Annotated in this window: 48 protein-coding genes (2 of these 48 cut by a window edge); 36 read left to right on the top strand and 12 right to left on the bottom strand. The window is 64.1% G+C overall.

The window, feature by feature from the left end; translation table 11 throughout:
- The 12 genes from trmD to coaBC all read left to right on the top strand — a co-directional run.
- Window positions 1-95: the end of a tRNA (guanosine(37)-N1)-methyltransferase TrmD gene (trmD, locus tag DMP07_RS02095; RefSeq protein WP_123197483.1), read on the top strand. It extends 637 nt beyond the left edge of the window; only the last 95 of its 732 coding nucleotides appear in the window; its start codon lies beyond the left edge, outside the window; the stop codon is at window positions 93-95.
- Window positions 96-137: 42 nt separating this feature from the next.
- Window positions 138-707 carry a signal peptidase I gene (lepB, locus tag DMP07_RS02090; RefSeq protein WP_123197482.1) on the top strand — a complete coding sequence of 190 codons (570 nt, stop codon included), beginning with the start codon at window positions 138-140 and terminating at the stop codon, window positions 705-707.
- Between the two features lie 2 nt (window positions 708-709).
- Window positions 710-1,627 (top strand): glycine--tRNA ligase subunit alpha, encoded by a 918-nt coding sequence (locus DMP07_RS02085; protein WP_123197481.1) that lies wholly within the window; start codon window positions 710-712, stop codon window positions 1,625-1,627.
- 1 nt (window position 1,628) lies between these two features.
- Window positions 1,629-3,713: a glycine--tRNA ligase subunit beta gene (glyS, locus tag DMP07_RS02080; RefSeq protein WP_123197480.1), complete on the top strand. Its 2,085-nt coding sequence runs from the start codon at window positions 1,629-1,631 to the stop codon at window positions 3,711-3,713.
- 182 nt (window positions 3,714-3,895) lie between these two features.
- A complete protein-coding gene (locus DMP07_RS02075) occupies window positions 3,896-4,801 on the top strand; it encodes a pyruvate, water dikinase regulatory protein (protein WP_123197479.1) in 906 nt (301 codons plus the stop codon).
- Window positions 4,802-4,846: 45 nt separating this feature from the next.
- Window positions 4,847-7,564, top strand: a complete 2,718-nt coding sequence (gene ppdK / locus DMP07_RS02070; RefSeq protein WP_123197478.1) for a pyruvate, phosphate dikinase — start codon at window positions 4,847-4,849, stop codon at window positions 7,562-7,564.
- A gap of 221 nt (window positions 7,565-7,785) precedes the next feature.
- Entirely contained in the window at window positions 7,786-8,826 is a 1,041-nt protein-coding gene (locus tag DMP07_RS02065) for a deoxyguanosinetriphosphate triphosphohydrolase (protein WP_123197477.1), read from the top strand.
- A gap of 441 nt (window positions 8,827-9,267) precedes the next feature.
- Window positions 9,268-10,701 (top strand): Na+/H+ antiporter NhaC family protein, encoded by a 1,434-nt coding sequence (locus DMP07_RS02060; RefSeq protein ID WP_123197476.1) that lies wholly within the window; start codon window positions 9,268-9,270, stop codon window positions 10,699-10,701.
- Between the two features lie 324 nt (window positions 10,702-11,025).
- A complete protein-coding gene (locus DMP07_RS02055; RefSeq protein ID WP_123197610.1) occupies window positions 11,026-11,736 on the top strand; it encodes an AzlC family ABC transporter permease in 711 nt (236 codons plus the stop codon).
- 1 nt (window position 11,737) lies between these two features.
- Entirely contained in the window at window positions 11,738-12,079 is a 342-nt protein-coding gene (locus DMP07_RS02050) for an AzlD domain-containing protein (protein ID WP_123197475.1), read from the top strand.
- Window positions 12,080-12,236: 157 nt separating this feature from the next.
- Entirely contained in the window at window positions 12,237-13,559 is a 1,323-nt protein-coding gene (locus tag DMP07_RS02045; RefSeq protein WP_244594813.1) for a purine-cytosine permease family protein, read from the top strand.
- A 186-nt stretch (window positions 13,560-13,745) separates the two neighbouring features.
- Window positions 13,746-14,291: a bifunctional phosphopantothenoylcysteine decarboxylase/phosphopantothenate--cysteine ligase CoaBC gene (gene coaBC, locus DMP07_RS02040; RefSeq protein ID WP_123197474.1), complete on the top strand. Its 546-nt coding sequence runs from the start codon at window positions 13,746-13,748 to the stop codon at window positions 14,289-14,291.
- Between the two features lie 58 nt (window positions 14,292-14,349).
- Here the strand turns inward: coaBC and nth are convergent, their stop codons facing one another.
- On the bottom strand, window positions 14,350-15,012 hold the full coding sequence (gene nth / locus DMP07_RS02035; protein WP_123197473.1) for an endonuclease III: 663 nt from the start codon (window positions 15,010-15,012) through the stop codon (window positions 14,350-14,352).
- 139 nt (window positions 15,013-15,151) lie between these two features.
- On the opposite strand from nth, the gene DMP07_RS02030 reads away from it, so the two are divergent.
- The 4 genes from DMP07_RS02030 (at window position 15,152) to DMP07_RS08680 (ending at window position 21,426) form a co-directional block, all read left to right on the top strand.
- Complete coding sequence (locus DMP07_RS02030; protein ID WP_123197472.1) at window positions 15,152-16,453, top strand: serpin family protein; 1,302 nt, start codon at window positions 15,152-15,154, stop codon at window positions 16,451-16,453.
- Between the two features lie 264 nt (window positions 16,454-16,717).
- Window positions 16,718-20,299, top strand: coding sequence for a transcription-repair coupling factor (gene mfd, locus DMP07_RS02025; RefSeq protein ID WP_123197471.1), 3,582 nt, complete (start codon window positions 16,718-16,720; stop codon window positions 20,297-20,299).
- The gene (locus DMP07_RS08685; RefSeq protein WP_148039625.1) at window positions 20,280-20,765 is read left to right on the top strand and encodes a hypothetical protein; all 486 of its coding nucleotides are present in this window, start codon (window positions 20,280-20,282) and stop codon (window positions 20,763-20,765) included. Before mfd ends, DMP07_RS08685 begins: the two co-directional genes overlap by 20 nt.
- A gap of 37 nt (window positions 20,766-20,802) precedes the next feature.
- Window positions 20,803-21,426, top strand: coding sequence for a glucosaminidase domain-containing protein (locus DMP07_RS08680; RefSeq protein WP_148039624.1), 624 nt, complete (start codon window positions 20,803-20,805; stop codon window positions 21,424-21,426).
- A 200-nt stretch (window positions 21,427-21,626) separates the two neighbouring features.
- Here the strand turns inward: DMP07_RS08680 and DMP07_RS02015 are convergent, their stop codons facing one another.
- The gene (locus DMP07_RS02015) at window positions 21,627-23,267 is read right to left on the bottom strand and encodes a hypothetical protein (protein WP_123197469.1); all 1,641 of its coding nucleotides are present in this window, start codon (window positions 23,265-23,267) and stop codon (window positions 21,627-21,629) included.
- 155 nt (window positions 23,268-23,422) lie between these two features.
- On the opposite strand from DMP07_RS02015, the gene DMP07_RS02010 reads away from it, so the two are divergent.
- From DMP07_RS02010 to DMP07_RS01995, 4 genes are all read left to right on the top strand, one after another.
- Entirely contained in the window at window positions 23,423-25,126 is a 1,704-nt protein-coding gene (locus DMP07_RS02010) for a vWA domain-containing protein (protein WP_123197468.1), read from the top strand.
- Entirely contained in the window at window positions 25,123-26,628 is a 1,506-nt protein-coding gene (locus DMP07_RS02005) for an ATP-binding protein (protein ID WP_123197467.1), read from the top strand. Before DMP07_RS02010 ends, DMP07_RS02005 begins: the two co-directional genes overlap by 4 nt.
- Window positions 26,629-27,020: 392 nt before the next feature.
- Window positions 27,021-27,824 carry a plasmid pRiA4b ORF-3 family protein gene (locus DMP07_RS02000; RefSeq protein WP_161957002.1) on the top strand — a complete coding sequence of 268 codons (804 nt, stop codon included), beginning with the start codon at window positions 27,021-27,023 and terminating at the stop codon, window positions 27,822-27,824.
- 324 nt (window positions 27,825-28,148) lie between these two features.
- Window positions 28,149-28,511 carry a NifB/NifX family molybdenum-iron cluster-binding protein gene (locus DMP07_RS01995; protein ID WP_244594812.1) on the top strand — a complete coding sequence of 121 codons (363 nt, stop codon included), beginning with the start codon at window positions 28,149-28,151 and terminating at the stop codon, window positions 28,509-28,511.
- A gap of 128 nt (window positions 28,512-28,639) precedes the next feature.
- Here DMP07_RS01995 and DMP07_RS08790 read toward each other — a convergent pair whose 3' ends face one another.
- The 4 genes from DMP07_RS08790 to DMP07_RS01980 all read right to left on the bottom strand — a co-directional run bounded on the left by DMP07_RS08790 (window position 28,640) and on the right by DMP07_RS01980 (window position 31,526).
- Entirely contained in the window at window positions 28,640-28,807 is a 168-nt protein-coding gene (locus tag DMP07_RS08790; protein WP_162843065.1) for a hypothetical protein, read from the bottom strand.
- The gene (locus tag DMP07_RS01990) at window positions 28,804-29,343 is read right to left on the bottom strand and encodes an LOG family protein (protein WP_161957001.1); all 540 of its coding nucleotides are present in this window, start codon (window positions 29,341-29,343) and stop codon (window positions 28,804-28,806) included. The genes DMP07_RS08790 and DMP07_RS01990 overlap by 4 nt, the downstream gene beginning before the upstream one ends.
- Window positions 29,344-29,461: 118 nt before the next feature.
- Window positions 29,462-29,641, bottom strand: coding sequence for a hypothetical protein (locus DMP07_RS01985; protein WP_244594811.1), 180 nt, complete (start codon window positions 29,639-29,641; stop codon window positions 29,462-29,464).
- Between the two features lie 43 nt (window positions 29,642-29,684).
- The gene (locus tag DMP07_RS01980; protein ID WP_123197463.1) at window positions 29,685-31,526 is read right to left on the bottom strand and encodes an elongator complex protein 3; all 1,842 of its coding nucleotides are present in this window, start codon (window positions 31,524-31,526) and stop codon (window positions 29,685-29,687) included.
- Between the two features lie 438 nt (window positions 31,527-31,964).
- Between DMP07_RS01980 and DMP07_RS01975 the strand changes: the two genes are divergently transcribed.
- The 7 genes from DMP07_RS01975 to DMP07_RS01945 all read left to right on the top strand — a co-directional run bounded on the left by DMP07_RS01975 (window position 31,965) and on the right by DMP07_RS01945 (window position 38,619).
- On the top strand, window positions 31,965-32,579 hold the full coding sequence (locus tag DMP07_RS01975; protein ID WP_123197462.1) for a class I SAM-dependent methyltransferase: 615 nt from the start codon (window positions 31,965-31,967) through the stop codon (window positions 32,577-32,579).
- 600 nt (window positions 32,580-33,179) lie between these two features.
- Entirely contained in the window at window positions 33,180-33,476 is a 297-nt protein-coding gene (locus DMP07_RS01970; protein WP_123197461.1) for a helix-turn-helix domain-containing protein, read from the top strand.
- Window positions 33,477-34,610 (top strand): type II toxin-antitoxin system HipA family toxin, encoded by a 1,134-nt coding sequence (locus DMP07_RS01965; protein ID WP_123197460.1) that lies wholly within the window; start codon window positions 33,477-33,479, stop codon window positions 34,608-34,610.
- 65 nt (window positions 34,611-34,675) lie between these two features.
- Window positions 34,676-37,078 carry a hypothetical protein gene (locus DMP07_RS01960; protein ID WP_123197459.1) on the top strand — a complete coding sequence of 801 codons (2,403 nt, stop codon included), beginning with the start codon at window positions 34,676-34,678 and terminating at the stop codon, window positions 37,076-37,078.
- Window positions 37,079-37,293: 215 nt separating this feature from the next.
- Window positions 37,294-37,659, top strand: coding sequence for a hypothetical protein (locus DMP07_RS01955; protein ID WP_148039623.1), 366 nt, complete (start codon window positions 37,294-37,296; stop codon window positions 37,657-37,659).
- 129 nt (window positions 37,660-37,788) lie between these two features.
- The gene (locus DMP07_RS01950; RefSeq protein WP_123197457.1) at window positions 37,789-38,124 is read left to right on the top strand and encodes a Sec23/Sec24 zinc finger-containing protein; all 336 of its coding nucleotides are present in this window, start codon (window positions 37,789-37,791) and stop codon (window positions 38,122-38,124) included.
- Window positions 38,125-38,313: 189 nt separating this feature from the next.
- Entirely contained in the window at window positions 38,314-38,619 is a 306-nt protein-coding gene (locus DMP07_RS01945) for a hypothetical protein (protein WP_211324481.1), read from the top strand.
- A 110-nt stretch (window positions 38,620-38,729) separates the two neighbouring features.
- Here DMP07_RS01945 and DMP07_RS01940 read toward each other — a convergent pair whose 3' ends face one another.
- The 4 genes from DMP07_RS01940 to DMP07_RS01925 all read right to left on the bottom strand — a co-directional run bounded on the left by DMP07_RS01940 (window position 38,730) and on the right by DMP07_RS01925 (window position 43,818).
- Complete coding sequence (locus DMP07_RS01940; protein ID WP_123197456.1) at window positions 38,730-40,115, bottom strand: ATP-grasp domain-containing protein; 1,386 nt, start codon at window positions 40,113-40,115, stop codon at window positions 38,730-38,732.
- Window positions 40,116-40,306: 191 nt separating this feature from the next.
- The gene (locus DMP07_RS09035) at window positions 40,307-41,371 is read right to left on the bottom strand and encodes a 4Fe-4S dicluster domain-containing protein (RefSeq protein ID WP_123197455.1); all 1,065 of its coding nucleotides are present in this window, start codon (window positions 41,369-41,371) and stop codon (window positions 40,307-40,309) included.
- 123 nt (window positions 41,372-41,494) lie between these two features.
- Entirely contained in the window at window positions 41,495-42,979 is a 1,485-nt protein-coding gene (gene gltX / locus DMP07_RS01930) for a glutamate--tRNA ligase (RefSeq protein ID WP_123197454.1), read from the bottom strand.
- Window positions 42,980-43,086: 107 nt separating this feature from the next.
- A complete protein-coding gene (locus DMP07_RS01925; RefSeq protein ID WP_123197453.1) occupies window positions 43,087-43,818 on the bottom strand; it encodes a lipoprotein intramolecular transacylase Lit in 732 nt (243 codons plus the stop codon).
- 284 nt (window positions 43,819-44,102) lie between these two features.
- Here DMP07_RS01925 and metK point away from each other — a divergent pair, with 284 nt between their 5' ends.
- The 5 genes from metK (at window position 44,103) to DMP07_RS01900 (ending at window position 51,970) form a co-directional block, all read left to right on the top strand.
- Window positions 44,103-45,368 (top strand): methionine adenosyltransferase, encoded by a 1,266-nt coding sequence (metK, locus tag DMP07_RS01920; protein ID WP_123197452.1) that lies wholly within the window; start codon window positions 44,103-44,105, stop codon window positions 45,366-45,368.
- 314 nt (window positions 45,369-45,682) lie between these two features.
- Window positions 45,683-47,911, top strand: coding sequence for a replication restart helicase PriA (gene priA / locus DMP07_RS01915; RefSeq protein WP_123197451.1), 2,229 nt, complete (start codon window positions 45,683-45,685; stop codon window positions 47,909-47,911).
- Between the two features lie 393 nt (window positions 47,912-48,304).
- Complete coding sequence (gene def, locus DMP07_RS01910) at window positions 48,305-48,844, top strand: peptide deformylase (protein ID WP_123197450.1); 540 nt, start codon at window positions 48,305-48,307, stop codon at window positions 48,842-48,844.
- A 47-nt stretch (window positions 48,845-48,891) separates the two neighbouring features.
- On the top strand, window positions 48,892-49,833 hold the full coding sequence (gene fmt, locus DMP07_RS01905; protein ID WP_123197449.1) for a methionyl-tRNA formyltransferase: 942 nt from the start codon (window positions 48,892-48,894) through the stop codon (window positions 49,831-49,833).
- A 1-nt stretch (window position 49,834) separates the two neighbouring features.
- A complete protein-coding gene (locus DMP07_RS01900) occupies window positions 49,835-51,970 on the top strand; it encodes an RsmB/NOP family class I SAM-dependent RNA methyltransferase (protein WP_123197448.1) in 2,136 nt (711 codons plus the stop codon).
- 100 nt (window positions 51,971-52,070) lie between these two features.
- On the opposite strand, the gene DMP07_RS01895 is transcribed toward DMP07_RS01900, so the two are convergent.
- Together DMP07_RS01895 and DMP07_RS01890 are read right to left on the bottom strand one after the other, a co-directional pair.
- The gene (locus tag DMP07_RS01895) at window positions 52,071-53,432 is read right to left on the bottom strand and encodes an ISL3 family transposase (protein ID WP_123197447.1); all 1,362 of its coding nucleotides are present in this window, start codon (window positions 53,430-53,432) and stop codon (window positions 52,071-52,073) included.
- Between the two features lie 190 nt (window positions 53,433-53,622).
- On the bottom strand, window positions 53,623-54,093 hold the full coding sequence (locus DMP07_RS01890) for a methylated-DNA--[protein]-cysteine S-methyltransferase (protein WP_123197446.1): 471 nt from the start codon (window positions 54,091-54,093) through the stop codon (window positions 53,623-53,625).
- A 231-nt stretch (window positions 54,094-54,324) separates the two neighbouring features.
- Between DMP07_RS01890 and rpe the strand changes: the two genes are divergently transcribed.
- The 4 genes in view from rpe to DMP07_RS01870 are tightly spaced (at most 57 nt apart) and all read left to right on the top strand, a layout consistent with a single transcriptional unit that may run on beyond the window.
- On the top strand, window positions 54,325-55,026 hold the full coding sequence (gene rpe, locus DMP07_RS01885; protein WP_123197445.1) for a ribulose-phosphate 3-epimerase: 702 nt from the start codon (window positions 54,325-54,327) through the stop codon (window positions 55,024-55,026).
- 4 nt (window positions 55,027-55,030) lie between these two features.
- Window positions 55,031-56,203 (top strand): cysteine desulfurase family protein, encoded by a 1,173-nt coding sequence (locus DMP07_RS01880; protein ID WP_123197444.1) that lies wholly within the window; start codon window positions 55,031-55,033, stop codon window positions 56,201-56,203.
- Window positions 56,200-57,009, top strand: a complete 810-nt coding sequence (locus DMP07_RS01875) for a histidinol-phosphatase (protein WP_123197443.1) — start codon at window positions 56,200-56,202, stop codon at window positions 57,007-57,009. The genes DMP07_RS01880 and DMP07_RS01875 overlap by 4 nt, the downstream gene beginning before the upstream one ends.
- 57 nt (window positions 57,010-57,066) lie before the next feature.
- On the top strand, window positions 57,067-57,671 hold the 5' portion of the coding sequence (locus tag DMP07_RS01870; protein WP_123197442.1) for a Nif3-like dinuclear metal center hexameric protein. The gene runs 307 nt beyond the window's last position; the window shows 605 of its 912 coding nt (coding positions 1-605); the start codon lies at window positions 57,067-57,069; its stop codon lies beyond the right edge, outside the window.

Here is a 57,671-nt window from a genome sequence, read left to right as displayed (position 1 = left end):
GCACGGCGCGCCTGCGTCCCGATTTGCTGGAGACGGCGAATATAACCGAGGATGAACGGGCTTTTTTGCTATCATTGCACGGCGAGGCATTCTAAGGCGTCTGTAGGGCGCCTTTTCATTTCATAGGAGGACTTTCCGTGAGCTATGGCCAGCATGCGACGCCGCGTTCGCGCGGTATGCTGAGAACCGTTCTGTCATGGGCAGGCTATGCCGTGCTCGTCGTCGTTTTGGTGTTGGGTATGCAGAAGTTCATCATCTGCCCGTACACCATTCCTTCCGGGTCGATGGAAGACACGATCGAAATCGGCGACAACGTCTGGTCCGAGAAGATTACCTACTATTTCCGCGACGTCGAACCGGGCGACATCATCACGTTCGACGACCCCGAAATTCCCGGGCGCACGCTGATCAAGCGCGCCATCGCCGTGGGCGGCCAGACGGTCGACCTCATCGAAGGCGTCGTCTATGTCGACGGCGTCGCGCTCGACGAGCCCTACACGCAGGGCGAGCCCACCGCGCCGCTCAAGACGGCCTCGGGCGTCGATATCCTCTACCCGTACACGGTTCCCGAAGGCGAGATTTGGGTCATGGGCGACAACCGCATGAATTCCGCCGACTCGCGCTACTTCGGTTCCATCGACGAGGCGTCCGTGAGCGGGCGCGCCGTCGCGATCTATTGGCCCCTCGATCATATAGGAGTGCTTTAATCATGAGTCATGCCGCTAAGCCCGACGCGCTCAGCTTCCAGGACATCATCCTGACGCTGCAGCGTTACTGGGCCGATCTGGGCTGCGTGGTGCTGCAGCCCTACGATAACGAAGTCGGCGCGGGCACCAATGCGCCTGCGACCACGCTTCGCTCGCTGGGCCCCGACACCTGGCGCACCTGCTACGTGCAGGGCTGCCGCCGTCCTACCGACGGCCGCTACGGCGAAAACCCCAACCGCACGCAGTTCTATTACCAGTTCCAGGTTCTCATGAAGCCCTCCCCGGACGATATCCAGGAGCTCTACCTGGGCAGCCTGCGCGCCATCGGCATCGACACCGATAAGCACGACGTGCGCTTCGTCGAAGACGACTGGGAAAGCCCGACGCTGGGCGCCTGGGGCCTCGGCTGGGAAGTCTGGATCGACGGCATGGAAGTGACCCAGTTCACCTACTTCCAGCAGGTCGGCGGCTTCGAGTGCAGCCCCGTTCCCGTTGAAATCGCCTACGGCCTGGAGCGTCTGACCATGTACATCCAGGGCGTCGACAGCATGTTCGACATCGTGTGGAGCCGCGGCAAGGACGGCCTGGTCTTCACCTACGGCGACGTCTATCTTGAAAACGAGCGCCAGTATTCCCGCTACAACTTCGAGGTGGCCGATACCGACTTCCTGTTCCAGGAATTCAACGACCGCGAGGCCGAGTGCCTGCGCACCCTCGAGGCGGGCCTGCCGCTTCCGGCGTACGACAGCGTTTTGAAATGCTGCCACGCCTTCAACCTGCTCGACGCGCGCGGCGTCATTTCCGCCACCGAGCGTATGGGCTACATCCTTCGCGTCCGCACGATCGCCAAGGCGTGCTGCGCGTCGTATATGGAACATGTCGTGGGCGTCAAGCCCGAAGCCGATTCGAAGGAGGCATAGGATGGAAAAGACCACGCTCGCATTCGAAATCGGCACCGAAGAGCTTCCCGCATTCGACCTGCACGCCGCCACCGAGCAGCTGCCGCGCCTGGTTTCCGAGGCCCTGGCATCCGCCCGCGTTCCTTTCGACGAGGTCAAGGCGTACTCCACGCCCCGTCGTCTGATCGCGATCGTCGAGGGCGTGCCTGAGCGCACCGAGGCCACCGTCGAGCAGTTCCGCGGCCCGGCCGCCAAGATCGCGTTCGACGCCGAGGGCAATCCCACCAAGGCCGCTGCCGGCTTCGCGCGCGGCAAGGGCGTCGACGTGTCCGCGCTCGAGCGCCGCGACGAGGGCGGCGTCGAATACGTCTACGCGGTAAAAGAGACTCCCGCCGCCGACGTGGCCGCGCTGCTGCCCGAGGTTCTCGAGGGCGTCATCGCATCCATCTCCTGGCCCAAGTCGTGCCGTTGGGGCACCACGAGCCAGTACTTCTCGCGCCCGGTGCGCTGGATCGTGGCCATGCTGGGCGAAGTGGTCGTCCCGGTTCGCTTCGCGGGCCTTGAGGCCGGCAACGAGACGCGCGGCCATCGCTTCCTGGCTCCCGGCCCGCACGCCGTGGCCCACGCCGACCAGCTGATCGACACGCTGCGCAACGCCTATGTCGTCGTGACCGAGCAGGAGCGCGAAGAGTCCATCCGCGCCCAGGTAGCCGAAGCCGAGAAGGCATGCGGCCTGGTGGCCGAGCTGCCCGCGAAGACCCTCGCCGAGGTCGTGAACCTCTCCGAGTATCCCACGGTCATGGTGGGCGAGTTCGACGAGCTGTTCCTGGCCGTGCCCAAGGAAATCATCGTCGACGCTATGCTCGTGCATCAGCGCTACTTCCCGCTGTTCAACGCCGACGGCTCGCTTGCGAACAAGTTCCTGATCACGTCGAACGGCAATCCCGAGTTCGAGGCCAACATCGTCGACGGCAACCAGCGCGTCGTTGCGGCTCGTCTCTACGACGCCAAGTTCTTCTACGACGAAGACCTCAAGGCTCCGCTGGAGTCTTACGTCGAGCATCTCGACGAGGTGGTCTTCCAGGAGAAGCTCGGCACCACGCTCGCCAAGACCAAGCGCATCGTCAAGCTGGTCGAGCACCTGTGCGCCGCCGCAGGCCTCGAAGGCCAGGAGAAGGCAGACGCTCTGCGCGCCGCCTACCTGTGCAAGGCCGACCTGGTGACGGGCGCGGTCGTCGAGTTCACGAGCGTCCAGGGCATCATGGGCTCCTACTACGCCAAGGCCGCGGGCGAGACCGACGTGGTGGCAGGCGCCATCGCCGACCACTACCGTCCGCGCTTCTCGGGCGACGCCACCCCGGCGACCCGCGTGGGCAAGGCCGTGGCCTTCGCCGACAAGCTCGACACGATCTGCGGCCTGTTCGCCGTGGACCAGGCTCCGACCGGCTCTTCCGACCCGTTCGCCCTGCGCCGCAGCGCGCTGGGCATCGTGGCCATGCTGACCGGCGATGAGGCGCTCCAGGTCGAGCTCGTTCCCGCGATCGACGCATCGCTCGCCGCATATGCCGCCGACGGCATCGAATTCGACGCCGCGGCCGTGCGCGAGCAGGTCATCGAGTTCTTCATCACGCGCACGAAGGTCATGGTGCGCGACGGCGGCAGCAGCGCCGACGCCATCGACGCCGTGCTCGCCGCAGGCGTGCGCGAGCCGCTCGAGTTCGTCAATCGCGTCCATGCCCTCGAGCATGCCCGCCAGGAGGCCCCCGAGACCTTCGCCGACCTCGCCATCGCCTACGCCCGCGCCAACAACCTGCGCGACGCCGCCCTGGGCTGCGATTACGACGAATCGCTGCTTTCCGAGGTGGAACATGCGCTGGCCTGCGCGGTCGTTCAAGCCGAAGGCCGCGTCGCCTGTGCCCTCGATGCCGACGATTACCCCGAGGCACTCGCCGAGCTGGCCGCCCTGCGCAAGCCGGTCGACCTGTTCTTCGAGAAGGTCATGGTCATGGACGAGGACGCCGCCTTGCGCGAGAATCGTTTGCGTATCCTGAACCGCTTCGTGGACGTGTTCGCCCGCGTGGCCGACTTCGGCCTGCTGGTCAAGTAATCGGCGCCGATAACGAGCGCATCGATTCCGTTTCTATGGATGAACCGGCTTCCCGTTTTTACGGGGGCCGGTTTTTTGTATATTGAGCAGAACTATGGACGGATTCTCGTCCAGGCGGCTTCTGCCGCTTCGCCCAATCGTATCGATGCGTCGGGTTTCGGCGCACGGAAAGGGGAGGGGCCATGTCGGGAGACTTGCGAGAGCATATCTGCATTCACAACGATTCTCCGCTTCCTACCATCTATATCGTCAGCGACTCTCTCGGAGCCACCGCGCATACGCTCGCGCGCGCGGCGGCAGGGCAGTTCGGCGTTCCCGAGCCTTACATCGAGATTCTGCCGAAAGCCCGCAGTTTCGAGGAAATCGCGAACTTTTTGACGTCTCATCAGCAGCTTTACCGCGATGCCGGCCTCAAGGACGACATGGTGGTCTTTTTCACGCTGGTCGATCCCATGATGCGCTCGAAGCTGCGCGCGTTCTGCAAAGAGGCGGGCTTGCACGGCGTCGACATCATGAGCACGCCGATCCATGCCCTGGCCGACGCGTCGGGCCTTTCGCCGCGCAACAACCCGGGGCTGCTTCGTACCACCGACGCGCACTATTTCCGTCGCATCGCGGCCATGGAGTTCACGGTCGAGCACGACGACGGCCGCAACCCGCAAGACCTCGCCGAGGCCGATATCGTGCTTTTGGGCGTGTCGCGCTCTTCGAAGACGCCTATCTCTATATATATGGGCATGGAGGGCTACAAGGTGGCCAACGTTCCGCTGGCGTTGGGCGTCGAGCCGCCGAAGGAAATCTACGACTGCGACCCGTCGAGGGTTTTCGGCCTGATGACCACGCCCGACGTATTGGTGGGCATCCGCACGCGCAGGCTCGGGGGAGCGGGACGCGGCGCGGCCGCCGTGGCGGCGAGCTATGCCGAGCCCGAGATGGTCTATCAGGACCTCGAAGAGGCCCGCGCGCTCATGCGCAAGCTGGGCTGCATCGTGATCAGAACGGACAATAAAGCCGTGGAAGAAACCGCTCAGGAGATTTTACGCTACTATGAGCTGGCTCATCCGTTCCAAAAGACCATATTTGAGTAATATTGCTCTTTGTGCAGTAGAGTATCTATCACGAAGGAGAATACAGTGACTGCTGACGTCAAGCGTGTCTACGCGTTCGGTAAGGACGCCGAGGGCAACAACGTTACCGAGGGCAACAAGGATATGAAGTACATCCTCGGCGGCAAGGGCGCGAACCTCGCCGAGATGGCCGTGATCGGCCTTCCTGTGCCTCCGGGATTCACCATCACCTGTCAGACCTGTATGGAATACGCCAACGCCGACAACACCTGGCCCGAGGGCGCGCTCGACGAAATCGAGCAGTACCGTCTCGATCTGGAGCGTCGCATCGGCAAGAAGATCGGCGACTCCGAAGATCCCCTGCTCGTTTCCGTGCGTTCCGGCGCTCCCATGTCCATGCCGGGCATGATGGACACGGTTCTCAACCTGGGTCTGAACGACCAGTCCATCAACGGCCTGATCAAGCACACCGAGAACCCCCGTTTCTCCTGGGACAGCTATCGCCGTTTCATCCAGATGTTCTCCAACGTCGTCATGGGCCTCGACGGCGACCTGTTCGAGAACGCCATCAACGCTAAGAAGATCGTCCGCGGCGTGAAAAGCGACGCCGACCTCACCGCCGAAGACCTGCAGGAACTCGTCGAGGAGTTCAAGAACATCTTCTCCGAGAACGTTTCCGCCGAGGAATACCCCGCGCTCGTCGTGGACGGCCGCGTGACCTTCCCTCAAGATCCCGACACCCAGCTCAGGCTTGCCATCGAGGCCGTGTTCGGCAGCTGGAACAACCCGCGTGCGACCCTCTATCGCAAGCAGAACAAGATCGCCGACGACCTGGGCACCGCCGTCAACGTGCAGACCATGGTGTTCGGCAACAAGGGCGAAACCTCCGCTACCGGCGTCGCGTTCACGCGCAACCCCGCCAACGGCGAGAAGGAATTCTACGGCGACTACCTGGTCAACGCCCAGGGTGAAGACGTCGTCGCAGGCATCCGCAACACGAGCCCCATCGCCGAGCTGAAGCATGTCGAAGGCCTGCAGGAGGCCGGCGCCGAGCTCGAAGAGGTGTTCGTCACCCTGGAGAACCACTATCGCGACATGTGCGACATCGAGTTCACCATCGAGCAGGGCAAGCTGTGGATGCTGCAGACCCGTGTGGGCAAGCGCACCGCCGCCGCCGCGCTGCACATCGCCATCGAAATGGTGAAGGAAGGCCTGATCACCAAGGAAGAGGCCGTCTGCCGCGTCGATCCCGAGCAGCTCGACCAGCTCCTGCACCCGCAGTTCGACAAGTCCGCCGAGTACGACGTGCTCGCGCGCGGCCTGAACGCCAGCCCGGGCGCTGCCGTGGGCGAGGCCGTGTTCTCCGCCGCCGACGCCGTGGCCGCCGAGGCCGAGGGCCGCAAGTGCGTGCTCGTCCGCTGGGAGACCAACCCCGACGACCTGGCCGGCATGATCGCCGCCGAAGGCATCCTGACCTCCCATGGCGGCAAGACCAGCCATGCGGCCGTCATCGCCCGCGGCATGGGCGCCCCGTGCGTGTGCGGCGTCGAAGCCCTCAAGATCGATGCCGAGAAGAAAGAGGCCGTCGTGGCCGGCACCGACGTGGTCATCCGCGAAGGCGACATGATTTCGATCGACGGCACCACGGGCATCGTGGTCCTGGGCGCGGTCGAGCTGGTCATGCCCGAGCTTTCCGGCGACCTCGACGTCATCCTCGAGTGGGCCGACGAGTTCCGCCGCCTGGGCGTTCGCGCCAATGCCGACAACCCGGCCGACGCGGAGCTTTCCCGCTCCTTCGGCGCCGAGGGCATCGGCCTCGACCGTACCGAGCACATGTTCCTGGGCGATCGCAAGCAGATCATCCAGACCTTCATCCTCAACGAGGACGAGGCCGTGCGCGAAGCCGCTGTCAACGACCTGTTCGAGGCTCAGACGGGCGACTTCTACGGCATGTTCAAGGCCATGGACGGCCTGCCGGTCATCGTGCGCCTGCTCGATCCGCCGCTGCATGAGTTCCTCGAGAGCCCCCGCGCCCTCGATGTCGAAATCGCCAAGCTCGAGGCCGCCGGCGGCGACGCCGAGGTCATCGCCGCGAAGCGCAAGCTCATGGAGCAGATCGACGGAATGAGCGAGGCCAACCCCATGCTCGGTCTGCGCGGCTGCCGCCTGGGCATCGTGTACCCGATCCTTCCGGTCATGCAGGTGCGCGCCATCGCCACGGCTACCGCCCAGCTGAAGAAGGAAGGCCTCGATCCCAAGCCCGAGGTCATGATTCCGCTGGTCTCCACCGTCAAAGAGCTCGAGAAGCTGCGCAAGGTGGCCGTCGACACCATCGCCGAGGTCGCTGCCGAGGCGGGCGTCGAGCTGGACATCCCCGTGGGCACCATGATCGAGCTTCCGCGCGCTGCCGTCACCGCTGACGAAATCGCCACCCAGGCCGACTTCTTCAGCTTCGGCACCAACGACCTCACCCAGACCACGTTCGGCTTCAGCCGCGACGACGTCGAGGCCGAGTTCGTGCCGCAGTACCTGGCCGAGAAGCTTCTGCCGTACAACCCCTTCGCCACCATCGACCCGGGCGTTGCCAAGCTGGTCAAGATGGGCGTCGAGCTGGGTCGCGAGGGCAATCCCGACCTCGTGTGCGGTGTCTGCGGCGAGCACGGCGGCGATCCCGACTCCGTGAAGACCTTCCATAAGATCGGTCTGGACTACGTGTCCTGCAGCCCGTATCGCGTGCCGCTGGCCCGCCTTGCCGCTGCCCAGGCCGCCCTGGAAGAGAAATAGCCCGCATCTCTCGAAGAGATAACGCGCTTTCTTGAAACGGTCCGTCTCGTACGAGGCGGACCGTTTTTTCGTCGGTCGAAAGCCGGCTGACGAAAGCGTCGGGTCGGGCGGGCGGCGCGGCGCCCCGTCTTCTTCGCGATATGCCCCGCTCGCTTCGCGCGTGCGGCCGCGCGGCTCTGAAAGCTGCTACACTGCGCGCAAAGCGAGAGAAGGGGTATGCCATGCGGATCGTGAAGCGTGAAGACCGACAGGCGCAGGAGCATGCCGCGTTGTCGGGCGATGCGGCGTTTTCCGACGAGACGGAGGGCCGTGCGTTTTCGGCCGAGCCCGATTTCCTGAGAACCGAATACCAGCGCGACCGCGACAAGATCGTGCATGCGAAAAGCTTCCGGCGCCTTTCCCATAAAACCCAGGTGTTCCTGGCGGCCGAAGGCGATCATTTCCGCACCAGGCTGACGCATACGCTGGAGGTGGCGCAGATCGCGCGCACCATCGCGCGGGCGCTCGGCTTGAACGAGGATCTGGCCGAAGCCATCGCGCTCGGCCACGACTTGGGCCATACGCCCTTCGGCCACATGGGCGAGGCGGCGTTGGCGTCGAGTATCGCGCGCTGCTTGGGAATCGATGCGGCCGACACGCGCGTCGAGGGTCTGTATCGCCACAACGAGCAGAGCCTGCGCGTGGTGGAAGTAATCGAAAACGCAGGTCGAGGTCTTAATCTGACGTACGAGGTGCGCGACGGCATCGTCCATCACACAGGCCCCGTGCGTCCCGAAACCATGGAGGGGCGCATCGTGGCGACGGCCGACCGCATCGCGTACGTGAACCACGATATCGACGATGCGATCAGGGCGGGGCTTCTGCGCGAGGACGATCTGCCCGAAAGCACCGCCAAGGTGCTCGGAGCCGACCATTCGTCTCGCATCGAGACGCTCGTGACCGACATGGTGTCCACGAGCGCGCGCACGGGCGACATCGCGCTTTCGGATACCGCGTGGAACGCGATGGGCGAGCTGCGGTCGTTCTTGTTCGCGGCGGTCTATCAGAGCGAACCCGTGATGCGCGAGGCGCGCAAGGCGCAAAGCCTCATCGCCGCGCTGTTCGACCACTTCGTGGCGAACCCCGACGCCGTTCCGGGGGAGTATCGTGCCATTTCCGACGGCGACCCGGTGCGCGCCGCCACCGACTACATCGCCGGCATGACCGACCGCTACGCCGTGCGCACCTACGAGGAATTGTTCGTGCCGCGCCCGATGCGCTGATCGCGCGCCGCTCCATATGCTTTTCAAGCGTCGGCTTCGGCCGGCGCTTTTGTTTGCTCCCGTTCGTGCGGCTTGCGTGAAAGGGCGGGGCCGTTCGGCGTCGTCCGACGCGCTCTTCGCGTGGTCGGGTGCGTCCGTCGGGCGTTTCGCCTTGTTTGCCCAGCGGCGCAGGGCCGTTCGGGTCCGCTTCGGCGGCGGGTGCAGGCCCGCTTCGCCTGCGGGATGCGGCTCGTCGGCGCCGGCGGGGTTTGCGGCTTGCGCGGCCGCCCGTTCGCGCGACAACGCCTGGGCTGCGTGTCGGGAGGGTGTCGGCTCGGCGCGCGGGAGCCATTCACCCGGCGCGGCGGGTACAATAAATCGGATTGCGCCGCGTCCGTCGCCGTTATGCAGGGATCGGCGGGCGCGGCGGGAAATGCGGATGAAGGAGGGGAAGAGTCGGTCGTGGCTGAGAAGACGAAGACGAAAAAAGAGGTGAAATTCCGTCACGGAATGCTCGCCTTCGGCTTGCTGGCGGCGGTCATGTTCGGATGCGTGGTGGGACTGGGCTCCGAGCCCCAGATCCCCATGGTGGCGGGATGCGCCATCGCGGGAGCGATCGCCATGTATCTGGGCAACAGCTTCGAAGAGGTGCTCGACGGCGCCATGAAAGGCGTGCTTGACGCTATGGAGGCCGTGCTCATTCTGATGTGCATCGGCATGCTGGTGGGCACGTGGATCTTGTCAGGCACGGTGCCTACGCTGATCTATTACGGCCTGAGCGTGATCAGCCCCGAGTTGTTCTTGCCCGTGGCGTTTCTGGGCACGCTGCTCGTGGGCATCGTTTTGGGCTCGTGGGGCGCGGCGGGCACGATCGGCATCGCCTTTATGGGCATCGCGGCGGCGCTCGACATTCCTTTGGGCATGGCGGCGGGCGCCATCGTGGCGGCCGCGTACGTGAGCGAAATCGTGTCGCCTTTGACCGACGGCCCCGTGCTGTGCGCGGCGATTGCCGACGTGAGCGTGTTTTCGCTGTGCAAGAAATTCCTGCCGATCGCGCTCGCGGTATGCGCCGTCAGCGCGGGTCTGTATTTCTTCATCGGCTCCACGTTGGGAACGGGCATGACCGAGGCGGGTGCGGGCCGCGTCGACGAGCTGCTCAGCGCGCTCGAGCAGTCCTACGCCATCGGGCCTGTCACGTTGATTCCCCTGGTGGTGATGGTTATCTGCATCGCGATGCAGGTTCCCGCCATTCCGTCGTTTCTGCTGGGCGTGCTTCTCGCCATCATCGAGGCGGTCGTTTTGCAGGGGGCGGATCTGGGCACGGCCGTGGCGGCCGCGAACACCGGCGTGGTGAGCAACACCGGCTTCGAGGTGCTCGACACGCTGTTTTCCACGGGCGGCATCGAGGAGATGCTTCCCACCATTTCCATCGTGATCTTGGTCATGGCGTATGTGGGCATCCTGCAGCACACGGGGCTCATGCAGTCGCTCATCGAGCCGATCGCGTCCAAGCTCAAAAGCTTCGGCTCGTTGGCCGCCACCACCGGGGCAAGCGGCACGGCGTTCAACGTGCTGCTGCCCGACCAGTATCCCGCGATCGCGCTTTCGTGCAAGATGTACGGCGATTCGTTCAAGAAGCACGGCACGCCCGGCGAGGTGTGGAGCAACATCGTGAACTCGAGCGCGGGCATCACCTCGGTCCTTATTCCGTGGAACACCTGCTCGATCTATATGGTCACCATTCTGGGCGTGACGTGTCTGGAATACGCGCCCTTCGCGTTCTTCTGCTATCTCTATCCGATCACGGTGGCTGTTGTGGCGGTGCTGTTCGGCAAGAAGCTGGGCTGGACCGGCGGCGCGCGCAAGGCCGAGGCGAAGGCCGAAACCGTCGCATAGAGCGCCTACGCCGCGCGGCCGTCCGGGCGTTTCGGCGCATCCGGGCGGTCGCACGGGTCGCACGGCAGCCCGTTGTCGTCGTCGCGCCGACGGGTTGCGCGGGGCCGTCTCGCGCAACCCGTCGGGTCTTCGATGGAATGCTTCGCACGTCGTTCGCGCCGTGCGGCCCGGCCGCGAAAAAGACCGTCCGAACCCGCTTTCGCCCGGCGTGCGGCCGTTTCCGAAGCGCGGACGGACGCCCTATTCCGTCCGCCGCCGCTTTTTCGCTCTGCCGTGAGAAAGCATCTGGTTTTTATGCGCTCTCTCCGTATAATGGTGGGCGTTATGCGCAAAGAAATGCTGAAAGATTCCTTCAAGACGGCCCTGCCCATCATGGCGGGCTATGTCGTGCTGGGCATTCCCTGCGGCATTCTGTGCGCCACCGCCGGCATGGACGTGTGGATGGTCGCGCTCATGTGCGCGCTGTTCTACTCGGGCGCCGGCCAATATATGATTCCCAACATGTACATGGCGGGCAATCCGCTCACCGCGATCATCGCCAGCGTCTCGCTCGTCAACACGCGCCAGATGCTCTACGGCGCGTCGCTTTCGCAATTCTGCGGAGTCTGCCGCAAGCGCCTCGCGTTCTTCTTCGGAGCCACCGTCACCGACGAAAGCTTCGGCGTGAATCTGGCCCGTTTCATCAACGGCGAATGGTCGGTCGGCTCGGCATTGGCGGTGAACCTGTTCTCGCAAAGCGCCTGGCTTCTGTCCAACGTGGCGGGCGCGCTGGTGGGCTCCGCCGTCTCGCTGCCCACGGCTTTGGCCTCCTTCGCCATGACGGCCCTGTTCATCTGCCTGCTGTGCATGCAGAAGATCACGCCCGCCAACGCGGTTGCCGCGGTAAGCGCCATGATCGGCGTGATCGTGTGCAAGTGCATCGGCCTTGCAGGCCCCGCCATTTTGATCGGCGCCCTCGTAGGCGTCGGCGCCGCGCTGGCGTTCAGCCTGAAGACGGGCACGAAGGAAGATTCCGATATCAGGGTGGGGGCGTAGCATGCCGGTTTCCGATTTCCTCATCGTGTTCGGGGTATGCGCCCTGACCATGCTTGCCTGCCGCGTGCTGCCGGTGTTTCTGCTGAAGGGCAAGCAGCTCCCCGAAACCATGGTGCGCGCGCTCAACTTCATCCCGCCCGCGGCATTCGCCGCGCTCGTGGCCAACGATCTGTTCGACCCGGCCAAGATCGCATCGGGCGACGTATGGTCGTGGCTCGCACCGCTGATCGCCGCCGCGGCGGTCGTGGCCGTGGGCGTCAAGACCAAATCTCTGGCGTGGTGCATCCTGGTGGGAGTGTGCTCGCTTGCGGTGCTCACCTACGGCCCGGCGCTTCTTCCTTAGCTTTCGACCGGTTTTCGAAAATGCTTTGACGCTTTAATGCGACAGAGTATAATAGTATTTGACATTCAAAATGAGAATGGTCATGCAATGCGTGCGCGCGTGCATGGCCATTCTTCTGTAAGGGTACGAATACGAAAACGAAAAGAGGGCAGTCATCGTGACCAACGACAACGACTTCTCGCTATCCCGCATTCCCGAAGGCGCGAAGCAGCCGCTGTGGCAGATCCTCATGATCCGCATCGGCGCCATCTGCTGCGTGTCCCAGCTTGTTTTGGGCGCGGCGCTCGGCTACGGCATGACGTTCTGGGGCGCGTTCTGGGCAACCATGCTCGGCTCGGTCTTGCTGCAGATCGTCAGCTGGGCGCTCGGCACCGCCGCCGCGCGCGAAGGCCTCTCCACGAGCCTGCTGTCCCGCTGGGCGGGCTTGGGCAAGATGGGCTCCGCCGTGCTGGGCGGCGTCGTGGCCATTTCCATGGTGGGCTGGTTCGGCGTGCAGAACTCCGTGTTCGCCGAAGGAATGCTCAACATCACCGGCATGCTGAACTTCCCGATCTGGGCGCTGATCACGGGCCTCGGCATCACGCTGCTCGTCGTGGCGGGCATCAAGTGGATCGCCCGTTTCGCGGCCGTGTTCGTTCCGCTGTTCATCGTCGCGGTCATCGCGTCTGCGGCCATCGTGCTTCAGGACCACAGCCTCATGGAGTTCCTGAACTCCCCGCATCCCGGCCCCGCGCTGTCCTTCGGCGCCGCCACCACCATGGTCGCCGGCGGCTTCATCGCAGGCGCCATCTGCACGCCTGACTATGCCCGTTACCTGAAGAACGGCACCCAGGTGTTCTGGATGACGCTCATCGGCACCTTCCTGGGCGAGCTCGGCATGAACCTCATCGCCGTCATCCTGGCCCACGCCACCGGCACCAACAACGTGACCGACATCATGATGGCCACCTCCGGCGTGCTGGGCGTGATCATCGTCGTGGCGTCCACCGTCAAGCTCAACGACATCAACCTGTACTCGTCGGGCCTCGGTATGGCCACCATGATCAACGCGCTGTTCAACGTGAAAGTGAACCGCTCCATCATGACCTGGGTCCTCGGTATCGTGGGTACCGTGCTCTCCATGATCGGCATCATCAACTACTTCACCGACTTCCTCACGCTGCTCGGCGTGGCCATTCCGCCCGTCGCCGGCATCATGGTGGTCGATTACTACCTGCTCAAGCGTAACAGGGCCGATCTTGAGAAGACGCGCGCCGAAGGCCAGCTTCCCAAGACCGTGGAGAAGTGGAACCCCGTCACTATCGCCGTTTGGGTCGCGGCCTTCGCCGTCGGCGAGGCGAGCAGCATCTTCTCGATCGGCATTCCCGGCCTGAACTCGCTGATCTTCGCAGGCGTGGTGTATTGGATCGCCATGAAAGCCTATGCTTCCGTGAAGAAGGTCGACGTGGTGAAGTTCCAGGAAACCGACCAGGTTCTGTAGCGAGTTTCGGCGCTTCCGCCAATCGCGCGAAACGGACGTCCGGGCATTTCCGGCTTCGTTTCGCGGCGTGCGACGGCTCGTCCTCGCATCATGTGCAAGCCCGCTTTTCTCGTCGAGGAAGGCGGGCTTTTTCGTGGGGCGGGGTATACTGCTGAGGATTCTTGCGAGGAAAGGAAGGCATCTTCTATGGCCAAACGCGTTCTTCTTGCCGTATCCGGCGGCATTGCCGCCTACAAGGCCTGCGATATCGTGAGCAGGCTCAATAAGCTGGGAGTGGAAGTGCAGGTCATCATGACCGAGAACGCCACGAAGTTCGTCACCCCGCTGACGTTCGAGGCGCTTTCGGGCCGCATGGTGTATACCGATACGTTCGATTACAGCTACGACGCGTCGATCAAGCATATCACGCTGGCGCAGGAGGCCGACCTCATGTGCGTCGCGCCCGCCACGGCCAACATCATCGCCAAGATCGCGCACGGCATCGCCGACGACATGGTGTCCTCCACGTTTCTGGCCGCCACGTGCCCGGTGATCGTGTGCCCGGCCATGAACACCCATATGTACGAGAACCCGTCCACGCAGGCCAACCTGCGCACGCTCGAAGAGCGCGGCATTTCGCTGGTGGGCCCGGGCGTTGGCAAGCTCGCATGCGGCGACGTGGCCCGCGGCACGCTGTCGCCGGTCGATGAAATCGTCGACGCGATCGCGAAGGCGCTCGGCCCGCAGGCGTAGGTTTTCGAGCCCGCGCTGTTCAATCGGTTATGAGAAGGGGCCCCGCGGGGCCCCTTCGCTATGCGTGCTTGCCGCAGGTGGGGCACAGGTCGGCCAAGGGGCAGCGGTCGCACTTCGGGTTGCGGGCGCTGCAGGTGTCGCGGCCGAAGTGCACCCACTGATGGTTGATGAACAGCCAATCGCTTTGCGGGTAGATCTTCAGCAGCTTGCCTTCGGTCTTCTGCGGCGTGTCGTCGTTGCGCGTGGCGAAGCCCAGGCGGTGCGCGATGCGGAAGACGTGCGTGTCCACCGCGATGCCCTGCGGGTTGCGAAACGCCTGGCACATCACCACGTTGGCGGTCTTGCGCCCGACGCCCGGCAGCGTCTGCAGCGCGTCGATATCGTTGGGGATCTCGCCCCCGAAATCGGTCAGCACGGTTTGCGCGCAGGCCACGATGTTTTTGGCCTTCGAGCGGAAGAAGCCCAAAGGATGGATGATCGCCTCGATATCGGCGACCTTCGCGTGCGCCATGGCCTCGGGCGTGCCGAAGCGGGCGAACAGCTCGGGCGTCACCTTGTTCACGGCGGCGTCGGTGCACTGCGCCGACAAGATCACGGCGATGGTCAGGGTGAAAGGATCGCTATGGTCGAGCGAGCACTCGCCCTCGCCGTAGCGTTCGAAAAGGCGCCGCTCTATCTCGGCGGCGCGCTCGCGTTTCTGCGTGAGGTTTTCGCGCGGCATGGCATGCTCCTTATGTGTCGAGCCGGAAAGATTCGTTCGTCGTGCATTGTAGGGCATCGCCGTGCGCGGCGCCCGCTTTGCGCGGTTCGGCGCGCCGGGGTATCATCGCGAAAACCGATTCGACCGAAAGGGGCCGATTATGGAAAAGCCCAGGCCGCGCTTCGCGGCTGCGACGGCATCCGTCCTGCTGGCGGCATCGCTTGCGGGCGGCATGCTTGCCGGATGCGCCGACGATTCCGCCGCGATGAAGGCGCAGGGGGTGCGCGTGCTGGCCGAGCCCGCCGTCGTCGAGCATGGCGAAGGCGAAGAGCTCGACAGGGCGTCGGCCCCTGTGGTCGGCGAGGCCGTGGTGGCATCGCTCGAGGCCTTCACGACGCATACTGCCTCGGGCGTTTTGGAAAACCGCGCAGCGGGAGAAAACGCCGTCTATGCGCCGCTGAGCCTGTATTACGCGCTTTCGCTCGCCGCCGCGGGCGCCGCGGGCGACACGCGCGCCGAGCTCTACGACTTCCTGCGCACGGACGATTCCGACGCCGCCCGCGCTGCTTGCCGCGACTTGGCCCTGGCCCTGCAGGCCAACCCGATGTGCGAGATGAGCATGGCGAACTCCGTGTGGACCGCCGCCGACGTGCCGTTCGAGAAGGCGTATCTGGACGTGGCGCGCGACGACCTTCTGGCCTCGGCCTACGAGGCCGATTTCGGCACGAAGGAAGTGGACGCGGCCATTTCGTCGTGGATTGCCGACAAGACGGGCGGCCTGCTGGCGCCCCAGGTGCAGACCGACGCCGATTGGCTCGCCGCGCTGGTGAGCGCCATGCGCTTCAAGGGGTCGTGGGCGAGCGCCTTCGATGCCGAGCAGACGGCCGAAGACGTCTTTCACGCGGCGGCGGGCCAGACGAAGGCCCGCTTCATGGAGCGCACCGCCGAAGGCTCCTATCTCGACGGCGAAGGGTTCACGCGCGCGAGCCTGTATTTCAACGGCGGCGCGCGGATGCTGTTCGTGCTGCCCGACGAGGGCGCGTCGCCCTCCGATATCCTGGCCGACGAGGCGTTGGCCGCATCGGCGCTGTTCGACGCCGATAACGCCGACGCCGAGATAACCTATCGCATTCCGCAGTTCTCCTTCGACGCCGAGCTCCAGCTTATCGACGCGCTGCGTTCCATGGGCCTCGAGCTGCCGTTTTCCGACCGCGCCGATTTTTCCGCCATGACATCCGTGCCGGCGTATCTGTCGAGCATCCGCCACGGCGCCTGCGTGTCGATCGACGAAGAGGGCGCCGAGGCGGCCGCCTACACCATGGCGGGCGTTTCCGCCATGTCGATGCCCATGCCGCCCGACGCGCATCTCGATTTCGTGTGCGACAGGCCGTTTTTGTTCGCGATCGTCTCTCCCGAAGGCGCGCCGCTGTTCGTCGGCGTGGTGGAAGACCCTGCCGTGTAAGCGCTTCGGTCGCGCCGGCCGCTCCGGGGGGGGCGGCTTCGATCCTGCATCGGCCGTTCCGGGCGCCTCGGCTTCGCGGCCTCGCGCCGCCCGGCTCCGCTTGATGCGGAGGCTTTCTTCGCATGCGCGCGCATGCCGTTATTTACGAACAATCGTTTGCTATAATCGAACGAGTCATCATCCGATCCATCGAACAAGGCCGCTTGCGGCCTTGTCGTGTTTGCGCTTACGGTGCTTTCCGCGCCGCGCCCGAAAAGGAGTCTTATGCTGATCGACGCGCTTGCTGCAGCCATTGAGGAAAACGGGGCCCTCGCCGAGGTGTACGCCAAGCTCGATGCGGGCCAAGACGCCGCGTTGGCCGTGGCCGCTTCGGCGCGTCCGTTCGTCGTGGCGGCGCGTTTCGCGGCCAAGCCCCAGCCCATGCTGGTGGTGCTGCCGGGCGAAGACGCGGTGGAGGGCTTCGCGCGCAGCGTGGCCGCCTACCTGGGCGACGAACGCGTGGCGGCGTTTCCCGCCCGCGCCGACCACCCCTTCGCGCCCAAGCAGCCTGACGCTCGCTTCATCGCCCGCAGGACAAGCGCCGCCTGGGCCGTGCAGTCGGGCGCGCGCAAGGTGGTCGTGGCATCGGCCGCCTCGATCGTGCGCGCGCTGCCGCCGCATGCGGCCCGCGTGTTCGCGCCCATCTCGATCCGCCCCGAGCAGGAGGCCTTCGACGCCGGGACGGGCGAGGCGCTCGATTTCGAATCGATGGCCCAAGGCCTGGTGGCGCGCGGGTTCCAGAACACGGGCGACGCGCTCGAAGGCCCCGGCACCTTCTGCGTGCGCGGCGGCACGCTCGACGTGTTCCCGGGCGATACGCCGTATCCCGTGCGCATCGATTTCTTCGGCGACGAAGTGGACGAAATCAGGCGTATCGTGCCCTCGACGGGTCAGACCATCATGTCGCTTCCTCAGGTGGACGTGTATCCTGTGCGTGAATACCGCCTGAGCAAGAAGGCGCTCGCCCGCGCCGTGCCCGTGGCGGCCAAACGCGCCGAAAGCGACCCCGTCTGGCGCGAGCTTTTCGGCAACCTGCAGGGCGGCTCCGATTTCCCGGGGGCCGACGCGCTGCTTCCGCTGCTGTATGCCAAAACCGAATCGCTGTGCGCGTATGCCGCCGAAGACGCGCTCGTGGTGCTGAGCGAGCCGCGCAGTATCTTCGACGACGCGTCGCGCGCCTACGAAGACGCCTGCGAGCGCGCGAAGGGAAGCCATATCGTGCCGGACGGGCTCTACATCGCGCCCGCCGCGCTCGATTTCGGGTCGGCGCAGCGCTATACGCTTTCGTCGATCATGCAGGTGGGCGGCATGGTGGACGACCAGCTGCCGGTCAAGCGCACCGAGGTGGCGGGCAGCGCCGAAAAGCTCATCGGGCGCCTGCGCTCGCTGGTCGACCAGCGCTACACCGTGGCGTTCAGCGTGCCCGACGTGCGCGCCCGCCGCGATATGAAGCTGCTGCTGGTAGATAACGCGCTGCCCGTGGTGGAAATCCTCGACGAGCCGGCCGAACCGAATGACGATGCGCCTTCCGATGGGCCCCGCCGCGCGCACGGCCGCGCGTCGGTGCGTTCGGGGTCCGACCACGCGGGCTGGCATCGTGACGTGCGCAAGCTCAAGCGCGGCGTGGTGAACGTGGTGGACGTGGACATTCCTCTGGGCATGATCGTGCCCAAGGCCAAGCTCGGCCTGGTGTCGGTGCACGACACGCAGGGACGCACGTCCCAGATCAGGGGCCGCCGCCGCGTGGACATGACCGAGGTCACCTTCCCGTTCGCCCCGGGCGATTACGTGGTGCATGCCGCGCACGGCGTGGCGTTGTTCAAAGACCTCGTGCGCCAAGACGTCGGCGGCATGATGCGCGATTACCTTCTTCTGGAATACGCCGAAGGCGACAAGCTGTTCGTTCCCGTCGAGCAGCTCGACCGCGTGACGCGCTACGTCGGCCCCGAGGGGTCCAGCCCGCGCTGCACGCGCCTGAACACGAGCGACTGGTCGCGCGCGCTGTCGAAGGCCCGCAAGGCCACCAAGCAGCTCGCCTTCGACCTGGTTGATGTCTACACGCGCCGCGCGAGCGTGCAGGGCTTCCGCTATGCGCCCGACACGCCCTGGCAGCGCGAGATGGAAGAGGCGTTTCCCTACGAAGAGACGCCCGACCAGCTGGCGGCGATCGCCGAGGTGAAGGCCGACATGCAATCGTCCAAGCCGATGGACCGCCTGGTCTGCGGCGACGTGGGCTTCGGCAAGACCGAGGTGGCGTTGCGCGCCGCGTTCAAGGCCACGCAGGACAACAAGCAGGTCATGGTGCTGTGCCCGACCACCATTCTGGCGCAGCAGCACTACACCACGTTCAAAGACCGCTTCGACCCCTTCGACGTGAAGGTGGAGGTGCTGTCGCGCTTCCGCAGCCCCGCCGAGCAGAAGCTTGCGCTCAAGGGCTTCGCCGACGGGTCGGTGCAGGTGCTCGTGGGCACGCATCGCCTGCTGTCGCGCGACGTGAACCCGCGCGATCTGGGCCTGGTCATCATCGACGAGGAGCAGCGCTTCGGCGTGGCGCACAAAGAACAGATGAAGAACCTGCGCGAGCAGATCGACGTGCTGACGCTGTCGGCCACGCCCATTCCGCGCACCATGCAGATGGGCCTGTCAGGCGTGCGCGACATGAGCCTGATCCTGACGCCGCCCGACAACCGCCGCCCGGTGGACGTGCATGTGGGCGAGTGGGACGTCGACGTGGTGAGCGACGCCATCAGGCGCGAGCTCAACCGCGGCGGCCAGGTGTATTACGTGAGCAACCGCGTGCGCACGATCGACGAAGCCGTCGAGCGCGTGGGCTCGGCGGCGGCCGAGGCGCGCGTGGGCGTGGCGCACGGCAAGATGAGCAAAGAAGAGCTCGAGCGCGTGATGGAGGATTTCTCCGCCGGCGCGATCGACGTGCTGGTGGCCACTACGATCATCGAAAGCGGCATCGACAACCCGCACACCAACACGCTGATCATCGAAGACTCGCAGCGTCTGGGCCTGGCGCAGATGTATCAGCTCAAGGGGCGCGTGGGCCGCAGCTCGCAGCAGGCCTACGCTTACTTCATGTTCCCCGAAAACATCAGCCTGACCGAAGAGGCCATGGCGCGCCTGGACGCGATCAACGAGCATCGCGACCTGGGAAGCGGCATGCGCGTGGCCATGCGCGACCTTGAAATCCGCGGCGCCGGCAGCCTATTGGGCGCCGAGCAGAGCGGCAACATGAGCGGCGTGGGCTTCGACCTGTTCGCCCAGATGCTCAGCCAGGCGGTTTCCGACGCCCGCGAAGGCAAGCCCGATGCGGGCGAGGGCCTGCCGCCTGCGCTGTCCGACATCACGGTGAACATGCCGGTGCATACGTATATCCCCGAGGAATACGTTCCCGATGCCGACGAGCGCGTGCTGCTGTATCGCAAGCTCGCGTGCGCCGAGGTGCCCGAAACCGTGGACGAGCTGCTCGAACAGACCGAGCAGCGCTACGGCGCCATGCCGCAGGCGTGCAAGAACATGTTCGCGAAATCGCGCCTGCGCGCCTGGGCGTCCGAGCACGGCGTGAAGCTGATCAGCGCGTCGGCGGGCAAGGTGACGATCGAGCCGATCGAGGTGGGCCGCGATGCGCTCACCCCGCTGCGCCGCTACGGCGCCCGCTATGTGGCGCAGACGGCCAAGCTGTCCGTGCCCGTGAAGTATTTCGATCTGGGCGAAGACGACAGCCTGATCGAAGCCGTCGAAGGCTTGCTGCGCGATTTGGCCGAAGGCGCGGCGTCGCGTGCGGGGAAGGCCCGATGAGCGCGCAAAGGCAGTCGCGCGCCGGGACGGCGCGCATGAGCGCCACGACGGGCGGCGGGCGCTCGGCCGCCGCATCGAAGGCGGCCGGGTCGCCCGCGCCGAAGCGGGGCGGAGCGGCTTCGAAGGCTGCGGCCGGCAGGGCGTCATCGGGAAAGGCGTCGCAGGCCGGGTCTTCGTCGGGCAGGGCGTCGTCCGGCAAGGCTTCGCGCGGCAGGGCGGGCGCGTCTGCCAAAGCGCCCGCGACGAAGGCCGCTGCGTCGAAGCTGCGCGCATCCAAGGCCGCGTCTGCGAAGCCGGCTGCTTCGAAAACGACGGGCGCGAAGGCGTCGGCCTCGAAGCCCGCGTCCAAGGCGCCCTCCAAAACGACCGCTTCGTCGGCGCGGCAGACCGCGCGTTCGAAAACGTCCGGCGGCGCAAAGGGCGCTTCGGCCGCCAAAAAGGCGCAGCCGGCCAAGGCGGCGCCTGAGCGAACGCGTTCCTCGGGCGGCTTCGTGCGCCGCGGCGTGCGGGCGTTCACGCGCTCGTATCTGGTGCGCTTCGCCACGGTGCTCTTCGTGATCGTGGCGGCGGCGTTCATCGCCGCAAGCGCGTTTTCGGCGCAGTCGAACGCGCCCGTCACGCAGCGTGCCGACGGCCTGCCCGTCTACATCACCGACGAGATGATCGACACGGCGCGCGCCATGCAGCACGAATACGGCCATCCGGCCGGCTGCACGATCGCGCAGATCATCCAGGAAAGCGGCCAGGGCAGCGCGCTTTCGGTGCTCGCGGAGCGCGACAACAACCTCTTCGGCATGAAGTGGGTGGATGCGTTCGCGGGCAAGCACGGCGTGGTGGGACCGGTGCAGTGGGGCACCAACGAGGAATACGACGGCAAAACGGTTGCGATCAAGGATTCCTTCATCCGGTTCGAATCGAAGAAGGCATGCATCGAGTTCCGGTCGAGCGTCTTTCTGCAATCGTCCACCTACGCCGACAACCCCACGATCCGCCGCGCCGTCGAAACCCGCAACTCGGCGCTGATGGCATGGGGGCTGCAGGATGCGGGCTGGGCCACCGACAGCGCGTATGCCGAGCACCTGGTGACGGTCATGGACCGCTACGACCTGTATCGCTTCGACTCGTAGGCGGCTCGGCCGCCGCTTCTTTTCGTATAGTCTGACGGCGCGCCGGCTCGGTCCGACGCTGCATAGCGTTTTCCCGGCATAAAGAAGCCTCTCATTTCTCTTGCCCGAGAAATGGGAGGCTTCGTTTTTCGGGGGCCGATGCTTACGCGGTGCCGCCGCGCGTCAAGCGTCGCTTCGCACCGATGCGCTGGCCCGTCGCGTTAGAACGCGAACCGGTCGGAGGGCTTCGCCGGAGCCGCGGCTTCGCGGCGCTGCATCAGGCATCCCAGCGCTTCGGCGGCGTGCGCCCTGCGAAGCTGCTCGCACTGGAACAAGAAGCGCTGCTCGTCTTCGTAGAAGCCCGCGTCGGCGAGCCGCTCGATCGCCCGGCGCGAACGGCGTTCGGCGATCAGCGTGCAGGCGGCTTCGGCGTTTTTCTCCAGCTGGCGCGCAAACGATGCCGCCGCGTCGTCTTGGAGCGGGGCTTTTCCGGCCAAGCGTTCGACAAGCGCCTGGGTCTTGGTCAGAAACGCGCGCTCGCCCGCAAGCAGCTCGTCGTAGGCGCGCATGTCGAAGGGAACCGCGAAGCATGATTCGTCGGAAGCGCCCTCGCCTGCAAGCTCGATGCCCGCCGCGCCGCCGTCGCGATAGGCCGTCGGGCTGAAAAGCCCGCGCACGCCTGCGGGAATATAGGCCGCGGTGTCGAGCGCGTCGAAGCGCACCCATCCGCCCGAAAACGATCGCTCGCCGATGCATTCCACGCTGCGCGGGATGCGCGCGACGCAGCCTTCCGCCGCATGCATGAAGCATTCGCGGCCGATCCGCCTGACGTTCTCGCCTAGCGCGATCTTTTCGGCGCCTTCGCAGATATTGCCGTCTTCGATGTCTTTCACCTGCGATGATATGACCACCGCCGTCGCTTGCGGCGCAAGCGCGCGCCGTCCGATGCGCACGAGCGGCACGCCTTCCACGGCATCGGGCGTCACGGCCGTCGTTTTCTCGGACGCCGTGGCCACGAGCAGCGCGCCCTCGTCGTCGAAATCGTACACGTCGCCGTCCACGATTTTATAGGCGGGAGAAACCGCCCTGCGCCCCGTCTCTTTCAGTACGCGCGCGAACGCGCCGTGGTTGCTTCTGATCCACAGAAGGGCGGGGTCTATGTCGTCGCGCGCCTCCTCCAGGCTGTCGGGGCACACGATGCGCCGCGGCGGGTTGGGGGTGTGCAGAAACGCGTCCTGCCTGATGCATCGCACGCCCGGGCGCACCTCGACGCATTCGCCGTACGGGTAGGCCTGCGCTATCAGCGTTTCGCCGTCGCGCGAATACAGCGAACCGTCTTCGGCGAACAGCGCGGGGTTGTCGGGATGCACCAGGTATCGCACGCCGTCGGGGTAGCGCGTGAGCTTGCTCCACTGCACGGGGCGCGCGCCGAAGCGCTCGAGGGTCGAAGGTATGGCCAGGTTCTCGAAGCACAGGGGCGAAAGCGAGCGGTCGGCGGTCTCGCGCATGCCTTCGGGCAGTGCCAGCAGCCGCAGCCCGATGCCGTAGGAAAGCCACGGGCGGAAGGCGTCGGCCGTGATGCGCACCAAGGGCGTGCCGCAGATCGTCGCCGGCAGGCGCAAGATAAGGCCCGCATCGGGCAGCCCCGCATCGCGCGCGAGCGAATGCAGGTCGGCCGCCAAAAGCGCGCATCCGTCGGGCTCGGGCCACAGGGCGAACGGCCTGCCTTCGCCCGTCAGCGCCGCGGCCGCTTCGCCGCTCAGATGCAGCGGCTCGGCGCAACGGCGCGCCAGCTCGTCGATGGGCGTGGCGTCGTCGAAGAACAGAATGTCGGAAAGCGCTTCGCGCATGGCGTCGTTCATGTGGTCCTCCCTACGCGTGGATGCGGGCGAATGCCGGACGCGACCATGGTAACGCACTCATGACGTTTCGGGGCCTTTGCCGGCGCGCTCTTCAGCGATGCTTCGTTGCGCTATGATGCCCTCGACAAGGTGGTTTCACAAGAAGGACGGCGGGTATGGCGCTTGGCAACGGCGACGCGCGCGAACGCGTCGAAGAAACGGCCGCGACGGACGGCCGCTACGCGGAGCTTTCCTGCGAACTGCTCGATTACGCGAAAGAAACGCTTCTGGTGGCGTTGCGCTTTCTCGAACCCGCGCTCTCGCGGCTCGCGTGCACGCCCGCGCCCGGCTCGCTGTTCGCCACCGACGGCGCGGCGATCTATTACGACCCCGAGCGCACGGTGCGCGCGTTTTCCGAAGAGCCCGCGCGCCTTTCGCGCGACGTCTTGCACATGACGCTGCATTGCCTGTTCCGCCATCCGTTCTCGAACGCCGCGTTCCGCCCGGCGCTGTGGGACCTGGCGTGCGACGTGGCGGTGGAAAGCTGCATGAACGACCTGGGGCTTTCTGAAATATCATGCCGCCGCGCGGCGTATCAGGAGCCGGCCTGCGCGCGCCTGTGCGCCGACATGCCGTTCATCACGGCCGAATCGCTGTACTACCGCTTCGCCGACGACGGCATGACCGACGAAGAGGCGATCGATCTGCGCCGCGCCTTCTTCGTGGACGACCACGCGCTCTGGCTGCGCGGCACGGCCGCCCGCGACGCGCAGCCCGCGGCGGAAGGCGGCTCCGACGCTCTGTTCCCGCAGCCCGAAGCCGAAGGCGGCCCTCAGGCGAACGCGCGCGGCAAAGACGCCCGCGCCGACGACGAAGACGTCCGCGACGAAGCCCCCGACGAGGGCATGCGCGACGCGAACGACGCCGCGCCCGAGTTCGCCGACGACGCACTGGCCTCCATGATGCTTTCCTACGCATCCGCCGCGCGCGTCGATGCGCTCAAGGCGGCCGAATCGTGCTACGGCGCGGGCGGCATCCCGTCGCCCGACGTGGCGGCCATGGGCGCGCCCGAGCCGCAGCAGCGCACGCGGCCTTTGCCCACCGATTCGTTCAACGAGGCCATGCAGACGCACTGGCGCGAGATTTCGTTGCGCGCCGACGTGGCGCTCGACGATTTCTCCCAGCTCTGGGGCGCGTTCGGCGGCGAATTCTCCATGGCGCTCAAGCGCTCCAACACAGAGCGGGTCGATTACGGCGAATTCCTGCGCCGATTCGTGTCGCGCGACGAGCAGATGGCCGTCAACGATGAAGAATTCGACTACGTGTATTACTGCTACGGGCTGGTGCGCTACGGCAACATGCCCCTGATCGAGCCGCTGGAATACGCCGACGACGGCCGCATCCGCGATTTCGTGATCGCGATCGACACGTCGGCCTCCACCAAGGGCGACACGGTGGCCGCCTTCGTCGAGCGCACCTGCGACATTTTGGAAGACGCCGGCCTGTTCTCCGACGCGCTCAACCTGTATCTGATCCAGTGCGACGCGCAGATCCAAGACGTCGCGCGCATCGCGAGCCGCGCCGACGCGCGCGCTTGGGCCGACGGGCTGGAGCTGAAAGGCTTCGGCGGCACGGATTTCCGCCCCGTGTTCTCCTATATCGACGACCTGATGGACGCGGGCGAACTGGCGCACTTGAAAGGCCTGTTGTACTTCACCGACGGGCAGGGGGCGTATCCGCGCATGAAGCCGCGCTACGACGTGGCGTTCGTGCTGACCGACGAGGCATATATCGAAGAGCCCGACGTTCCTCCATGGGCGTTGCGCGTCAAGATCGGTTCAGGGGAATTCCGCAAAGGCAATGAGGAGGGCATGCGATGAACATCCGCCAGGCGAAAGAAGAAGTGGCACGTGCGGTCGAGGTGTATTTGGCCGAAGACGAAAACGGTTCGTATCTCATTCCGATCGAGCGACAGCGCCCGCTGTTTCTGATCGGCGCGCCCGGCGTGGGCAAGACCGCCATCATGGAGCAGGTGGCGCGCGAAATGGGCATCGGCCTGGTGAGCTATTCCATGACGCACCACACGCGCCAAAGCGCCCTGGGCCTGCCTTACATCGCCGAGCGCTCCTTCGAGGGCGAGACGTTCAGCGTGTCCGAATACACCATGAGCGAAATCATCGCGTCGGTCTATGAGGCCATGGCCGAAACGGGCAGGCGGGAAGGCATTCTGTTTTTGGACGAAATCAACTGCGTCTCGGAAACGCTCACGCCCGCCATTCTGCAGTTCCTGCAGTACAAGGTGTTCGGACGCCACCAGGTGCCGCAGGGCTGGGTGGTGGTCACGGCCGGCAACCCGTCCGAATACAACCGCAGCACGCATGATTTCGACGTGGCCACATGGGACCGCCTCAAGCGTATCGACGTCGAGCCCGATTACGAGGCGTGGAAGGCCTACGCGCTCGCATCGCGCGTGCATCCGGCGATCATCGCGTACCTGGATGCGGAGACCTCCGATTTCTACCACATCGAGGCCACGCTCGACGGCAAGGCGTTCGTCACGGCCCGCGGCTGGGACGACCTGTCGCGCGTGATGCGCGTCTACGAGGCGCGCGGCATTCCCGTGACCGAGCGCCTGATCGCCCAGTACGTGCAGGACGCGCGCACGGCCAAGCGCTTCGCGGTGTATTACGACCTGTTCAACAAGTACCGCTCCGATTATCAGATCGACGCGATTTTGGAAGGAAGCGCCGAGGCCCGCGTAGTCGAGCGCGCCAAGGCGGCGCCGTTCGATGAGCGCGTGGCGCTGGTGGGGCTTTTGTCCAGCTCGCTTGCGGGGCGCCTGCATGCCGTGATGCTGCAAGACGCCGCCACCGACTTGGCCTTCGCGGCCGTCAAGCAGGTCGCGCAGCATTGCGAAGGCGGCCTGGCCGACGCCGCCGACGTTCGCGCGGCGTGTTCGGCCGCGGCGATTGATTACGATGCCCGCGCGAAGGAGGGCCGCGAAAGCAGGCTTATGTCCACCGACGAGGGCTCGTCGCTCATGACGGCCGCGCGTTTCCTGCGCGCCATCGCCGACGAGGCGGCGCCTGTCGCTCTCGACCAGGCCAAGGCCCGCTTCGGCGCGTATGCGCAGCAGCTCGACGAAGCGGTGGCGGCCGCGCAGCGCGGGCTCGATAGCGCCTATGCGTTTTTGGACGAGGCGTTCGGCATCGGCAAGGAGACGCTGCTGTTCACCACGGATATCTCCGCGGATGCATCGGTGGTCGCGTTCATCGGCCGCTACGGCTCGGAAAGCTATGCCGCGCACAGCCGCGATCTGATGCTCGAAGAGCGCGCCGCCGCGCTGCAGGAGCGCGCGATGCAGGCCGCCGACGCGCGTTAACCGTTCGATGCCAAGAGGTCGTTCGCATTCGAACGATGGCGAATAGGGGGGGGGCGGCCGCGGGCTGCCTACGCTTGCGGCGGCGCCTCCCATGTCTGAGCATCCCAACGTAAAATTCGTCCCGAAGGGCGCGAGGCGATCGTCTTTCGGATGAAATCGGGCGCATCGGCGGCCTGCGGGCCCCTCGCGTCGGTTTTTTGACGATTCGCGCACGAAATATGCAGTTGGCGGTCTTTTTCGCCGGCTGCGCTTTATTGTTGTCAGCATAATGCCAGGTCGGAAATGAATTGATGGGCCCCCGGAAGGCCGCGGCCTCGAAAATCGGCCCTTTAAAGACCGTCAACTGCAAAAAAGATGCACGAACTGGCTTGTTTCGCGAAGAAAGGACGGCCATGGCCGATAACGTGTTCCAATTCCCCGCGTCGAAAGCAGCGGGCGCGCTCGATTTCTCGAAAAGCGTCTTCCAGGTGAAGGCGACGTTGCTCTATATCGAGCCTGCCATCTGGCGCCGCTTCCTCATTCCCGCCGACGACACGTTCTTCATGCTGGGCGATGCGGTGCTGGGCGCCTTCGACTGGAGCGGCGAATACGGCTTCTATTTCCACAAGGGCAGCATGTTCTTGGACGATCCGCTGCTCATGGAGCGCAATGCCGTCATGCCGCGCATGAAGGGCGAGGTGCACGTGGGCGCCGACGACAAGAAAATCTGCGAGCTCATGAAGCCGGGCGATAAGGCGTCGTTTTTCTACGATATGGAAGACTATTGGGAAATCGAGGTGGAAATCGAGCGCGTGGCGGCCGATGACGAAACGGCGTTCCCGTTCATGCCGGTGTGCTTGGACGGCGCGCGCCAGGCGCCTCCCGAAGGCGTGGGCGGCACGGTGGGCTACGTCGATTTCTGCCGTGTGCTGGACAACCCGCTCGACGCGCGCTATCGAGAGACGCGCGAGTGGCTGGGCCTGCGCGCGGGCGAGCGCTTCGATCCCGAGCAGTTCAGCATCTTCGACGTGAACGCCTCGTACGCGATCGAGACGATCGACGATTACGAGAAAGAGATCCTGCCCGACAACGAGGCCGACCTGCGCGAATTCTGCAAGATGCTGCTGGCCGAGAAGATGTCCATGCACGCCTGCGCCGAAGTGGGCATGCGCGCCATGCAGAATGCGCAGCCCGCGCAGGAGAAGCCGCAGGAGTAGCGCCTGCAAGGGAGCGACGCGTTCGCCGCTTCGTAGCTGCAAGCACGCGTCGGGACGCCCGGTCGATTCGCGCGCGGCTTGCGCGTGAAGGCGGGCGGACCTGTCGCCATCCTGGGCTTATGCGGGGCGTTCGTGCGGTTCGCGCGCGGATCGCGGTTGGCGGGGGCCGGTTCTTGCTGCGGGCGGCTCGAGCGCCCGCACCCTTCGTCAGCGGGCTCGCGGCCCGCTTGCGGCCGCTGGTAAAAATGATGCCGCCGCACTCTCAAAAAGGAGTACCATGGCAGAAAAGCTCAGGTACGACGAACAGAAAGCGTGGTGGCAAGCATGAAGCTGGCAATTCCTTCTATGGGCGAGGGCGGTTTGGACGCGGTTCGCTCGGGTCATTTCGGTCATAGCGACTGCTTCACGATGGTCGATATCGAAGACGGCGAAATCAAGGAGGTCTCCATCGTGGCCAATCCTCCGCACGAAAGCGGCGGATGCCTGCGCCCGGTGGGCATTCTCTCCGACGCCGGTGCCGATGCCATCGTGGCGGCGGGCATGGGCATGCGTCCCATGCAGGGCTTCGCTCAGGCGGGCATCACGGTGTTCTACGACGCCGAAACCCCGGGCGTGGGCGACGTGGCCAAGCGCGCCGCGGCGGGAGAGCTTCCCGTCATGGGCGCCGAGCACGCGTGCCATCACTAAGAACCGCTTCGGACGCCGGTCGCACGGCGCATCGGGCGAAGCATCGAACGAAAAAACCGCCGCGCAGGCTCCATGCCGCGCGGCGGTTTCGTTGTGCGGGAAATGTTCGGGCGCATCGGGGCGCGGGCCTAGCCGCGCTTCGATCCCTGGCGGCGGATGCCGCCCTTGTGGCCGCACGCTTTATTGGGGCCGATGCCCTTGGACGCGTGCGCGCTGCCGAAGAATTGCTTGCTCAGGTTCTGCTTCTTCGGCAGGGGAGGCAGCGGCGGGCGGCCGCCGTTCGCATGCTCGCTCATCGCGCGTTCTCGATCCAGGCCACAAGCGCCTCGGCGTCGTCGAAGATTTCGCAGGCGGCGCGCCAGTTCGAGGAGTTCAGGCCGCGCGCGTAGGCGTCGTCGAGCAGGGCGGCCAGCGGCTTGAAGAAGCCGTCCACATCGAGCAGGGCGCTGGGCGCGTTCAGCTCGCCCGCCTTCACGCGCGAAATCACGCTGAAGAATTCGTCGAAGGTGCCAAGGCCGCCCGGCAGCGTGACGAAGGCGTCGGAAAGCTCCACCATGCGCTTTTTGCGCGCCGACAGGTCGGTCGTGCATTCCTCTTCGATGCCCGCCACCACGGCGCGGCCCTTGGCGCTCAGGCCTTCGGTGGTAATGCCGATCACGCGGCCGCCCGCTTCCACGGCGGCGCGGGCGCTGGCGCCCATGAGGCCCATGTCGTAGCCGCCGAACACCAGCGTGTGTCCGTGGCGGGCGATCGCGCGGCCGAGCGCCGCGGCGGCGTCAAGGTAGATGTCGTCAAGGTTGTTCGACGACGAGCAGAATACGCAGATGTTCATAAAACCTCCTGGTAAAGAACTATTTTCGGCATCTTGAACGTTTCGCATGGAATTCGGCGAAAGCAATTGTCGACACGTTGGCGCGAAACTCGTTCCCAGATTCGCTGCATGCTTTTGGCTATTCACGGCTTTGCTCCATGTCGGCGCGTATGAGCGCTTTAAGGTACCCTGCCTTGTTCGGCTGCGCATCGAGATGTGCGAGCAAGTCGCGTTCGTTTGGGCTGAACCTTACGACACGCTGCACCATTTTCTCGCGGTTGTATTTAGCGGCCGCTCTCTTCTGGGCTTCGCTGACCATGATTGCTCGTCTCCTATCTTTTCGCATGTTTCGAATGGCGGGGCTATGGCGATGGGATGCATGTTTTATCGTGTACGGGAAGCGTACGTTTCTGGTATAGCCCCGCATCCGCGAAGCCCAGCTTGCGGTAGTACTCGCGCGTGCCCACGGAGCTGATCACGTTGATGGCTCCATGGCCCGCCTCGCGCGCCATGGAGCAGGCGGTTTCCACCAGCGTGCGGCCCAGGCCCAGATGCTGCGCGCCCTTGCTCGTGGCGTGCAGCTTGGCGGCGGCGCCGTACACGTGCACCTCGCGGATCATGGCCTCGCCTTCGCCGATCGGCAGCCCGTCGCGCGCGGCCACGGCATCGGGCTTCGGCAGCGACAGGCGCAAGAACCCGGCGATGCGGTTGTCGGGCGTGACCCACTGCAAGAAGCGTTCGGTCGAAACGGAGGTGCCGTATTCCACCATATGAAGCGACAGTCCGCCCGTGTCGGTGGCGCGGTTGTTGATTTCGCGGTAGCGGATGTCGGACACCTGGCTGCTGTGGCCGGTCTGCTCGATGTGGCGCTCCACCATTTGGCGCAGGTTGGTCTTCTTGTTGCCCGCCATGATGTCGCTCGCCGAAATGTCCCTGATCATGCGCGAGATGCGCATGTAGGGCGGCGTAATCAGCGTGTCGTGCGAAAGCACGTCGATCAGCTCGTCTTCGGAATACGGGCGCCAGCTGCCGTCTTCGTAGTGCTTCACCAGGCCTGTGCCGTCCACGAGCGCGCAGGGATAGATTTTCACCTCGTCGGGCAAATAGCGCGCGTCGGTCACGAAGGTTTCGTAATCGCGCTTGTCGTCCGCGGGCGTGGCACCGTACAGGTTGGCCATGAAATGCGCGTGGATCTTGAAGCCGAACAGGCGCAGCAAGGCGAAGGCCTCGGCGATGCGCCCGGGGCTGATGCGGCGGTTGTTGGCGTCCAGCACGTCGGGGTTCAGGCTCTGCACGCCGATCTGCACCTTGGTGCAGCCGAAGCGGCGCAGCATGGTGCAGGTGCGCGCGTCGATCGCGTCGGGGCGCGTTTCCACAACCAGTCCTACTACGCGGCTGTTCGCCTGCTCGTTTTCGCGCTGCAGGGCCTCCAACTCTTCGATCGTCGCGCTTTGCATGGCGGCTGCGCGCTGCCAGCCTGCGTGGTTCGCATACAGGGCGCGCACCACGGTGTTGAACGACGCGCCCTGGCCGATTGCCTGCTGGGCGTCGTGGGCGAAGGCGGCAAGCGAGGCGTTGTCGCAGGCGATACCCGCGTCGGCGTAGAAGGCACGGCGCGCTTCCACCTGTTCGACGGCATCCACGCCGTCGTTGAGCGCGCGGAACAGTTCGGCGATGAACCAGGTCTGGTAGGCGGCGGGGTAGTCGGTCCAGGTGCCACCCAGCACAATCAGCTCGATCTTGTCGATGGGGTGGCCCATCTGGTAGAGCGCGCGCAGGCGTGACGCCACCTGCAGATACGGGTCGAAACAGTTGCGCTCGGCGCGTTGGCAGGCGGGTTCGTCGTGCAGGTAGCTTTTCGGCATGCGTACGTCATTGGGGCAGTACAGGCAGTTGCTGCCGCAGCTCCAGGGTTTGGTGATCACGGTGATCGTGGCCACGCCCGATGCGGTGCGGCGCGGCTTCATCTGCAGCGCCGTGATCAGCGCGCGCTCGGTGGCATCGTCGAGACCCCATGCCGCCACCGTTTCGGGCGAGCGGTTTTTCAGCGCAAAGTAATAGGGCAGTAGCTGCTTTTTGGCGAAGTGGTCTTCGTTGCGCGTGCGATTCTGGTTGTGTTCGTGCAGGATGCGCGCGAGCACCTTGTGGTCCACGTCGGCGCCGCGACGTATCTCTTCGATGATTTCAAGCAAAATAGTATCCATGTGGGTAAGTCTATCGTAGAATCGCAGGCGATTCTTATGGATATGAAGACCGCCGAAATACTCTGCAACGTGACGTCCGATTTCTATCGCACGCAAGCCGCGTCGTTTTCCGCGACGCGCACGTCGCCGTGGCATGGTTGGCGGCGCTGCGTGGCCGTGGTGGCCGAAGCGCTGGGCGTTGCGGGCGGTGTTTCGTGCGATGGGCTCCAGAGGTCAAGTGGGGCAAACGGTGCGTTGATGGTGCCCGCATCGGGGGCGATACCGCCGAATTCTCGTGTCGTACAGGGTGGTTGCCTGAAAGCATCGGCATCGGGCGGGAAGACGTTTTGCGCGAATTGTGCCGAGGGGAAAATAACGCATGGCGAAACGGCGCCTGACGAGGGTGCAAGCGGGGGCGCGCGATGCGCAGCTGAAGCGGATTTACGCAGGGGCCTTTCTGTGTTCGACTTGGCGTGCGGCAACCTGCGCTTCGAGCGCTATTTGGCGGAAGCTCTGCCGTATGCGGACGTGTGCGCGTATGTGGTTGACAGCTGCGACGAGCTTGCAGCCGATGCCGGGGACCTGACGTTTCCCGTGATCTACGAATCGTCCGATATCGTTGGCGGCTTGATTGCAGGCGCGCCGTTGCACGAGCTGCATCATGCGCCGCAGACAGATATGGCCGTGTCGTTCGGCTTTCTGCATCATGTGCCGGGAGCCGACTTGCGCGTGCGCGTGCTTGACGGATTGATCGATGCGGTACGCCCTGGGGGATGCGTGGCCGTGTCGCTCTGGCAGTTCATGAACAACCCCACGTTGGCGGCAAAGGCCCATGTGACGCATGCACAGGCAAGCGAAGCGCTCGGTCTTGCGGCCGATGCGTTTGACGAAGGTGATTATCTGCTGGGCTGGAAAAACGTCGAAGGCGCCTGGCGCTACTGCCACCATTTCTCCGACGAGGAAGTTGATCGCCTGGTTAACGCTGCATCAACGCGAGCCCGCCTGATCGGCGCTTTCGAAGCCGACGGCCGCACTGGTGCGATGAATAAGTATTTGGTGCTGCAGAAGGCCTAAGATTTATTCGTCGAACAGCTCTTTACCTTTTGTAGTCTTTCTTGAACTTGGAGGTTACTACGAGTTCCAATGTCATCGCTGACGCATATTGCAAACGATAATTGACAGTCGTTAAGCACAAAGAAACGGGCGAGGTCTTCATTGTCAAAGCGGAGTACGCTGGCAATGACCGCGTTGTCACGCCGGCGATTTATGGAGGCAATGGGTCATATTCTGCAGAGGATGAGGGCGTCTTTATGAAAATAAACCTCTTGAGCGGATACGAAACCATCTAAGAGCAATGTTCAATGAGTGGCTCCGTTTGCTTTTGCATTCGCCGGATTTTCTGCTATTAATCGTGATATAAGATTTTCGGTTTTCCGAAAAGGAAGGCTTTCAAGCGCTGGGGATGTTTCCCCCGGCTTTTCTCATTTTGAGGAGCACAGTGTGGGAGCTCGGCGTTTTCGTTGACGAATCAGGCGGTGACGGCTTTTTCAATCGTTATTATCTGCTTGCTATCGTCATGCACATTTATCGGCATTTGCTTCTATGACGTGAAAAATAAGGCTAATATATGAGCTAAAATGACCGAATTCTATTAAAAAGGATAATATATTAGCCATGATAGACATCAATCAAAAAATGCCCAAGGATATTGTTCTCGAGGTTGCGCAGCGTGTGAAAAAGCGCCGTAAGGAGCTCGGCTTCACACAGGCGCAAGTGGCCGAAAGGGCAGGCATGTCGCTTGCGTCTTATAAGCGTTTCGAGCAAAAGGGGCTTATTGCGTTTCAATCCTTGGTGGCGGTTTCCTTTGTTTTCAGATGTTCCAATGATTTCGACGAGCTTTTCGCCAAAAGGGGATATAGGTCAATTGACGAGGTGATTGCCGAGAGAAAAGCGCAAAGGCGGGTGCGATAGATGGTTTTTACAAAAGAATGCTTCGAGATCGATAGGCTTGACGTTTTTCTGCATGGCGAACATGTTGGCGTTTTGTCGATGACGCAAGAAGGATTGGCGGCGTTTCAATACACACGCGATTGGCTTCGAGATGGGTATTCTATAAGTCCTTTTAGTCTTCCTTTGAGCAATGAAGTGTTCATCGCCAATCGCCATCCTTTGGATGGGTTATTCGGTGTGTTCGATGACAGCTTGCCGGATGGATGGGGTCGCCTCCTGGTCGATAGGATGCTTAAAGGGCATGGTTTGAGTCCGCACGAGATTGGCCATCTTGCGCGATTGGCAATTGTCGGTTCGAATGGCGCCGGCGCTCTTGAATATAGACCTTCTTTTGACATTGAGATCTCCGAGGCATATGCCGACCTTGACACTATTGCGGCCGACTGCTCCGCAGTGCTCGCATCGCAAAATGCAAAGGACTTGGACGGGTTGTTTGCAATGGGTGGTTCTTCTGGCGGTGCGCGCCCGAAGGTCTTCTATGAAATCGATGGGGAGGAGTGGATAGTCAAATTCCCCTCGTCAATCGATCCTGCAAGTATAGGTGAAGATGAGTATAGGTTAGCTCTTGCAGCGAAGCGATGCGGAATTGTCATGCCCGAAGTCCGTTTGTTGCCATCTGAGAAGTGCGCCGGCTATTTCGCAACAAAACGTTTCGACCGAGTTCGCAAGCCCGATGGAAGCATCGAGAAGGTCTATATGGCATCTGCAGCGGCACTTCTCGAAACGTCTCATCGTATTCCTAATTTGGACTACGGTCAGCTCATGCAATTGACGCTTAAATTGACGGGGAGCATGGCCGAAGTCGAGCGCATGTTCATGCTGATGGTGTTCAATGTACTATGCGGGAATAGAGACGATCATTCAAAGAATTTCACGTTTATCTGTGATTCGTGTGGTGCATGGACGCTTTCGCCAGCATATGACCTGACGGACAATCCTGGTATGAACGGGGAGCGAGCGACAACGGTTAATGGGAAGGGTCGCGATATTTCTGATATGGATATGCTTGCGGTTGCATCGGAGGCGGGTATTTCCAAGTTTCGCGCACAGGAGGTAATTGAGGTAATAACGAAGTTAAACCTTGCTGGCTTGTAACAGTGGCTTTGTTGACGCTCCTGTTGGGTGGCTGCTGCGGAAACGACGAATGAAAGGAATGCCCCGTGACTTTCTATGCAAGTGATGAAAAACCGCTCATTCAGTATGAAGTCTCGTTTCCGAAGAAGCCTCTCTTGCTCGGAGAAGGAAGCGCAGGGCGCGAGACTGGCGATTCGGGTGGCACCCATGTCGGCGTTACCGAAGTTCTTGATGATCGCATTGAGTGGGAACCCCATGTGGATAAGGCTGACAAGCTTGACTATATTGTTGCCGCGAGCGGTGGTGTTTTGGCTGGTCTTATTGACGCTTTTTACGTTGGGGAATTCTCGCTCGACCGTGCGACCGAATGGGGAAAAGACAAAGTCAATCGGTTTGTTATAAAGGCTGCGAGAGCCGAAGGCTATAAGGGCGATACGTTAAGTGGGGCAATAAAAGCGCTGGAGAAAAACCACCCGTTTGCTGCGGACGGCAATGCTAACGATTTCGGCGGCGGACTCCAGCATCACTTGCGCGATTTTTCGCATCACTTCAGTATCAGCGGCATATTTTTCTCTATTTTTACCCAGTTCGCTGGTTTGGTTGTTGGGACCGACAAGGAAGGAAGGCTTTGCATTGCGTCCGTGCCCGAATCGCACCATGCATATATTGGTAAAAACTTCCAGGAAAAAATCGCCTTCGGTGTTATTGGCTGGTTCTTTCACATGTTGAGCGATATGGCTGGCTCAAGTGGTTCCCTCATGGGTGGTACTGGCATTCCTGGACCCCTCGTATCGCTCATGAAGGAATTTTCTGCATGGCCATTTTTCAAAAACTCGAGTGATGGTGATATGGGTTTTCGTCTCTGGGTGTCGAAAAGTTTCAACGGAACGCTGTTCGCGGACTATGACGAAAAAGGCGAAATCATCAAGGGCAGCGCTCGGAAGTTCGATTTGCGTTCCGAGATTGGCGTATTGGAGGAAGCGGGTAGGCAGACGATACCCGTGCTTGTGAATCAATGCGTTGTGCGCGGGTTTTATTTCTGCCGCAGAACCTTGCGGGAAATTCGCGATCTCGATATCAAAAACACCAAAGAACTTGGCCGCATAGCGATTGAAGACGTGCTTCCCTGGGGAACGCCGGCAATGCGACGTATGATTTCTGTATCAAGTGGCGTGTTCATTGGGGTGGATATTGCCGATGCGGCCGTTCGCGCCGCAAAGAAAAGGGAAATTGCCGAGTTTTTCTTGCGGGTGAATTACGTAGGCGTCGCTACGTTCGTCATTGCCTGTGTTGTGGATGTTCGAACGTCCTTTGAAGATAAGAGGGGTGAGGGTGCGGAGTATTTATATGAACGAAACTTGTTCGACCTCAACCACTTCAAGCTTGATTTCGAGAAGGCTCGCATTCTCCATTCGCTAATGTATCGGATGGTTGATTATGATATTGTTCTTGAAAAGCATGACAAGCGAAAGGCTCGAAAGCGTGCTTGGCTCGAAGAATGGCGTGCGTTGACCATCGATACGGTGGGCCTTGCATGGTCGATTGATACGGGCTATTTCCTTGATGATGAAAAAATTTACGAAACCATATCTCGTTTTACTGGCGATGATGATTCGTGGGTTTGGCTTGTTGTCATGGAAGCCTCTCGGTTCAAACCCTATGCACCACTGCCCGATAGCGGCAAGCAAAAGTACAAAGGGTTGAAGATCGGGTCCGATTATCTTGGTGATGTCCTTTGCGAGCGTTGCTCTGTTGTGACGAAAAAAGAATTGGCCAAGCTCAATAAATCAGTGGACTCAGGGCGTAGTGCATTGGATGGGTCTGCACCGAGGCGCATTGTGGGAGGCGCGGGCGTTGTGGTTGCCATTGCTACAACGGGAGGACTGGCTTTTTATTTTGCGCCCGCCATTGCTCCCGCGCTTGCTGCGTCGCTGGGCGCGAATACGGCTGCACTTTCCGGCGCGGCTCTTACAAGCGCAAGTCTTGCATTTCTGGGAGGAGGTGCTTTGGCTGCTGGCGGTGCGGGTATGGCTGGGGGCACTATGCTCATTGTGGGTGGCGGATCGCTGCTTGGAGCTGTTGGCGGCTCGGGCTTATCTGCGGTTGCGTCCATGACTCTTACTACTGGCTCGAGCCATGTTTTGGACGAATGCGCGAAATTGGTTGCATTTTGCGAAGAGGTGCTCATTGGGCGTTACGGCGATTTTGCTTCCGTGGCGGAGGTTCATGATGCGCTGAATCAGCGAATTATCGAACTTGACGTTGAGATTGAAATGGTCAAGCGCGGCATCGCTGCCGAAGATTCATCTGTTGATAACGATGAATCCGCTGAAAAGGACGAAATCAGTCCGAAAAAGATGCTCAAGATACTCAAACGCAGCCAAAAATTTCTCAAACGCAGTAGCAATAGGATTGCGAGAACGATTGAGATGAAAGGTAGAAAAAATCGCAAGAAGAAAGCCGCGTCGAGCGAGGCGATGCATGTCTGATGGGGTTTACTGAATCGGCCCGATTTCTCAATAGCGGATAAAACCAACGTACGAGTTTTATGGCTGAATAATATGTTGGCTGATGGCTAGGCATGGGGTACCGCATGCGCGCCGCTCCATTTGCGCAGAGAGGTGAAATATGGCTAAGCCGTTGTTTTGCGAGAGATCCTGTATGAAACGGATTTCTTGCAGCGCGGGGCGTTATGGGGTCGTGCGTGCTTTTCGGCACGGGCACAATTGCGCAGCTTTTGCTTCCCGCGAGCGGCGGTACGAAAAAAGCCTACGACAAGCATCGTCTTTTCCCGACGAATTTCCTGAAGGGTGAGCCTTATGGACATACGAAAGGCAGCAGGGCGAACTTCATGTGTGTGGACTATCAAAAGAATATCTATATCAGCGATGATGACCCGAGAGTGTATGTGAAAAAGTTTAAGGATGCTTTAGGGGACGAGGCATGTCGCTTTACTTGCGAGGAGAACGCCATTCCGCTCGGATTCGGGGAAATGGATTATCTGGATTTCCTGAAGGAAAGGCGTGTTCCGATGTCGAAGGTGATCAAAGATTCGTTTTCTAGACTGTGAATTATTTAAGGGATGGGGTGGCTGCTTGGCGGTGTTCCTGATGTTGCGCGCTCGCGTGATTTTCGTTGTCTAGAATGTAATCAAGAGTCGCATTGAATCGTAAGTATTTTACAGATAAGAAGGGAAGCAATGGGGCTTCTCGATGCAATTTTGGACGTCATTTCGTCGGGGGATGACGGTGGGTGCGATTGGTATTGCGACAATTGTGGGGCGTACATGAACGATCAGCCAGGTTTCACGGTTAGCGGTGGTAGCTGGGAGTGTGCTGCTTGCGGGGAAGATAATGATGTCAGTCTTGGTAACGTTATCGACGTCGATGATGAGGATGACGGTTACATCGGAAGCCATCAAGGATATCTTGATGAAGAAAAGCGGAGACGTGAAGAAGAGGAAGACCTTTGGGAATTAGGCATGGACCCTAACGATGATCAGCGTCCATTGAATGCGGGTGTTACCACCCCGTGAGCCGCGAAGTGCGATGGCGTGTATACGGCATCGATCGTTTGGACCGTCAGTCGACCATCGGAATGGCAATTTCAGATTCGGCAAATGGCGATACGATTGCGTCTGGAGGTTTTATTTAGGTGTTTTATTGTGTGGCTATGTGATATGTAGATGAAATTCTAGCATTTGATGAGAGACGTTATGTGCAAGATGACTGAAACCGACTGGATGAGCATTCTGAATTCTGGAGTCGTTGGCTCTGAGGGTGGCGTTGTTTTGGACGACGAGGAATACAAAGGCCAATGTCGCATAACGAGAGAACGTTGCGAAAAATATGATGCGATAACGTGCGGAGTATATGGCGGTATGGTCCATGCCACGTTTTCGAATCAGGAGGACTCGTTTGATTTGCTCGAACGGATGAAGGCTGATTTGAAACGGTTTATTGATGCGGATATTGAAGATTTCGATGATGAATTGGCATTTTTCGAGAAGTTTGTGGATATATATCGGTGATGGATGAGTTAGCTGCCGCACGGAAACGTCTCAGTGAAAGAGAAACGCCAGGGAGATTTCCCTGGCGTTTCCTAAAACGGTGCTACATGTTGCAAGTCATATTCGAAGTCTTATTCGACCGTCGCATCCACCCAAATCGTGGCGGCGGTGATGCCGCCGGTCTTTTTCGAAATGACGGGCTCGGGCCCCAGGCGGCTGAACACGCCGGTGAAGCGGCCGTTGTACAGATACAGGCCCGACAGGTTGGTGTAGGGCTGCGCCTCGGCCGTGTAGTCGGCCTCTTCGCCGCGCAGGGGAATGGCCTGCGTGCGGTGCGGGGTGCAGTAGTGCTGCACGATGAACGGTGCGCCTGCCGCGCCGTTTGCGTACTTGTCGATGATTTGCGCCCATTCCTCGTCCGAGAAATCGAGGCCCGCATACACGTCTTTGCTGCCGTATGCATCCACGGGCTTGATGATCCATGCCGCACGCTCGCGCTTCACGGCATCAAGGTCCACTTCGTCGCTGGTCAGGAATGCCGTGAATGGCACGGTGGCTTCCACGAAGGCGTTTTCTTCGTCGGTCAGAAGCGCCTTGGTCTCGGGCTTGAACAGCACCTGGAAGATTTGCTTGTCGTGCACCAGATGGCCGGTGAAGCTGCCGATCAGCGCCACCTTGCGGGCGCGCACGGCTTCGATTAGCGGCTGCGACGCCTCCCAGTTGTCGATGATGTCGTTGGTCACGCTGCGGCGCCAGATTGCATCGATCGGCGCGTCGTCACGGCCGTAGAACGCTTTGCGACCGATCAGGCGGCCGTCTTCGAAGGCCAGGTCGCGCACATCGTAGACCGAGCATTCCACGCCACGCTCGGCGAACAGCTTCGCGAAGATTTTGAACTCCTCAGTAATGGCGTTTTCCAAAAAGTCCACAATGGCGATGTGCGGGCGCTCCACCTTGAACGCATAGGTGTCATAGATTGAGAGGAACTCGTCCACCCAGCCGCCGAAGAGCGCCGCATCGCACGTGGTCAGGCTGTGCTCGCGCGCGAAGGCCTGGTAGGCGGGGCAGTTCTGCATGCCGGCCGTGATTTCGCGGTTCTCGTTCATGCCGCTGGAGCCGTCGGCGTTGAACTCGCAGAACTTCGCCGTCATGGCGTCTTCGTCCAGGAACATGTCCACGCGGGCGAAGGGCAGCACCGCGTCGTAATCGCGCGGCAGCAAGATCAGATCCACCAGGCGCTCGTCCATGTCGTAGACGTGGCGGTATGCGGGGTTGTTCAGATACTCGTTCATCACCTTCACCAGAATGCGGTGGGTGGTTTCCGAGGCGTTCTTGAAGTAGTCGTAGGTTTCCTGGTCGAAGAAGCGCGGCACGTACGACGAGTTCACCACGGTGCCGTGATAGATCGCCGTGGAGTGCTCCATGTGCTCGCGCGCGGCGCGCTTGCCGGCCGCGTCGCCCTGAAGGGCGTCCACGTGCGCCAGGTACTCGTCGGTGTAGGCTTTGTTGAGGGTCATGGCTGCTCCTCTCTGGAGGGGTCGGGGTCCGCCTTGCGCCCGGGCTTTGCCGGCCGCAGGCGTAGGGCGCGATGCGCGATCTGTCTGCGCCGCGCCGCAGGGTGCGCGGCGGCGAAGGTGTGCGGCCGCGTTGCGGGTTGCGTGCGGCGGGGCCTTCGGCCGTGCGGCGGCGAAGCGCGAAAGGTTCGGCGCTACGAAACGGCGGGTTCTTTGGCCGCGACGCCCGGGCCTTCGGGCAGAAGCTCGGCCAGGCTCGCGCCCACGAGCTCGATCGACGCCGTGGGGCAGGCCGCCACGCATGCGCCGCAGCCTATGCAGTAGCGCGCGTCATAGGCCAGGCTGCCGTTTTCGGGGTCGGCCATGCGTGCGCCCGTGGGGCACGCCTTCGTGCAGTCCAGGCACTCCACGCAGGTGGCGTGGTTCGTGGCGCTCACCGTGACGTCGATGCCCGCGGCCGCTTCGGGCTTGGCCACGATCGTTTCCAGCAGCATACGGCGGCGCGGCTGCATGGTGCGCCTGCTGCGGCCGTTTTCGGCGAACTCGTTGATTACGTCGCCTTCGGTCAGGTTCAGCATGTCCTGCATGCGCTTGCGTTCCTTCTTGCGGTACACGTCTTTGAGCGTGTCCGAGTTCTTCAGGCGGCGCTTGCCGGAAAGAATGTCGATCGCGTCGTTTTTCGCGCTGTCGAACGCCTCGCGGCGGCCGAATTCGTCGCGCGCGATCGAGGCGGCGTCTTCTTCGAGCTCGGGGATTTCGCGGTCGAAGCGCACGGCCCCGCCGCTCCAGGCCTCGGCCATTTCCACCGCGCGGGTGAACAGCAGCTCGCCGCGGCCGGCCGCGCGCGGGCAATCGTCGCAGTATTTCAGGTCGCAGGCTATGCACAGGGGCGCGTTTTGCGCCAGCAGCAGCGCCCACAGCTCGGGCGGCATGCACGCCAGACATGGCAGCACCGTGACGTTTTTGGTGGGCGTGAACCCGGGAAAAACGTTCTCTTTGCAGGTCAGATACACTATTTCGCCGCGCATGGCCACGCGTCGCAGATGCTCGTACAGGCGCAGCGTGGTGGTGGTCGACGACGTGAACGCGTCGCAGACGCCCATGCACACGCCGCACTGCGTGCAGGCCTGCTCGTCGATCGCAGGCAGGCCGGTTTCGGCGTCGAACGAAATGGCAGAGGCGGGGCAGGCTATGCGGCAGCGCTCGCAGGACGCGCCGTGCGGGCGCACGCAATGCGTATCGACGGTGATCATCTTCATGAGGCGGTTCCTTATCGGATGCGTGTCGGGTTCGGGCGCCGGCGCTTCAAGCGGCGCGACGCCTGCGGGAAATGAAAAGCCCCGCCGCAGCTCGGGCCGCGGCGGGGCGGGCGAGGCGCCGCGTTAAGCGGAAAACACCTCGGCCAGAACGGAGTCGATGCGGGCGATCACGTCGGCGCGGTCAAGAAGCTCGATGCTCTCGAACAGCGGCGGCGAAACCATGTTGCCGCACACGGCCACGCGCAAAGGCTGGAACATGTTCTTCGGCTTGATGTCCATGGGCTCGCACAGCGCGCGGCAGGCCTCCTGCAGCGCGTCGCATTCCCAGGCGCGGCTTTCGTCGGCCAGGATGTCGCGGCATGCGCGCAGGGCCTCGTCGGCGCGGGCGCCTTCCTTCTTCAGCACCTTGTTGACGCTCTTCTCGTCGAGCGTGACGTTGGCGCCCCAGAACATATAGGGCAGCTTCTCGGCGGCGTCGGTCAGGTGCGTCTCGCGCTCGGCCAGCAGCGGATACAGCGCGGCGTACCATTCGGGGCGCGCGTCGATATCTTCGGCGGTGGCGCCGGCTTCGATCAGCCAGGGGCGGGAGGCCTCCACCCATTCGTTCGCGTCCATGGCCTTGATGTACTGGCCGTTCATCCAGTCCAGCTTGGTCTCGTCGAACACGGCGTCTTTCTTGGTGATGCGGTCCAGGCCGAACTTCTCGCACAGCGTGGCGCGGTCGATGATGGTGGTTTCGCCGTCCAGGCTCCAGCCCAGAAGCGCCAGGAAGTTCACCATGGTGTCGGGCAGGTAGCCGCGCTCGGCGTATTCCTCGACGCTCGTGGCGCCGTGGCGCTTGGACAGCTTCTTGCCGTCGCCGCCCAGAATCATGGACAGGTGCGCGAAGGTGGGCGCGGGCAGGCCCAGCGCCTCGTAGATCAGGATCTGGCGCGGGGTGTTGGACAGGTGGTCGTCGCCGCGCACCACGTGGGTGATCTTCATGTTGGCGTCGTCGCACACCACGGCGAAGTTATAGGTGGGGGTGCCGTCGGTGCGCACCAAGATCATGTCGTCCATGACCTCGGCGGGGAAGCTCATGTGGCCGTACACCGCGTCGTCGAATTCGATCGGGCCGTGGTTCTCGGGAACCTTCAGGCGCCACACGTGCGGCTCGCCGGCCTCGATGCGGGCCTGGGCCTCTTCGGCGGGCATGTTGCGGCAGGTGCGGTCGTAGCCCGCATAGCCGCCTTCGCTTTTCTCGGCGGCCTCGCGCTTGGCGTCCAGCTCCTCCTTGGTGCAGAAGCACGGATACACGGCGCCGCGCTCCTTCAGCGTTTCCAGCGCGGCGGTGTAGGTGTCGAAGCGCTCGGTCTGCTTGTACGGGCCGTATTCGCCGCCGACCTCGGGACCTTCGTCCCAATCAAGGCCGAGCCAGCGCATGGCGCGCAAGATGATCTGCGTGTTCTCCTCGGTGGAGCGCTCGGGGTCGGTGTCCTCGATGCGCAGGATGAACTTGCCGCCCATGGCGCGGGCGAACGCCCAGTTGTAGATGGCGGTGCGGGCGCCGCCGATGTGCAGCTTGCCGGTGGGCGAAGGCGCGAAGCGGACGCGTACGGTGTCGGTCATGCCGAGTTCCTTTCTTCTGATGCGAGAAGATATGCGGTCGACGTGCGGGGCGCGAGGGCGCCTGGTCCGCACGGGTGCGAAACGTGGGTTCGGTCGTGCGCGCGCCGCTATGCGAAGCGCTTGCGCAGCAACCTCCCTATGATAAAGCAAACGGCGCAGGCCGCAACCGTGACGGCCAGCCACACGGCGCCCATGCCCATCCAGAAGGCGGGCGGATACATGCAGATGAGAAGCGAGTTCCACGCGAACGTCCAGGTTCCGTCGGCGAAGAATAGCGAATGGAACGCCGCGAAAAACCCGTCGAAATCCACGACGACCCAGGCGGCCATCACGGCGAACGCGGCCGCCACCGCGATCGCGGCGTGGCACAGCACGGCGCCGAACTCCTTTTTGCCGCAGTGTACATATACGTGGGCGGCCGCCGCGATGCAGGCCGCGGCCACGGCCGCGAGCGCCCAGCGTATGCCGACCAGCACGTTGTAGACGTCGTCCAGGTGGTCGAGCGCGTCATCGGTCAGGGTGTAGCGCTCGCCTAGCTTTTGAAGCGCCGCGGCTTTGTCGGCGCTTTGGGCCACGGCGGGCGAGACGTCGGATGCCGCCTGCGCGATCGTATCGAGCGTGGCGGCGCGGTCGGCTCCGTCCACCGTGTAGTCGCGCGTGAGCGCGGCGAGCCCCACGAGGGCCTCTTTGCCGTAAGGCGAGTCGGCGTCGTTGCTCGTGGCCTGCGCGAGGAAGAGGGTGGTGGGGCGCGCGCAGCACGCGAAAAGCCCCGCGGCGGCCAGCAGCACGGCAAGCGTGGCCGTGGCCACGACGCGGGCGATCATGTTCAGCGTTTTCAAGGAATCCTCCTGTTCGATTTCGTGCGCCTATTATGCCGCATGCGCGCCCTCCGCCCGCGCCTTGGCTCTCGATGCGGCGATTTCGTGGAAGGCGCGTTGCCTGTTGCCGACGGCATGCTTTCGCGCTATTCTTTCATGGTTTGAGGGCTGTGGCGTACGCGCCGCACCCTATTTTTGTAACAGCCGTTTATCCAGAGTCGGGGGAGAGGGTTGGCTTGCCGATCCCGACACCAACCTGGCGCGTCAGCCAAGGTGGTCCTGCCAACAGCGATGAAGGAGGAATCGTGACCGATACCCATTCCAGCTACGTCTTCACGTCCGAGTCCGTGACCGAAGGCCATCCCGACAAGATCTGCGACCAGATCTCCGACGCCATCCTCGACGCCATCCTTTCCAAGGAAATCGCGCTGGCCGAGGAAGGCTACATCGCGCCGTCCGGCCAGCCCGCCGACCCGACCCAGCTGCGTTGCGCATGCGAGACGCTCGTCACCACCGGCATGGTGGTCGTGGCGGGCGAAATCCGCACGCAGGCTTACGTGGACGTGCAGGAAATCGTGCGCGGCGTGCTGTCCGACATCGGATACGACCGCGCCAAATACGGCTTCGATGCCAGCACCTGCGGCGTGATGAACGCGATCCACGAGCAGAGCCCCGACATCGCCCAGGGCGTCGACGAGTCTTGGGAGGCCCAGCACGGCGCCGACGTGGAAGCCGATCCTTACGAGAGCATCGGCGCGGGCGACCAGGGCATGATGTTCGGCTATGCGTGCAACGAAACGTCCACGCTCATGCCCATGCCGATCTATCTGGCGCATCGTCTGTCCGAGCGCCTGACCGAGGTCCGCAAGAACAAGACCCTGCCGTACCTGCGTCCCGACGGCAAGACCCAGGTGTCCGTGCGCTATGAAAACGGCGTTCCCGCCGCAGTGGAAACGGTGGTCGTCTCCACGCAGCACTCCGAAGACATCGACAACGACACGCTTCGCCGCGATGTGGTCGAGCAGGTGATCAAGCCCGTCATGGCCGCCGAGGGCGTGGTGCTTGACGAAAACGCGGGCATCCACATCAACCCCACCGGCCGCTTCGTCGTGGGCGGCCCCATGGGCGACGCGGGCCTTACCGGCCGCAAGATCATCGTCGACACCTACGGCGGCATGGGCCGTCACGGCGGCGGCGCCTTCTCCGGCAAGGACTGCACGAAGGTCGACCGCTCCGGCGCCTACGCCGCGCGCTGGGTTGCCAAAAACGTCGTGGCCGCGGGCCTGGCCGACCGCTGCGAGGTTCAGATCGCCTACGCCATCGGCATGGCGCATCCCGTGTCGGTTCTGGTGGAGACCTTCGGCACCAACAAGGTGGCCATCGAAGACATCGAGCGCGCGGTCGAAGAAGTGTTCGACCTGCGTCCGGGCGCGATCATCGACGCGCTCGACCTGCGCCGCCCGATCTATCGCCTGACCAGCAACTACGGTCATTTCGGCCGCGAGCTTCCCGAGTTCACCTGGGAGCGCACCGACCGCGCCGACGCCCTGCGCGCGGCCTGCGGCCTGTAGGAAGGGCGAACCGCGCATCGCCGAAGCGGCGTGCGCGCCCGTTTCCACGCAAGAGTTTCAAGGCGTTCTTCGACGGTCGCGTCGGAGGACGCCTTTGTTTTGTACGTTTTTTGCAGTTGGCGGTCTTTTGCGGGGTCGAAAACGGTGTGCTGCTATTGCGCCCGCCGTTTACGATTTGCGCGACCAGGCGTTTTGCCGAAGCGCAGCGGGCGGCCGGCGCGAATTCGGCCGATAAAAGACCGTCAACTGCATTTATCATGCAGAAATCGCTTGAATCGCGACGGCGGCGGCGAAGGAAAGGAGCTGCGGGGCGCATGCGAACCGTTTCGGTGGTGCTCGACATTCAAACCCAGGCGCTCGACGCCGCCTACACCTACGCCGTTCCCGACGATATGGACGGCGTGCAGGTGGGCTGCGCCGTGCTGGTGGAATTCGGCCGCCGCCGCGCGGTGGGCTATGTCGTGGCCGAAGAGGGCAGCGTCGCCGCGTTTTCAGACGGCCCCGAGGCGGGTGCTCCGTCGTTCGGGTTCGGCGGCTCGGGCAGCGCGCCCGATGCGCCCGCATCGGTGCCCGGCCGCATGTGCTTCGTGGACGACTTGCGCGGCGAACCCGCGCCGCAAGAAAAGAAAGCCGAGCTCAAGGCCGTCCTGGCCGTTCTTTCCGCCCCGTATTTCGACGAAGACGGCGCGGCGCTCATCGAATACATCGCCCATACCTACCTGGCGCCTTTGAGTTCGTGCGTGCATCTGCTGACTCCTGCGGGCCGCACGCCCAAGGTGGTCAAGCGCGAAGACGGCTGGGAACTGCAAAAGCCCGCGCGCCGTCGTAAGCCGAAAGGCTGCGAAGCGGATACGCCGCCCGCGACCGATGTGGAGCTCGCCCGCCGCGCTTGCGAGCTGGAGATCCTCGAGCTCACCGAGGGGCAGCGCCGCGCGTTCGACGCCGTGCGCTCCTGCGTGGAACGCGGCTGCGGCGACGTGGCGGTGATCGACGGCGTGACGGGCTCGGGCAAGACCGAGGTGTATCTGCGCGCCATTCGCCGCAGCCTCGAGCTGGGGCGCGGCGCCATCGTGCTCGTGCCTGAAATCGCCCTCACGCCGCAGACGGTCTCGCGCTTCGAAAGCCGCTTCGGCGCCACGGTGGCCGTCATGCATTCCCGCATGACGCAGGCCGAGCGCTTCGACCAGTGGGAGGCCGTGCGCCGCGGCGAGAAACGCGTCGTGGTGGGCGCGCGCAGCGCCCTGTTCTGTCCCGTGCCGTCGCTGGGCGTCATCGTGATCGACGAAGAGCACGAAAGCACCTACAAGCAGAAAAGCGCCCCGCGCTACCATGCGCGCGACGTGGCCGCCTGGATGGCGAAGCGCCACGGCGCCGCGTTGGTGCTGGGCAGCGCCACGCCGTCGATCGAAACGTTGTGCCGTTGCAAGACCGACCCGTCCTGGCATCGCGTCGCGCTTCCCGAGCGCGCCAACGGGCGTCCCATGCCCGAGGTGCGCGTGATCGACATGGCGCGCGAGTTCGGCAGCGGGTCGCGTTCGATGTTCGCGCGTGAGCTGGTGGCCGACCTGCACGCCGCCTTGGATGCCGGCCGCAAGGCGGTGCTGCTGCTCAACCAACGCGGCTTTGCGAGCTTCGTGCTCTGCCGCGATTGCGGCTTCGTGCCCGAATGCCCCACGTGTTCGGTGTCGTTGACCTATCACGAGCGCGGCAACATGCTGGCGTGCCACCATTGCGGCCGCCGCATGCCCGCGCCGCCGGTGTGTCCCGCGTGCGGCAGCCCGTATTTGAAGAAGTTCGGCGCCGGCACCCAGCGCGTCGAAGCCGAGTTGCGCAAGCTTTTGGCCGAGCGCCCCGAGGTGCGCATCGTGCGCATGGATGCAGACACCACCGCCACGCGCGACGCCCACGCCCGCCTGCTCGACGAGTTCGCGCGTCCGGGCGCGGCGGTGCTTCTGGGCACGCAGATGATCGCGAAGGGCCTTGATTTCGACGACGTGGTGCTGGTCGGCGTGATTGACGCCGACACCCAGCTGCGCCTGCCCGACTTCCGCAGCGCCGAGCGCACGTTCGATTTGATCGAGCAGGTGGCGGGCCGCGCGGGCCGCGGCGCGTTCGAGGGGCGCGTGCTCGTGCAGACCTACATGCCCGAAAGCTGCGCCATCCAGGCCGCCGCCGCCTACGACCGCAGGCGTTTTCTGGCCGATGAGCTGCCCAAGCGCAAGCTTTTGGGCTATCCGCCCTATGTGCGCCTGGTCAATATATTGGTGTGGGGCGATAAGGCGGAAGAAGTCCGCGAGGTGGCCATAGCCCTGTCCGCGCGCATCGAGAAAATGATCCGCGACGTGGCGGGCGATGGCTGGACGAGCCTCGGCGCCGCGCCCTGCGCGATCGACAAGCTGCGCGGCAGCCACCGCTGGCACATTCTGATCAAGGCGCCCGCCGATGCTGATATCGCCGCGGCCATCGCGCCTACGATTAGAGGAAGGCGCGCGCACAAGCGCGTCAACGTGGCCTGCGACGTCGACCCCCTCAGCCTGCTGTAGGGCCGCCGCGCCGCGAGCGGCGAACGCTCGCGGCTGCACGATGTGGGCCCCGCGGCGTTTCGCCGCGGGGCGTCGGCGAGTTCGCGATGCCGTCTCGTGCGCCGTCGGCGAGCGGCTTGCGGCGCGTCGGCCCGGACGCTTGCGCATCTTCGGCGCCCCCCGTGTGCGGCCCGCGACGTTTCGTCTCGGGCGTCGGCGAGCTTCCGGCGCGCATCGCACGTCCGCCGCCCGCGCGCCGCCTGCGGCGTCTCGCGCGCCGTTGTGTGGAGCAATTTCGCTTTTGCGACCCGCCCGGCCCCTGATGGGGCCGCAAGCGGGCATGGCGCGGCGCGCTTTCCGGTATACTCGCGGCTGAAAAATTGCGGTTTGACAATACGGATAGAGGTTTGAATCATGGCATTCGATACGCTCAAGGTGGTCACGTACCCCGACGCCACGCTGCGCCAGGTGTGCGAGATGTGCGACCCCAACGACAAAACGCTCAAGAAGCTTGCTCGCCAGATGGCGAAAACCATGTATAAGAACAACGGCTGCGGCCTTGCGGCCCCTCAGGTCGGCGTGCTCAAGCGCATCATCGTGGTGGACTGTGACCAGGAAGACGGCGAGCAGAATCCCATCGTCATGGTGAACCCGGTGCTGGTGGAAACCCGCGGCCGCGAAGTGGTCGACGAGGAAGGCTGCCTTTCGTGCCCCGGCATCTCGGTGCCTATCCGTCGCAAAGAATACGCCGTCGTGCGCTATCTCGACCTCGACGGCGAAGAATGGATGATCGAAGGCGACGGCCTGTTGGGCCGCTGCCTGCAGCATGAGATCGACCACCTCGACGGCAAGACCCTCTTCGAATCCTGCGACCTTTCCGCGCGCATCCAGGCGCTGCACGATTACGAGGAAGCCAAGGCCGCAGGCGCCAAGCCGGGTGAGACCCGCATCTAGCAGTCGAGTCGGCGCTGATTTCGCATCAGGCCGGAAAGGTGATGCGCATGCGTATCGTTTTCATGGGAACGCCCGATTTCGCGGCGAATATCCTTCGTGAACTGAAAGAACAGCACGACATCGCGGCCGTCTACACGCGCCCCGACGCCGTGCGCGGCCGCGGCAAGACGCTCGAGCCTTCGCCCGTCAAAAAGGTCGCGCTCGAGGCGGGCATCCCCGTGTTCGAGCCGCGCACGCTGCGCGACGAAGACGAACTGGCCCGTCTGCGCGGCTTTAAGCCCGACGCCATCTGCGTCGCGGCCTACGGCAAGATCTTGCCCCAGGAGGTGCTCGACATTCCCGAGCACGGCTGCCTGAACGTGCATGCCTCGCTTCTGCCGAAGTATCGCGGCGCCGCTCCGATCGAGCGCGCGATCCTGGCGGGCGAGCGCGAGGCCGGCGTGTGCATCATGCGCATGGAAGCGGGCCTCGACACGGGCGACTACTGCGTCAGCAGGTCGTGCGAAATCGGCGACATGAACTGCGCCGCGCTGACCGACGAGCTGGCCGACCTGGGCGCCCGCGCGCTGCTTTCGGCGCTGTACGCGATCGAAGAGGGCGCGGTGCGCTGGACGGTGCAAGACGACGCCGAGGCCACGTACGCCGAAAAGATCGGCAAGGGCGAGCTCAACATCGACCCCGCCGACACGGTAGACGTCAACCTGCGCCGCGTGCGCGCGTCGGGCGCGGCGCATCCGTGCCGCTGCGCGATCGCGGGCAAAAACGTCACGGTCCTCGAGGTCGAGCGTCCTCAGGACGGCGAGGGCGAGGCCCTTGCGGCCCCTGGCGCGGTCGCGTTTCGCGCCAAGCGCCTGTTCGTCGGATGTGCGGACGGCGCGCTGGAAATCGTCACGGTGAAGCCGGACGGCAAGAAGGAAATGAACGCGGCGGCATTCGCCAGCGGCGTGCAGAATATCAAATCAGGCACTATGGTATGGGAGCGTATCTAATATGACCGACCAGCATCAAGGCGGGTATCGAGGAGCAGCGGGACGCGGCGGCAACGGCGGCGGCCCCCGTCGCGGCGGCGCAGGCAGGCCTGCGGGCGGCCGTGACGGACGTTCTTCCGGCGGCTACAAGAAATACGACGGCAAGAAGCCTTCGGGCGATTCGCGCGGCGGCTACCGCGGCGGAAAGCCCGGCGAAGGCGGCTACCGCGGCGGCAAGCCGAACGGCGGCGGATACCGCGGCGGCAAGCCGGGCGAGGGCAAGCCGTACGGTTCCGGCAAGCCTTCGTACAACGGACGTCGCGACGACCGCGACTTCCGCGACGGCGATTCGCGCGGCGGCAAGCCGTATAAGAAGTTCGACGGCCCGAAATCCGACCGTCAGGGCGGCTACCGCGGCAAGCTGGGCGACAAGTCCTTCGGCGACAAGCGCCAGGGCGGCTATCGCGGCTCCAAGGACGGCGCACGCGGCGGCCAGCGCGGCCCGAAGAGGTTCGATGGCAAGAAATACGACGGCCCGAAGAAGTTCGACCGTCGCGACGATCGTCGCGACGACCGCCGTTTCGAGCGCCGCGACGACGAGCATCGCACGCAGACGCCGGCCGTGCCCGAGCGTTCCGTCGCGATGACCAGCCCGCGCGCATCCTCGCGCTTCGGCGCCCCCGCGCCCGCTCCCGCGGTCGAGCACGACGCCCGTTCCGCGCGCGACGATCGCGGGCAGCGTCCCCGCCGCGACGACCGCCATCAGGGCGATGCCCGCCGCGGTTCGCGCGACGGCGGTCCCCGCGGCGGTCGCGGCGGCCGTCCCCAGCCCGTCAAGCTTTCGCCGGGCCGTGCGGCGGCGTGCGAAATCGGCCGTATCGTGCGCGAGCGCGAGGCCTTCGTCTCCGAAGTGACCCCTTCGGTCATCGCCAAGCACGAGGGCATCTCGCCCGAGGACGCGGCGTTCGCCACCAAGATCGCCCGCGGCGTCACCTCGACGCTCGGCACGCTCGACGAATTCATCGACCGCAACCTGCGTTCGCCCGAAGACATCCAGGACGACGTGCGCGACGCGTTGCGCGTGAGCGCCTATGAGCTGCTGTTCCTGGGCAAGGACGCCTACGCGGCGGTCGACCAGGGCGTCGAGCTGGTGCGTTCGGTCCAGCCCAAGGCATCGGGCCTGGCCAACTCCGTGCTGCGCAAGATGTCCACGAGCGCGAAGAAGTTCCCTTACGGCAACCCCGACCTGAGCCTTCAGGTGCTCGCCCGCTCTCAGGCGTTCCCGCTGTGGTTCGCCAAACGCCTCATGAACGAGATGGGCCTCAAGCAGGCCACCGATTTCATGCGCGCCAGCAACGCCGACGCGCCGGTGTTCATCGCCGTGAACCCGATCAAGGCCGACGAGGCCGAGGTCGTGGAGGTGTTCGACCAGGCGGGCAGCCTGATGGAGCCTTCCGCCACGGTTCCCGGATGTTATCTGGTGAAAGACGCCCGCGTGCTGCGCAAGCCCGCGGTGCGCGCGCTGTTCGAAAACGGCAGCGTCTGCGTGTCCGACGAGTCCGCCCAGGCCATCGCGGCTCTGGCGTGCCCCGAAGGCGACGTGGAGGCGTTCCTGGAAATCGGCGCGGGCCGCGGCACCAAGACCATCCTGGTGCAGGGCAACGCGGTGCGCAGGTTCGGCCGCACCGTTCCCATGGTGTCGGTCGACGACCATGCGTTCAAGGGCGAGCTTTTGGCCAAGCGCGCGGCGGCCTACGGCATCCAGTCGGTGCGTCCGCTGACGGCCGACGCTCGCAAGCTGTCCGAGAAGCTTCCCGAGGCATCCTTCGATGCCGTTTTGGTGGACGCTCCTTGCTCGGGCGCGGGCACCATGCGCCGTCACCCCGAGATCCGCTGGCGCCTGACGGCCGAGCAGATCGAGGAAATGGCCGCGATCGAATACGACCTGCTTGCCGAGGCGGCCAAGATGGTCAAGCCGGGCGGCACGCTGACGTATGCCACCTGCACGGTGTTCGAAGCCGAGAACTCCCAGGTGGTCGACCGTTTCCGCCGCACGAAGTTCGGCGAGGCGTTCGAAATCGAAGAGACGATCGCCACCACGCTGAGCGCTTCGGGCGCCGACGCCCACTACGCGGTGCGCATGAAGCGCGTCCGCTAAAAGCCCTCGCGGCCGGATTCATAACGAAAGAAAGCCGGAAAGGATGCGTCCTTTCCGGCTTTTTCTGAGGCTTCGGTAGTTTGTGTGACAAGGGGCTAGCCTAGGCAGCAACGCTCTTCGCTCCCTTCACGCCCTTCTTCCTCGCCTTCACCGGGCGACCCGGGAGCTGGGGCTGGCAGTCGCCGCACCTGAGCATGAGCAGGGCCACGAGGTTGTCGGTGTTGCGGAAGCCGTAGCCCATCCTCACCGTCACCTTGATCTTGTTGTTGATGGCCTCTACGCGCCCGTTGCTGATGCCGAGCTCGACTGCGGCGATGATGTCGTCGCGCCGGCGGCGCACCTTCTTCTCCACGGCGACGACCTTGGCGATCTTGCAGTAGGCGGCCCTGTGCATCCAGTCGTCGAGCAGCTCGGCGGCCTCGGAGCCGTCGGCTGCCCGGAAGACGGCCCGCAGGTCCTCCTTGAGCTCCCAGGCCCTGACCAGCCGCGAGCCGGCCCTCTTCTTGAGCGCCTCGAGCCTCGCCCTCTGGCCGTCGGTGAGGTCCTCGGGGTTCTTCACGAGCGCGTAGCGGCTGCCCTTGATGGAGGCCGCCTCCTCCTCGAGCGCCCTGACCTCCTCGGGCGGCAGCTCGCCTTTGGCAGGCCTGCCGCGCTTGCCCTCGGGCCTGGGCCTGGCGGCCCTGGCGGCGTTCCACTCCTCGCAGCGCACGGCGTCGAGCGCGTCGTTCATCCACTGGACCACGTGGAAGGGGTCCATGACCCACCTCGCGTTGGGGCAGCGGCGCTTGACCAGCTGCCTTATCCACCTCGCGCCGTCGGCGGTCACCACCTCTATGGCGCGCCTCTGCTCGCGCGTGAGCTCGTCGAGGAACAGGTTGAGCACGTCCTTGCCGGTGCCCTCGTGCGCCCAGATGAGGCAGCCGCGGTCGTGGTCGACGACCACCGTGACGTACTTGTGGCCCTTCTTGTACGACGTCTCGTCGATGCCGATGCGGCGCACGCCGTCGAACCTCGAGGCGCCGCGCGCGGCCTCCAGCTCGGCGTAGACGCGCCTGCACACGCCGCCCACGCTGTGCCACTCGACGCGGGCGAGCTCGGAGACCGCCGAGGCGGTGCAGCGGACCGCCAGCCACGCCACCCAGTCCTCGAAGTCGCGCGTGAAGCGCGCCCCGTGCCGCGCCCAGGGGACGGCCTCGGTGCGCACGCCGTGCTCCGGGCAGCGCACCCTGCAGGGCGCGTACTCCAGGTAGCAGGCCGAGCGCGCCAGGTCCATCGCCCTCCACAGCCTGGGGGCCCCGCGGTTCGCCATGTCGTAGAAGTCGCAGGCCCTGCCGCATACGGGGCAGCGGCGCTGCTCGCGCTTGTAGGGCCGGACGCTCACGACGATGCGCTCGGCCTCGATGCGCGCGCCCAGGACGACCGTGCGGGCCAGACCGAGGGCGAGAAGTAGTAGACTCTTCATGCGTCACACCTCTTCGGTTGTCTGAATTTGGCTTAGCAATCATAGGCGGATGACGCGGAAACGGCCCCTCCCGGGGCCGTTTCAGTTCCAGATCGTTGTTTTCGCCCGCTGAGCTGGGCCTATGCCGGAATCTCTCCCACAGAAACCACCGAAGAGCCCTTTTTCTTTGCCTGCGTTCTTTGCGCGCCCGCTAATGCAGCGAGGACGGGTCGACGCCTTCCAATTCCAGCAGGTAGCGTTTGATCTTCGGTCCCGCCGCATAGCCCATGAGCTTGCCGCCCGTGCCGATCACGCGGTGGCACGGCACGATGATGGGCACGGGGTTTTTGTTGTTGGCCATGCCCACGGCGCGAAACGCGCGCGGCTTGCCGATCGCTTTGGCGATGTCGGCGTAGGTGAGGGTCTGCCCGTAGGGGATGGAGCGCAGGGCGTTCCACACTTCGAGCTGGAACGGCGTTCCCTGCAGGTCGACGGGCACGTCGAAGGCGGTGCGCTTGCCCGCGAAATATTCCTGGAGCTGCGTGGCCGCCGTGTTGGTGAGCGCGCTCGGACGGCGCGGCGTATCGACGGGAATGTCGCCGAAGACGATGCGCGCGATGCCGCGATCGCTGGCGACGATGGTGAGCCTGCCCGGTGGCATTGCGTAGACGAAATGGTTCATAGTCGCCTTTCTTCCGGGTTCTGCGATGCGCTTGCGTGCGCATGCGACGCTCCTATTATGGCACGAGCCGCAGCCCCGCGGCGCGGGTTCGTCGGTCGGCTGCGTCGGCGAACGGCGGGCGCCCGTCCGCGCGAAACTGCGCAGGATTCGTGCAGGCTTTCGGGCACTCTTCGGTGCATGCGCTAGAATTGAAGCCGTCAAGCAGACCTGTATGCCCACGAAAGGAATCCGATGTTCACCCAACCCCGCATCGCACCCTCCATCCTGTCGGCCGACTTCATGAACATGGAGCGCGACATCCGCGTGATCGAGGAAGGGGGAGCGGGCTTCGTCCATGTGGACGTCATGGACGGCCATTTCGTTCCCAACCTGACGCTCGGCGTTCCCTTCGTCAAGCAGCTCAAGCGCATCACCGACCTGCCGCTCGACGTGCATCTGATGATTTCGAACCCGCTTAACCAGCTGCCGTGGTTCCTCGAGCACGAGCCTGCGATCGTGTCGGTGCACGCCGAAGCCCTCGACGAGCCCACCGGCGAATTCGACCGCGCGATCGACATGATCCACGAGGCCGGCGCCAAGGCGTGTTTGGCCCTCAAGCCCGACATGCGCGCCAGCGTGGTGGAGCCTTATATCAATAAGCTCGACATGGTGCTCGTGATGAGCGTCTATCCCGGCTTCTCCGGCCAGAAATACATCGAAGGCACCGAGAAGAAGGTGGCCCGCGTGGTTGAAATCGCCCGTGCGGCCCAGGCCAGCCCGCTGATCGAGGTCGACGGCGGCCTGGGCGCCAACGATGCGACGCGCGCCGTGGCAGCCGCGGGCGCCGATGTGTTCGTCGCGGGCAACGCCGTGTTCGGCGCCGCCGATCGCGCCGCGGCCATCGCCGCCATGGTGCAGACCGCCGACGAGGCCCGCACCGCCGCGATCGCGTAGCGTCATGGATCGCATCTATCTCGACAACGCCGCCACCACGCCCTTGTCGGCCTGCGCCGCGCAGGCCATGGCCCCGTATATGCAGGCGGGCGTCCAGGCGCCCTTCGGCAACGCGAATTCGCTGCACGGCGTGGGGCGCGAGGCGTTTTCAGCGCTCGAGGACGCCCGCATGCGCGTGTCCCGCGCGCTCGGCGCGAGCCGCCCCGACGAGGTGGTGTTCACATCGGGCGCCACCGAGGCCGACAACGCCGCCTTGCTGGGCATGGCGCTCGGCCAGCGCGAACGCCGCAGGTTGAAGGGCCGTACGGGCGGCCACGTGGTGATGTCGCGCGTCGAGCACGATGCCGTGCTGCATTGCGCCGCCGCGCTCAAGCGCCTCGGCTTCGAGGTCTCCTTCGCCGAAAACGACGCCGCGGGCCGCGTGTCGCCCGAGGCGCTCGAAGCCGCCATGCGCGATGACACGCTTCTCGTGAGCATCATGGCGGTCAACAACGAAGTGGGCACCGTGATGGATACCGCCGCGCTGGCGGCCGTGGCGCACAAGCATGACGCGCTGTTCCACGTAGACGCCGTGCAGGCGCTCGGCAAGATCGCCTTCGACGTGCGCGCGCTCGGCGTGGACGCCGCGTCGTTTTCGGCGCACAAGGTGGGCGGCCCCAAAGGCGTGGGCGTGCTCTACCTGAAGACCCGCACGCCCTTCGAGCCTTTGCTCGTGGGCGGCGGCCAGGAGCGCGGCCTGCGCAGCGGCACCCAGAACGTCGCGGGCATCGTGGGATGCGCCGCCGCGATCGAGCATGCCGTGCGCGAGCAGGCCGCTTTCGCGCAGCGTACGCGCGCTTGGCGCGACGAGCTCTACGAAAGGCTTTGCGCGCATCCGTCCGTGCATGCGGCGGTCGAGGTGGCGCGCGGCGACGAGTCGTTCGCGCCCCATATCGCGAGCGTGTGCGTGCGCGGCATGGAAAGCCAGACCGCCATCCTGCAGCTCGACATGCGCGGCATCTGCGTTTCGGGCGGTTCGGCGTGCTCGTCGAATTCGCTCGACCCCTCGCATGTGCTGGCCGCCATGGGCGTGCCGCGCAATCTGGCCCAGGGGCTTTTGCGCGTTTCGTTCGGCGAATACACCGAACGCGCCCATATCGATGCGTTCATCTCGGCGTTCGAGGAGGTTGTCTCATGACCGATCTTGTGACGATGCATACCCATTCGACGTTTTGCGGCCATGCGAAAGACGCGCTGTCCGACGTGGTGGACGCCGCTCGCGAGGCGGGCGTGCGCGTGATGGCCGCAACCGAGCATTACCCGGTGGGCGACAAGATCGACCCCACGGGCCATTCGAGCATGCGCGCCGAGCTTCTGGAAGACTACTGCGCCGCCGTGCTCGCCGAGCGCGATCGCGTGTCCGATATGGAGATTCTTCTGGGGTGCGAGCTCGATTGGCTCGGCGACGACGAAGAGCGCGGCCTGCGCCCCGAAGATTTCGACCGCTTCGATATCGTGCTGGGCTCGGTCCATTTCGTCGACGGCTGGCTCATCAACGGTAGCCGCCATGCGCAGCGCTGGGAAACCGCCGATGTGGATGCGGCGTGGCTGCGCTACATCGAGCTGTGGTGCGAGGCCGCCGCGAGCGATGCTCCTTTCACCGTGATGTCGCACCCCGACGTGGTGAAGAAGTTCGCGCATTATCCGTCGTTCGACCTGGCCCCGCACTACGAGCGCATGGCCGAAGCCGCCGCGGCGGGCGGGCGCATGATCGAGGTCAATACCTCGGGCCTGTTCGCTCCGTGCGAGCAGATGTATCCGGCGCCCGATCTTCTGAGCGCGTTCGCGCGCGCCGGCGTGCCGTGCACGGTGGGAACCGACGCGCACAAAGCCGCGCATGCGGCGCGCGGCGTGCAGGAGGCCTACGACCTCATGCGTGCCGCGGGATATCGCAAGCTCGCCGTGCCGGGCTACGGCCGCGAGGTGCGTTTCTCGGATCTGTAGGCGGCATGCCGCGCGCGTTCGCCGCGCGAGGCGTCCGGCCGATCGAAGGAGGTTTTCATGGAAGAACCTATGTGCAAGGGCGCCCAGGCGCCCGACTCCCAGCTGCGGGCCGTCGCGCGCGGGCCGTTGGCCCAAAAGCGCGTCGAGCGTCCCGAAACGGTGGGGCGGCTCGTGCAGGGGCTTTCGGCGCTTTTCCCTCCGACCGACGCCGAGCCGTGGGATAGGACGGGCCTTTTGGCAGGCGATCCGGACGCGCCGCTCGAAGGCGTTGCCACGGCGCTCGATCCGACGGTCGATGCGATCCGCCGCGCCGAGGCGGCAGGCGCCAACGTGCTGCTGACGCATCATCCCGCATATCTCGACCCGCCCGCACCGATCGGCCCGCGCTCGAGCGGGGCGATCGCGGCGGGACAGGCGGTCTATGAAGCCCTGCGTCGCGGCATCGCCTTGGTGAACTACCACACCGCGCTCGATGTGAGCGCCGCCGCGCAGGGCATGCTTCCCGGCATGCTCTCGCTCGTCCGCACGGGCGTGCTCGACCCGCTCGCGCGCGATGCGCGTTTGGGCTACGGGCAGGTGTGCGCTCCCGCGCCCGACGACGCGCCCCTGACGCTTCAGACACTCGCGCTGCGCTGCACCGCGGTGTTCGGCCGTTCGCCGCG

It is taken from the genome of Slackia faecicanis, from assembly GCF_003725295.1.
GTDB classification, from domain to species: Bacteria; Actinomycetota; Coriobacteriia; order Coriobacteriales; family Eggerthellaceae; genus Slackia; species Slackia faecicanis.
The sequence above is the reverse complement of the archived record's forward strand: the minus strand, read 5'-3'. Positions and strand labels throughout refer to the sequence as shown.

Coding starts and splice junctions, on each gene's coding strand:
- DMP07_RS02085 (WP_123197481.1), top strand. CDS start 710: ATGAGTCATGCCGCTAAGCCCGACGCGCTCAGCTTCCAGGACATCATC.
- glyS (WP_123197480.1), top strand. CDS start 1,629: ATGGAAAAGACCACGCTCGCATTCGAAATCGGCACCGAAGAGCTTCCC.
- DMP07_RS02075 (WP_123197479.1), top strand. CDS start 3,896: ATGTCGGGAGACTTGCGAGAGCATATCTGCATTCACAACGATTCTCCG.
- DMP07_RS02065 (WP_123197477.1), top strand. CDS start 7,786: ATGCGGATCGTGAAGCGTGAAGACCGACAGGCGCAGGAGCATGCCGCG.
- DMP07_RS02055 (WP_123197610.1), top strand. CDS start 11,026: ATGCGCAAAGAAATGCTGAAAGATTCCTTCAAGACGGCCCTGCCCATC.
- DMP07_RS02050 (WP_123197475.1), top strand. CDS start 11,738: ATGCCGGTTTCCGATTTCCTCATCGTGTTCGGGGTATGCGCCCTGACC.
- coaBC (WP_123197474.1), top strand. CDS start 13,746: ATGGCCAAACGCGTTCTTCTTGCCGTATCCGGCGGCATTGCCGCCTAC.
- nth (WP_123197473.1), bottom strand. CDS start 15,012: ATGCCGCGCGAAAACCTCACGCAGAAACGCGAGCGCGCCGCCGAGATA.
- DMP07_RS02030 (WP_123197472.1), top strand. CDS start 15,152: ATGGAAAAGCCCAGGCCGCGCTTCGCGGCTGCGACGGCATCCGTCCTG.
- mfd (WP_123197471.1), top strand. CDS start 16,718: ATGCTGATCGACGCGCTTGCTGCAGCCATTGAGGAAAACGGGGCCCTC.
- DMP07_RS02015 (WP_123197469.1), bottom strand. CDS start 23,267: ATGAACGACGCCATGCGCGAAGCGCTTTCCGACATTCTGTTCTTCGAC.
- DMP07_RS02010 (WP_123197468.1), top strand. CDS start 23,423: ATGGCGCTTGGCAACGGCGACGCGCGCGAACGCGTCGAAGAAACGGCC.
- DMP07_RS02005 (WP_123197467.1), top strand. CDS start 25,123: ATGAACATCCGCCAGGCGAAAGAAGAAGTGGCACGTGCGGTCGAGGTG.
- DMP07_RS02000 (WP_161957002.1), top strand. CDS start 27,021: ATGGCCGATAACGTGTTCCAATTCCCCGCGTCGAAAGCAGCGGGCGCG.
- DMP07_RS01995 (WP_244594812.1), top strand. CDS start 28,149: ATGAAGCTGGCAATTCCTTCTATGGGCGAGGGCGGTTTGGACGCGGTT.
- DMP07_RS08790 (WP_162843065.1), bottom strand. CDS start 28,807: ATGAGCGAGCATGCGAACGGCGGCCGCCCGCCGCTGCCTCCCCTGCCG.
- DMP07_RS01990 (WP_161957001.1), bottom strand. CDS start 29,343: ATGAACATCTGCGTATTCTGCTCGTCGTCGAACAACCTTGACGACATC.
- DMP07_RS01985 (WP_244594811.1), bottom strand. CDS start 29,641: ATGGTCAGCGAAGCCCAGAAGAGAGCGGCCGCTAAATACAACCGCGAG.
- DMP07_RS01980 (WP_123197463.1), bottom strand. CDS start 31,526: ATGGATACTATTTTGCTTGAAATCATCGAAGAGATACGTCGCGGCGCC.
- DMP07_RS01970 (WP_123197461.1), top strand. CDS start 33,180: ATGATAGACATCAATCAAAAAATGCCCAAGGATATTGTTCTCGAGGTT.
- DMP07_RS01965 (WP_123197460.1), top strand. CDS start 33,477: ATGGTTTTTACAAAAGAATGCTTCGAGATCGATAGGCTTGACGTTTTT.
- DMP07_RS01950 (WP_123197457.1), top strand. CDS start 37,789: ATGGGGCTTCTCGATGCAATTTTGGACGTCATTTCGTCGGGGGATGAC.
- DMP07_RS01945 (WP_211324481.1), top strand. CDS start 38,314: ATGACTGAAACCGACTGGATGAGCATTCTGAATTCTGGAGTCGTTGGC.
- DMP07_RS01940 (WP_123197456.1), bottom strand. CDS start 40,115: ATGACCCTCAACAAAGCCTACACCGACGAGTACCTGGCGCACGTGGAC.
- DMP07_RS09035 (WP_123197455.1), bottom strand. CDS start 41,371: ATGAAGATGATCACCGTCGATACGCATTGCGTGCGCCCGCACGGCGCG.
- gltX (WP_123197454.1), bottom strand. CDS start 42,979: ATGACCGACACCGTACGCGTCCGCTTCGCGCCTTCGCCCACCGGCAAG.
- priA (WP_123197451.1), top strand. CDS start 45,683: ATGCGAACCGTTTCGGTGGTGCTCGACATTCAAACCCAGGCGCTCGAC.
- def (WP_123197450.1), top strand. CDS start 48,305: ATGGCATTCGATACGCTCAAGGTGGTCACGTACCCCGACGCCACGCTG.
- fmt (WP_123197449.1), top strand. CDS start 48,892: ATGCGTATCGTTTTCATGGGAACGCCCGATTTCGCGGCGAATATCCTT.
- DMP07_RS01900 (WP_123197448.1), top strand. CDS start 49,835: ATGACCGACCAGCATCAAGGCGGGTATCGAGGAGCAGCGGGACGCGGC.
- DMP07_RS01895 (WP_123197447.1), bottom strand. CDS start 53,432: ATGAAGAGTCTACTACTTCTCGCCCTCGGTCTGGCCCGCACGGTCGTC.
- DMP07_RS01890 (WP_123197446.1), bottom strand. CDS start 54,093: ATGAACCATTTCGTCTACGCAATGCCACCGGGCAGGCTCACCATCGTC.
- rpe (WP_123197445.1), top strand. CDS start 54,325: ATGTTCACCCAACCCCGCATCGCACCCTCCATCCTGTCGGCCGACTTC.
- DMP07_RS01880 (WP_123197444.1), top strand. CDS start 55,031: ATGGATCGCATCTATCTCGACAACGCCGCCACCACGCCCTTGTCGGCC.
- DMP07_RS01875 (WP_123197443.1), top strand. CDS start 56,200: ATGACCGATCTTGTGACGATGCATACCCATTCGACGTTTTGCGGCCAT.